This window comes from Kitasatospora sp. NPDC032121, from assembly GCF_055580145.1.
Map to the genome: position 1 here is coordinate 635,238 of NZ_JBVILX010000002.1, position 55,469 is coordinate 690,706.

53 protein-coding genes (1 of these 53 only partly in view) are annotated in these 55,469 nt (G+C 74.3%); 35 read left to right on the forward strand and 18 right to left on the reverse strand.

The features are described from left to right. The first annotated feature begins 254 nt into the window (after window positions 1-254). Window positions 255-1,823 (forward strand): protein kinase domain-containing protein, encoded by a 1,569-nt coding sequence (locus ACZ5OX_RS08705; protein WP_465629301.1) that lies wholly within the window; start codon window positions 255-257, stop codon window positions 1,821-1,823. Window positions 1,824-1,984: 161 nt separating this feature from the next. Here ACZ5OX_RS08705 and ACZ5OX_RS08710 read toward each other — a convergent pair whose 3' ends face one another. The 5 genes from ACZ5OX_RS08710 to ACZ5OX_RS08730 all read right to left on the reverse strand — a co-directional run bounded on the left by ACZ5OX_RS08710 (window position 1,985) and on the right by ACZ5OX_RS08730 (window position 6,980). After that, window positions 1,985-2,506: an ion channel gene (locus ACZ5OX_RS08710; protein WP_465629302.1), complete on the reverse strand. Its 522-nt coding sequence runs from the start codon at window positions 2,504-2,506 to the stop codon at window positions 1,985-1,987. 84 nt (window positions 2,507-2,590) lie between these two features. Further along, on the reverse strand, window positions 2,591-4,024 hold the full coding sequence (locus tag ACZ5OX_RS08715; RefSeq protein WP_465629303.1) for a hypothetical protein: 1,434 nt from the start codon (window positions 4,022-4,024) through the stop codon (window positions 2,591-2,593). A 151-nt stretch (window positions 4,025-4,175) separates the two neighbouring features. Then, window positions 4,176-4,460 (reverse strand): Sec-independent protein translocase subunit TatA, encoded by a 285-nt coding sequence (gene tatA, locus ACZ5OX_RS08720; RefSeq protein WP_465629304.1) that lies wholly within the window; start codon window positions 4,458-4,460, stop codon window positions 4,176-4,178. Between the two features lie 240 nt (window positions 4,461-4,700). Beyond that, window positions 4,701-5,270, reverse strand: a complete 570-nt coding sequence (locus ACZ5OX_RS08725; RefSeq protein ID WP_465629305.1) for a methyltransferase family protein — start codon at window positions 5,268-5,270, stop codon at window positions 4,701-4,703. A 147-nt stretch (window positions 5,271-5,417) separates the two neighbouring features. Beyond that, the gene (locus tag ACZ5OX_RS08730) at window positions 5,418-6,980 is read right to left on the reverse strand and encodes an MFS transporter (protein ID WP_465629306.1); all 1,563 of its coding nucleotides are present in this window, start codon (window positions 6,978-6,980) and stop codon (window positions 5,418-5,420) included. A gap of 83 nt (window positions 6,981-7,063) precedes the next feature. Between ACZ5OX_RS08730 and ACZ5OX_RS08735 the strand changes: the two genes are divergently transcribed. Then, window positions 7,064-7,669, forward strand: coding sequence for a TetR/AcrR family transcriptional regulator (locus ACZ5OX_RS08735; protein WP_465629307.1), 606 nt, complete (start codon window positions 7,064-7,066; stop codon window positions 7,667-7,669). On the opposite strand, the gene ACZ5OX_RS08740 is transcribed toward ACZ5OX_RS08735, so the two are convergent. Further along, the gene (locus tag ACZ5OX_RS08740) at window positions 7,659-7,976 is read right to left on the reverse strand and encodes a cupin domain-containing protein (protein WP_392914342.1); all 318 of its coding nucleotides are present in this window, start codon (window positions 7,974-7,976) and stop codon (window positions 7,659-7,661) included. The two genes, ACZ5OX_RS08735 and ACZ5OX_RS08740, sit on opposite strands and share 11 nt — an antisense overlap. 181 nt (window positions 7,977-8,157) lie before the next feature. On the opposite strand from ACZ5OX_RS08740, the gene ACZ5OX_RS08745 reads away from it, so the two are divergent. After that, complete coding sequence (locus ACZ5OX_RS08745) at window positions 8,158-8,424, forward strand: hypothetical protein (RefSeq protein ID WP_465629308.1); 267 nt, start codon at window positions 8,158-8,160, stop codon at window positions 8,422-8,424. A 99-nt stretch (window positions 8,425-8,523) separates the two neighbouring features. Here ACZ5OX_RS08745 and ACZ5OX_RS08750 read toward each other — a convergent pair whose 3' ends face one another. Then, entirely contained in the window at window positions 8,524-9,681 is a 1,158-nt protein-coding gene (locus ACZ5OX_RS08750; RefSeq protein WP_465629309.1) for an acyl-CoA dehydrogenase family protein, read from the reverse strand. 202 nt (window positions 9,682-9,883) lie between these two features. On the opposite strand from ACZ5OX_RS08750, the gene ACZ5OX_RS08755 reads away from it, so the two are divergent. From ACZ5OX_RS08755 to ACZ5OX_RS08785, 7 genes are all read left to right on the forward strand, one after another. Further along, on the forward strand, window positions 9,884-11,107 hold the full coding sequence (locus ACZ5OX_RS08755) for a TetR/AcrR family transcriptional regulator (RefSeq protein WP_465629310.1): 1,224 nt from the start codon (window positions 9,884-9,886) through the stop codon (window positions 11,105-11,107). Between the two features lie 256 nt (window positions 11,108-11,363). After that, window positions 11,364-13,319, forward strand: a complete 1,956-nt coding sequence (locus tag ACZ5OX_RS08760) for an ATP-binding protein (RefSeq protein WP_465629311.1) — start codon at window positions 11,364-11,366, stop codon at window positions 13,317-13,319. Between the two features lie 61 nt (window positions 13,320-13,380). Beyond that, window positions 13,381-15,738, forward strand: a complete 2,358-nt coding sequence (locus ACZ5OX_RS08765) for a hypothetical protein (RefSeq protein WP_465629312.1) — start codon at window positions 13,381-13,383, stop codon at window positions 15,736-15,738. Between the two features lie 180 nt (window positions 15,739-15,918). Beyond that, window positions 15,919-16,572: a DedA family protein gene (locus ACZ5OX_RS08770; protein ID WP_465629313.1), complete on the forward strand. Its 654-nt coding sequence runs from the start codon at window positions 15,919-15,921 to the stop codon at window positions 16,570-16,572. Between the two features lie 206 nt (window positions 16,573-16,778). Further along, entirely contained in the window at window positions 16,779-18,530 is a 1,752-nt protein-coding gene (locus ACZ5OX_RS08775; protein WP_465629314.1) for a threonine/serine exporter family protein, read from the forward strand. Between the two features lie 88 nt (window positions 18,531-18,618). After that, window positions 18,619-19,695 (forward strand): hypothetical protein, encoded by a 1,077-nt coding sequence (locus ACZ5OX_RS08780; protein WP_465629315.1) that lies wholly within the window; start codon window positions 18,619-18,621, stop codon window positions 19,693-19,695. Window positions 19,696-20,003: 308 nt separating this feature from the next. Next, window positions 20,004-21,269, forward strand: a complete 1,266-nt coding sequence (locus tag ACZ5OX_RS08785; RefSeq protein ID WP_465629316.1) for a C40 family peptidase — start codon at window positions 20,004-20,006, stop codon at window positions 21,267-21,269. A gap of 87 nt (window positions 21,270-21,356) precedes the next feature. Here ACZ5OX_RS08785 and ACZ5OX_RS08790 read toward each other — a convergent pair whose 3' ends face one another. Further along, window positions 21,357-21,683: a hypothetical protein gene (locus ACZ5OX_RS08790; protein WP_449788342.1), complete on the reverse strand. Its 327-nt coding sequence runs from the start codon at window positions 21,681-21,683 to the stop codon at window positions 21,357-21,359. 127 nt (window positions 21,684-21,810) lie between these two features. Between ACZ5OX_RS08790 and ACZ5OX_RS08795 the strand changes: the two genes are divergently transcribed. Together ACZ5OX_RS08795 and ACZ5OX_RS08800 are read left to right on the forward strand one after the other, a co-directional pair. Continuing rightward, complete coding sequence (locus ACZ5OX_RS08795) at window positions 21,811-22,332, forward strand: GNAT family N-acetyltransferase (protein WP_465629317.1); 522 nt, start codon at window positions 21,811-21,813, stop codon at window positions 22,330-22,332. 41 nt (window positions 22,333-22,373) lie between these two features. Next, window positions 22,374-23,654 (forward strand): GNAT family N-acetyltransferase, encoded by a 1,281-nt coding sequence (locus tag ACZ5OX_RS08800; RefSeq protein WP_465629318.1) that lies wholly within the window; start codon window positions 22,374-22,376, stop codon window positions 23,652-23,654. A 62-nt stretch (window positions 23,655-23,716) separates the two neighbouring features. Here the strand turns inward: ACZ5OX_RS08800 and ACZ5OX_RS08805 are convergent, their stop codons facing one another. Beyond that, window positions 23,717-24,529: a TetR/AcrR family transcriptional regulator gene (locus tag ACZ5OX_RS08805; RefSeq protein WP_449788339.1), complete on the reverse strand. Its 813-nt coding sequence runs from the start codon at window positions 24,527-24,529 to the stop codon at window positions 23,717-23,719. Window positions 24,530-24,709: 180 nt separating this feature from the next. Between ACZ5OX_RS08805 and ACZ5OX_RS08810 the strand changes: the two genes are divergently transcribed. Then, a complete protein-coding gene (locus ACZ5OX_RS08810) occupies window positions 24,710-25,282 on the forward strand; it encodes a GNAT family N-acetyltransferase (protein ID WP_465629319.1) in 573 nt (190 codons plus the stop codon). 21 nt (window positions 25,283-25,303) lie between these two features. Here the strand turns inward: ACZ5OX_RS08810 and ACZ5OX_RS08815 are convergent, their stop codons facing one another. Beyond that, the gene (locus ACZ5OX_RS08815) at window positions 25,304-25,783 is read right to left on the reverse strand and encodes a macro domain-containing protein (protein WP_465629320.1); all 480 of its coding nucleotides are present in this window, start codon (window positions 25,781-25,783) and stop codon (window positions 25,304-25,306) included. 9 nt (window positions 25,784-25,792) lie between these two features. Next, entirely contained in the window at window positions 25,793-27,076 is a 1,284-nt protein-coding gene (locus ACZ5OX_RS08820) for an MFS transporter (RefSeq protein ID WP_465629321.1), read from the reverse strand. Window positions 27,077-27,191: 115 nt separating this feature from the next. Between ACZ5OX_RS08820 and ACZ5OX_RS08825 the strand changes: the two genes are divergently transcribed. Beyond that, on the forward strand, window positions 27,192-28,181 hold the full coding sequence (locus ACZ5OX_RS08825) for a LysR family transcriptional regulator (RefSeq protein ID WP_465629322.1): 990 nt from the start codon (window positions 27,192-27,194) through the stop codon (window positions 28,179-28,181). Between the two features lie 123 nt (window positions 28,182-28,304). Here the strand turns inward: ACZ5OX_RS08825 and ACZ5OX_RS08830 are convergent, their stop codons facing one another. Next, the gene (locus tag ACZ5OX_RS08830; RefSeq protein WP_449788333.1) at window positions 28,305-28,919 is read right to left on the reverse strand and encodes a YceI family protein; all 615 of its coding nucleotides are present in this window, start codon (window positions 28,917-28,919) and stop codon (window positions 28,305-28,307) included. 182 nt (window positions 28,920-29,101) lie between these two features. Here ACZ5OX_RS08830 and ACZ5OX_RS08835 point away from each other — a divergent pair, with 182 nt between their 5' ends. From ACZ5OX_RS08835 to ACZ5OX_RS08870, 8 genes are all read left to right on the forward strand, one after another. Next, the gene (locus ACZ5OX_RS08835) at window positions 29,102-32,290 is read left to right on the forward strand and encodes a DEAD/DEAH box helicase (protein ID WP_465629323.1); all 3,189 of its coding nucleotides are present in this window, start codon (window positions 29,102-29,104) and stop codon (window positions 32,288-32,290) included. After that, entirely contained in the window at window positions 32,287-32,493 is a 207-nt protein-coding gene (locus ACZ5OX_RS08840) for a hypothetical protein (RefSeq protein ID WP_465629324.1), read from the forward strand. The genes ACZ5OX_RS08835 and ACZ5OX_RS08840 overlap by 4 nt, the downstream gene beginning before the upstream one ends. Window positions 32,494-32,534: 41 nt before the next feature. Beyond that, window positions 32,535-33,500 carry an RNA polymerase sigma-70 factor gene (locus ACZ5OX_RS08845; protein ID WP_465629325.1) on the forward strand — a complete coding sequence of 322 codons (966 nt, stop codon included), beginning with the start codon at window positions 32,535-32,537 and terminating at the stop codon, window positions 33,498-33,500. A 35-nt stretch (window positions 33,501-33,535) separates the two neighbouring features. Then, complete coding sequence (locus tag ACZ5OX_RS08850) at window positions 33,536-34,642, forward strand: MerR family transcriptional regulator (RefSeq protein WP_465629326.1); 1,107 nt, start codon at window positions 33,536-33,538, stop codon at window positions 34,640-34,642. A gap of 61 nt (window positions 34,643-34,703) precedes the next feature. Continuing rightward, a complete protein-coding gene (locus ACZ5OX_RS08855) occupies window positions 34,704-35,507 on the forward strand; it encodes an alpha/beta fold hydrolase (RefSeq protein ID WP_465629327.1) in 804 nt (267 codons plus the stop codon). A gap of 137 nt (window positions 35,508-35,644) precedes the next feature. Further along, complete coding sequence (locus ACZ5OX_RS08860) at window positions 35,645-36,052, forward strand: helix-turn-helix domain-containing protein (protein ID WP_392867915.1); 408 nt, start codon at window positions 35,645-35,647, stop codon at window positions 36,050-36,052. A gap of 2 nt (window positions 36,053-36,054) precedes the next feature. Then, the gene (locus ACZ5OX_RS08865; protein ID WP_465629328.1) at window positions 36,055-36,570 is read left to right on the forward strand and encodes a hypothetical protein; all 516 of its coding nucleotides are present in this window, start codon (window positions 36,055-36,057) and stop codon (window positions 36,568-36,570) included. A 198-nt stretch (window positions 36,571-36,768) separates the two neighbouring features. Beyond that, window positions 36,769-37,038, forward strand: a complete 270-nt coding sequence (locus tag ACZ5OX_RS08870) for a DUF2516 family protein (protein ID WP_392868765.1) — start codon at window positions 36,769-36,771, stop codon at window positions 37,036-37,038. Between the two features lie 112 nt (window positions 37,039-37,150). Here ACZ5OX_RS08870 and ACZ5OX_RS08875 read toward each other — a convergent pair whose 3' ends face one another. Beyond that, the gene (locus ACZ5OX_RS08875; protein ID WP_465629329.1) at window positions 37,151-38,647 is read right to left on the reverse strand and encodes a PP2C family protein-serine/threonine phosphatase; all 1,497 of its coding nucleotides are present in this window, start codon (window positions 38,645-38,647) and stop codon (window positions 37,151-37,153) included. Between the two features lie 234 nt (window positions 38,648-38,881). Between ACZ5OX_RS08875 and ACZ5OX_RS08880 the strand changes: the two genes are divergently transcribed. Next, complete coding sequence (locus ACZ5OX_RS08880) at window positions 38,882-39,445, forward strand: O-acetyl-ADP-ribose deacetylase (RefSeq protein WP_465629330.1); 564 nt, start codon at window positions 38,882-38,884, stop codon at window positions 39,443-39,445. Between the two features lie 269 nt (window positions 39,446-39,714). On the opposite strand, the gene ACZ5OX_RS08885 is transcribed toward ACZ5OX_RS08880, so the two are convergent. Beyond that, the gene (locus tag ACZ5OX_RS08885; protein WP_465629331.1) at window positions 39,715-40,548 is read right to left on the reverse strand and encodes a methyltransferase domain-containing protein; all 834 of its coding nucleotides are present in this window, start codon (window positions 40,546-40,548) and stop codon (window positions 39,715-39,717) included. A 214-nt stretch (window positions 40,549-40,762) separates the two neighbouring features. On the opposite strand from ACZ5OX_RS08885, the gene mshA reads away from it, so the two are divergent. After that, on the forward strand, window positions 40,763-42,136 hold the full coding sequence (gene mshA, locus ACZ5OX_RS08890) for a D-inositol-3-phosphate glycosyltransferase (protein WP_465629332.1): 1,374 nt from the start codon (window positions 40,763-40,765) through the stop codon (window positions 42,134-42,136). Window positions 42,137-42,206: 70 nt separating this feature from the next. Further along, entirely contained in the window at window positions 42,207-42,761 is a 555-nt protein-coding gene (locus ACZ5OX_RS08895) for a type III secretion system chaperone family protein (RefSeq protein WP_465629333.1), read from the forward strand. A 9-nt stretch (window positions 42,762-42,770) separates the two neighbouring features. Here ACZ5OX_RS08895 and ACZ5OX_RS08900 read toward each other — a convergent pair whose 3' ends face one another. Next, window positions 42,771-44,060: an MDR family MFS transporter gene (locus ACZ5OX_RS08900; RefSeq protein ID WP_465629334.1), complete on the reverse strand. Its 1,290-nt coding sequence runs from the start codon at window positions 44,058-44,060 to the stop codon at window positions 42,771-42,773. A 151-nt stretch (window positions 44,061-44,211) separates the two neighbouring features. Here ACZ5OX_RS08900 and ACZ5OX_RS08905 point away from each other — a divergent pair, with 151 nt between their 5' ends. Together ACZ5OX_RS08905 and ACZ5OX_RS08910 are read left to right on the forward strand one after the other, a co-directional pair. After that, complete coding sequence (locus tag ACZ5OX_RS08905; protein ID WP_465629335.1) at window positions 44,212-44,970, forward strand: phosphoglyceromutase; 759 nt, start codon at window positions 44,212-44,214, stop codon at window positions 44,968-44,970. Between the two features lie 276 nt (window positions 44,971-45,246). Beyond that, window positions 45,247-45,843, forward strand: coding sequence for a lytic polysaccharide monooxygenase (locus tag ACZ5OX_RS08910; RefSeq protein ID WP_465629336.1), 597 nt, complete (start codon window positions 45,247-45,249; stop codon window positions 45,841-45,843). An 84-nt stretch (window positions 45,844-45,927) separates the two neighbouring features. Here the strand turns inward: ACZ5OX_RS08910 and ACZ5OX_RS08915 are convergent, their stop codons facing one another. Then, complete coding sequence (locus tag ACZ5OX_RS08915; protein ID WP_030288526.1) at window positions 45,928-46,107, reverse strand: hypothetical protein; 180 nt, start codon at window positions 46,105-46,107, stop codon at window positions 45,928-45,930. Window positions 46,108-46,338: 231 nt separating this feature from the next. Beyond that, a complete protein-coding gene (gene phoU / locus ACZ5OX_RS08920) occupies window positions 46,339-47,028 on the reverse strand; it encodes a phosphate signaling complex protein PhoU (protein WP_449788317.1) in 690 nt (229 codons plus the stop codon). Between the two features lie 306 nt (window positions 47,029-47,334). On the opposite strand from phoU, the gene ACZ5OX_RS08925 reads away from it, so the two are divergent. Both ACZ5OX_RS08925 and phoP read left to right on the forward strand, forming a co-directional pair. After that, window positions 47,335-48,720: a sensor histidine kinase gene (locus ACZ5OX_RS08925; protein WP_449788316.1), complete on the forward strand. Its 1,386-nt coding sequence runs from the start codon at window positions 47,335-47,337 to the stop codon at window positions 48,718-48,720. Between the two features lie 2 nt (window positions 48,721-48,722). Continuing rightward, window positions 48,723-49,418, forward strand: a complete 696-nt coding sequence (phoP, locus tag ACZ5OX_RS08930; RefSeq protein ID WP_392867887.1) for a two-component system response regulator PhoP — start codon at window positions 48,723-48,725, stop codon at window positions 49,416-49,418. Between the two features lie 101 nt (window positions 49,419-49,519). On the opposite strand, the gene ACZ5OX_RS08935 is transcribed toward phoP, so the two are convergent. Continuing rightward, window positions 49,520-50,185, reverse strand: a complete 666-nt coding sequence (locus ACZ5OX_RS08935; protein WP_465629337.1) for a DUF461 domain-containing protein — start codon at window positions 50,183-50,185, stop codon at window positions 49,520-49,522. A 427-nt stretch (window positions 50,186-50,612) separates the two neighbouring features. Here ACZ5OX_RS08935 and ACZ5OX_RS08940 point away from each other — a divergent pair, with 427 nt between their 5' ends. The 6 genes from ACZ5OX_RS08940 to rlmB all read left to right on the forward strand — a co-directional run. Next, window positions 50,613-51,095: a CarD family transcriptional regulator gene (locus ACZ5OX_RS08940; RefSeq protein WP_014136563.1), complete on the forward strand. Its 483-nt coding sequence runs from the start codon at window positions 50,613-50,615 to the stop codon at window positions 51,093-51,095. 297 nt (window positions 51,096-51,392) lie between these two features. After that, the gene (gene ispD / locus ACZ5OX_RS08945) at window positions 51,393-52,148 is read left to right on the forward strand and encodes a 2-C-methyl-D-erythritol 4-phosphate cytidylyltransferase (RefSeq protein WP_392868763.1); all 756 of its coding nucleotides are present in this window, start codon (window positions 51,393-51,395) and stop codon (window positions 52,146-52,148) included. Next, window positions 52,138-52,668, forward strand: coding sequence for a 2-C-methyl-D-erythritol 2,4-cyclodiphosphate synthase (gene ispF / locus ACZ5OX_RS08950; RefSeq protein ID WP_465629338.1), 531 nt, complete (start codon window positions 52,138-52,140; stop codon window positions 52,666-52,668). Before ispD ends, ispF begins: the two co-directional genes overlap by 11 nt. A gap of 141 nt (window positions 52,669-52,809) precedes the next feature. After that, window positions 52,810-53,205: a PPOX class F420-dependent oxidoreductase gene (locus ACZ5OX_RS08955; RefSeq protein WP_449788313.1), complete on the forward strand. Its 396-nt coding sequence runs from the start codon at window positions 52,810-52,812 to the stop codon at window positions 53,203-53,205. Window positions 53,206-53,299: 94 nt separating this feature from the next. Further along, window positions 53,300-54,694 (forward strand): cysteine--tRNA ligase, encoded by a 1,395-nt coding sequence (cysS, locus tag ACZ5OX_RS08960; protein WP_465629339.1) that lies wholly within the window; start codon window positions 53,300-53,302, stop codon window positions 54,692-54,694. A 137-nt stretch (window positions 54,695-54,831) separates the two neighbouring features. Continuing rightward, on the forward strand, window positions 54,832-55,469 hold the 5' portion of the coding sequence (rlmB, locus tag ACZ5OX_RS08965; protein WP_449788311.1) for a 23S rRNA (guanosine(2251)-2'-O)-methyltransferase RlmB. Its footprint extends 355 nt past the window's final position; the window shows 638 of its 993 coding nt (coding positions 1-638); the start codon lies at window positions 54,832-54,834; its stop codon lies beyond the right edge, outside the window.

Sequence of the window (55,469 nt, forward strand, 5' to 3'; positions counted from 1 at the left end):
CGAACCCCCCCCCCCCCCCCCCCCCCCCCCCCCCCCCCCCCCCCCCCCCCCCCACCACCCCCACCCCCCCCCCCCCCCCCCCCCCCCCCCCCCCCCCACCCCCGTGCCGGCGGCCGGGGGACCGCTGCCCGGTCCCCCGACCGCCACCCTCCGCCCCTGGTCGGGCCGTTCGGCCCGTACGGCGGTGCGGCTATCGTGCACAGGTGCACGAGGCGGCCCGGGACCCCGGGCAGGGCACGTGAGGGGAGCTCCAGGTGATCGGACGGGCGCTGAACGGGCGTTACGAACTCGTCGAGTTGCTCGGCGTCGGCGGCATGGCCACCGTGTGGCGCGGCGTCGACCGGGTGCTGGGCCGTCAGGTGGCCGTCAAGGTGCTCAACGGCGGCCTCGCCGACGACCCCCGCTTCGCCGAGCGGTTCAGCCGCGAGGCCCAGCACGCGGCCATGCTGGCGCACCCGAGGATCGTCATGGTCTTCGACTCCGGCGTGGACCAGGGCACCCCGTTCATCGTCATGGAGCTGGTCAGCGGCCGTTCGCTGGCCGCCCTGCTGGCGGAGCGGCAGGCGCTGCCGGTGGAGCGCGCCGTCGGCATCGCTGCGGCGGTCTGCGAGGCGCTGTCGGTCGCGCACGCGGCCGGGCTGGTGCACCGGGACATCAAGCCCGGGAACATCATGATCACCGACGACGGCGGCGTGAAGGTCGTCGACTTCGGCATCGCCCGGGCCGGTTCCTCCAACAACCTCACCCAGACCGCGAGCGTGCTCGGTACGGCCGCCTACCTCTCGCCCGAACAGGCCACCGCCTCGGAGCTGGACGGGCGGACGGACCTGTACGCGGTCGGCTGCGTGCTCACCGAGATGCTCACCGGCGCGACCCCGTTCACCGCCGACACCCCGGTGGCGATCGCCTTCAAGCACGTCAGCGAGCAGCCCCTGCCGCCGTCCGTCCGCCGCCCCGGCCTGCCGCCCGCGCTGGACGCGGCGGTGCTGCGGCTGCTGGCCAAGAACCCGGCCGACCGCCCGGCCGACGCGGCCGCCGCACGGGCCGAACTCCTCACCATCGTACCGGGGTTGATGGTCGGCGACCCGACCGCCGAACTGCTCGCGAACACCGCCGGGGCCGAGACCCGGTTCCTTCCGCCCGTGGCCGCCGCCCCCTCGCCGAACCAGCAGCACACCACCGTGCTGCCGCCCCAGCCGCCGGCCGCCACCTCGGTGATGGCGCCGATCCCCGTCCCCGCCCCGGCGCCGGCCCCCGTCCCCGCCCCCGCCCGCAGCCGGCGCAAGCCGCTGGTGCTCGGGGCGCTGGGCGTGGCGGGCCTCGCCGGGGTCACGGCGCTGGCCCTCACCGCCTTCGACGGACCGGCCGACGGTGCGGCCGCCGCCAAACCGGCCGCGGCCACCGCTCCGGCGGTGACGCCCACCACCCAGGCCACGACCCCCGCCCCGAAGGCCTCCACGCCGACCTCGGCGGCGCCCACCACCACCGCGCCCTCCACGCCCCCCGCACCCACCTCGGCCGTCCCGCGCAACCAGCCCGCCGCGCTGCAGATCCAGTCCTTCCGTCAGGCCGTCGCCCAGGCCCAGGTCGGCAAGGAACGGGACAAGCAGGCGGAGCTGCTGAGGATCCTCGACACCACCGCCGCGCGCCTCAACGAGGGCAACCCGGACGACGCCGCCCAGGAGCTCAGGAACGCCCAGAAGGTGGTCCGGGACATGGGAAAGAAGCACGCCGTCGACGTCCCGACGTACGCCAACTGGAACACCCGCCTCTCGGCCCTGTTCGCCACCCTCCACACCGCCGCCGACCTCCAGGACGACTGACGGTCCACCGGAGCGGGCCCGCAACCGCTCCTGCGTGATCGACGCCAGCCGCTCCTGAGTCCACCGCCTTGTCCACAGCCTGTGGACAAGGCGGTGGGTCCGACCCGGGTCCACGCCCGCGCCGACCGCTGGTACGGGCCCGCCCGCGCCGGCCGGCGGGTTCACTCCTGCTTCCGGATCCTCCGCTCGACGTTCCCCCGGATCGCCTGGGACGCCGTCCCGGCCGCGGCCGCGAGGAACACGAAGTTGTACCCGATCTGGAGCGTCACCACGAGCCTGGCCGTCTGCCCCGCCGGGGTGATGTCGCCGTACCCCACGGTGGCCATCGTCACGACCGTGAAGTACAGCGCGTCCAGCCGGGTCTCCAGCCCGGCGAACTCCGCCTTGCGCGAGCCCAGCACGAAGTACGTCCCCGCGAAGATGGTCAGCGCGAGGAAGATCAGGAAGATCAGCCAGACCACCGGCCGCTTGGCGGTGCCCCGCATCACGCCGATGATCTTGGCCAGCATCAGCCAGCTCATCCCGACCAGCGCGCCCACGAAGGCCAGCCAGCTCAGCTGCGGCCGGCGCTCGCCCAGCCACTCCAGCGGCAGGACGAAGTACCCGACCATCAGCAGCGTCGACGCGCACAGCAGCCAGAACCAGGCCCTCAGGTCGGTAGGCGGCGGCGGGTTCTCGGACATCCCGTCCAGCCTCGCCGCACCCGCTTCCGCCCGCCCTCCCGCCTGCTCCGGTCGGGCGAGCCCCGCCGGGCCCCGGGCTCCCCTTCAGGCCACCGGCCGAGAAGGCCCGGCCGGCCCGGCCCACTCGGTCGGTCCGGCCCCCGGCTCGTCCAGCAGCTCCAGCACCGCCAGGACGGCGAGCAGCCCGAGCGCCAGACAGAGCGTCACCAGCACCGTCGGGTAGCTCCACAGCACGAAGGCCAGTGCGGTGAGCGCGACCGCCAGCCAGCCCAGCGGGGCCTTCCAGCGGTGGACGAACCGGCCGACCGGCCCGAGCCGCAGGCCGGCCCGTCCGGCCACCCGCCGTACCCCGCCCAGCCCGGCGCGCCAGCCGCCCCGGACGGTGCGCGCCCAGCGCCCCGGGCCCGTGACCCAGGCGCCGAGCGCCACCAGCAGGCCGAGGGTGACCACCACCCGGACGGCCGAGCGCAGGTACCGCACCAGGGTGTCGTACACCGCCTGGGCGGCCGCCTGGTCGACGTCGGCCGGCAGCCGGTCCAGGTAGACGGCCCGGAACACGCTCAGCCCGACGCCCAGCAGCAGCGCCCCGCCCGCCATGCCGAGGGACGCCACCACCACGGCCCGGCGGCGCCGCGCGGCGAGCAGCACCCCGCCGAGCGCGCAGGCGCCGGCCAGCACCGGCACCCAGAACCCGGCCAGGTTCAGGACCCGCAGGGTGGTGCGGATCTCCGGCAGGGCGTCGGACTGCACCAGCGGGTAGGAGGTGTGGATCTCCGGGATCCGGGAGGCCAGCGGGATCCCCTGGTCGACCAGCTTGGACTTCACCCGGGCGATCACCGGGGCGAGGTCGAGCACCACGGTGTCGCCGTGCACCTCGACGGCGCCGCCGCCCTGCCCGGTCACCATCTGCACGACGGCGGCGTGCGCGTCCCGGTTGGCGTCCGTCCAGAGGGTGACGAAGGCGTCGCTGCCCACCAGCCGCTCGACCTGGGTGTGGACGAAGCCGCTGAGCCCGCCCTCCAGGGCCTGGCCGACGCCGCCCAGCAGCGCGCCGAGCTTGGGCTTGTCGTCCGGGGCGAGGCCGTCGAGCAGTGAGTCGAGCGGGAGCTTCTTCATGATCTCCGCGGTCACCCGGTCGGTGACGGCCGCCTTGATCCGGGGGTCCTCGGCCAGCGGGGCCATGGTCGCGAGGTAGCGGTCGGTGTCGCTGATCTCGGACCTCGCCCAGAGCGCGAGGGCGCCGAGCGGGGTGAGCACACAGGCCAGCACGATCAGCAGGGCGGCGAAGAAGGAGCGCACCAGGTGCCGGGGCGGGCGCGCTGCCGACCCGGCTGCCAACTGCTCGGCGAGCCGCGCCTCCTGGGCCTCGACGGCGCTCAGCCGGGCCCGCAGCTCGGCCAGTCCGTCACCGGCCCCGTCACCGGGCTCGTCACCGGGACCGTCGCCGGGACCGGAACCGGCACCGGGCTCGCCCCCACGCGTACCGTCGCGCTCGCCGCCGGGCTCGTCGGTGGGCATGCCGGGACTCCGTTCCTCCGGTGGGTGCACACCAGGAGACAACGGATCAGATCGGACGGCCAGTCGGGAGGGTCCGGGTGCCCGGACGGCCCCGGAACGCGGAAAGCCCCTGGTGGGTCACCAGGGGCTTTCCGGAGGCACGGAGGGAGGATCAGGCGGTCGTCTCGGGCCGCTTGGTCTCGGTGGCCTTGGTCACGTTGGTCGGCGTGACGGCCGGGCGGTCGGCGCTCTGCTGGGGAGCGGCGGTGCTCTGCGCGGTACCGGCGGCGTCCGCCGGGGTGTCGTCCTCGCGCATGGCCTTGGTCTCGGCCTTCAGGATGCGCATGGACTTGCCCAGGCCGCGGGCCATCTCGGGCAGCTTCTTCGATCCGAACAGCAGGACTACGACCGCCAGCACCACGAGAATGTGCCAGGGCTCAAGACCGTTCCGCAGCATCCCTGGCCACCGGTCCCTTCTTGTCTAGAGTCATGGCGGGCGCTAGCGCCCGTGCTGGCCAGTATGCCTGGCCCTGACGGCGAACGGATACACCGGCCGGGAAACGCTGGCCAAAAACCAGGTGCCGTTCAGGCGGATCGCGAGGACCGCGGTGCCCAGCTGGCCGAATACGGGTGCCGAAGCTCACATGCGCCGCTCGTGCCGGTGCGTTCGGTGCGTTCACCGGTGCGTTCGGCGCGTTCAGTAGACGAACGGCACCAGACGCTTCGACACCCGGCGGTACTCCTCGTACTCGCTCCCGAAGGCGTCCAGCAGCAGCTGTTCCTCGGCGGAGATCCGCCGGCCGTACGCGGCCAGCAGCAGGGCCGCGACCACCAGGGCGGCCACCCAGCTGCCGGTGCCGACCGCGTAGCCGGCCCAGACCAGCAGGCTGCCGGTGTAACCGGGGTGCCGGATCAGCCGGTACGGGCCGCCGCGGACCAGCTGCTGGGTCTCCACGGTGCGCAGGGTGCGGGTGTAGTACCGGCCCAGGGTGCGCATGCCCCAGGCCCGCAGCGCCAGCCCGGCGGCCACCGTGGCGACCCCGAACCAGCGCGCCCAGGCGGGCAGTTCGCCGATCCCGGCGCGGTCGAACAGCACCACGACCAGGACCGAGGCCGGGTAGCAGCCGAGCAGCAGCCGGGTCGACCCGCGGTCGCGGCGGTCGGCGTGCCAGGTGCCGGCGGAGGCGTCCTCGCGCCGGCGCAGGAGCAGCTCGTAGGCGATCCAGCAGAGCAGGCCGAAGAGGGAGAGGAGGGAGGGCACGGACATCAGGGCTCCCGGCGGTCGGATCCGAGGTGTGCCTCGACGGTCCTCCGACCGGGCCGCCGGTACACCCACCCGGGGGTGGACCCGCCGCGATCCACCTCCGGGTGGAGTTCCGGCAGGCCGTGACTCGCGTGGACCGGGCCGGGTGGGTCAGACGGTGGTGGGCTCGGGCTCGGGGGCGGGCGCGGTGGTAGTGGTGGCGGCCGGGAGGTGGCGCATCAGGCGGTAGGCCAGGGTCGCGGCGCCCAGTGCGAAGACCAGGCCGACCACGGCCGCGACGTGCAGGCCGTCGGTGAAGGCGGTGCGGGCGGTCTCCAGCAGGTCGGCGCCGACCCGGTCGGGCAGGTGGCCGGCGACGGTGACCGCGCCGCCGAGGGTGTCCTGGGCGGCCCGGGCGGCCTCGCCGTCGACGCCGGCCGGGAGGGCACCGTCCAGCCGGTGGCGGTAGACCGCGGCGCCGGCCGCGCCGAGCAGGGCGATGCCGAGCGAGCTGCCGAGCTCGACGGCGGTCTCGGAGGTGGCGGAGGCGGCGCCGGCCCGTTCGACCGGGGCGGCGGAGACGACCATCTCGGCGGTCATCGTCATGGTGCCGACCGTCCCGGCGGCCAGCACGCCCGCCGCGGTGAGGATGAGCGCCAGCGGGGAGTGCGCCCCGACCCGGGTCATCATCGCGAAGCCCGCCGAACCGACCAGGAACCCGCCGCCCATCAGTACCGCCGGGCGGACCTTCCCGGCCAGCGCCGAGCTGATCCCGACCGCCGCGCCGACGCCCAGGCTCGGCACCAGCGACCAGAGCGAGGCGGTCAGCGGGCTCATGCCCTTGACCAGCTGGAGGTACTGCGAGGTGAAGAGCGAGAAGCCCATCATCGCGAACATCGCGATGCTGTTGACGCTGATCGCGCCGCTGAAGGTGCGGATCCGGAACAGGCTCAGGTCGAGCAGCGGGTCGGCGGCGGTGCGCTGGCGCCGGACGAAGGCGGCGGCCAGCAGCAGCCCGACGGGGATGGCGAGCCCCGGCAGCGGGCTCCAGCCGTCGACGGCGACCGTCTTGACGCCGTAGACCAGCGGCAGGATCGCGGCCAGCGAGAGCGCGGCGCCGAGCAGGTCGAAGCGGCCGGTGCGGCCGGGGGAGCGGTACTCGGGGAGCAGGACGGGCGCGGTCAGCAGCACCAGGGCCATCACCGGGACGGCGAGCAGGAAGGCCGAGCCCCACCAGAAGTGCTCCAGCAGCAGGCCGCCGGCGACCGGGCCGAGGGTGGCCCCCGCGGTGAGGACGCCGCCCCAGGCGCCGAGGGCGATCTGCCGCTGCCTGGGGTCGTGGAACATGTTGCGGATCAGCGCGAGGGTCGAGGGCATCACGGTGGCCCCGGCCGCGCCGAGCACCGCGCGGGCCGCGATCAGCTGGCCGGCGTCGTGCGACCAGGCGGCCAGCAGCGAGGCGCCCGCGAAGCCGGCGGCGCCGATCATCAGCAGCCGGCGGCGGCCGATCCGGTCGCCCAGGGCGCCCATCGTGATGAGCAGCCCGGCCAGCAGGAACGAGTACATGTCCATGATCCACAGCTGCTGGGTGCCGCTCGGCGCCAGCGTGGTGGAGATGTACGGGACGGCGAAGAAGAGCACGCCCATGTCCATGGTGAGGACGAGGGTCGGGAGCAGGAGGACGGCCAGGCCGATCCATTCGCGGCGGCCTGCGCGGCCGGTGGTTGCGGTCATGGGGAAGACGGTACGGATGTGTCAGACGTCTGTCTAGTACAAATGTGCAAGACATCCGTCCAGGACTTCCGTAGGATCAGGGCATGGGAAACCGCGAAGACCTGATGGCCGGCGCCAAGCGCTGCCTGTACGAGAAGGGCTACGGGCGCACCACCGCCCGTGACGTCGCGACCGCCTCCGGCGTCAGCCTGGCCGCGATCGGCTACCACTTCGGCTCGAAGGAGGCGCTGCTCAACGCGGCGATGATCGAGGCGATCGGGGAGATGGGGGCGGCCATGGGAGCGGTCGTGATCGCCGCCAACCGGGTGTCGGACGACCCGGAGGTGCGCTTCGCCGCCGTCTGGGACGGCCTGCGGGGCGTCTTCGTCGAGCACCGCGGGCTCTGGGCGGCCCAGTTCGAGGCGCTCGCCCAGGCCGGGCACGCCCCCGACCTGGCGCAGGCCTTCGCGGCGGCGCAGAAGGAGGGACGGCTCGGGCTGGCCGCCGTGTTCCAGGGGGTGTCCGAGGTGCCGGACACCGAGGAGGAGGTCGCCCGCGGGGCCTTCTACCAGACCCTGCTGGCCGGCTACTGCGCCCAGTGGCTTGCCGCGCCCGAACTCGTGCCCAGCGGGCAGGACTTCCTGCGCGGACTGCGGCTGGTCAGCGACAGCGTGTTCAACCCCGTGGAGCCCCCGCCCGCTACGCGGTGACGGCCGTCAGCAGCACCACCGAGTCGACGTGCGCCAGCAGCCCGTGCCGCTCCTGCGGGACGGGCTCCAGGTGGCCGGCCGGCAGTTCCAGCCGCCGGCCGGCGATGGTCAGCGAGACCCGGCCGCGCAGCACCTGGACACTGCCCGCGGTGGGCGGGTTGTGCTCGTCCAGCGCGGTGCCCGCGGTCAGCGCGATCACGGTCTGCCGCAGCATTCCGTCGTGCAGGACCAGGTGGGCGCTGCGCCCGTGCGGACTCTCGGCCGCCCGGGCGGCGTGCTCCACGGCGAGCTGTTCGAGATCGGGCATCGCGCCTCCTCCTCGCTCCGGGTCCGGGCGCACTCCGTGTGCCCAGGGTCGCGGACGCCCGGGCGGCCCGCACCCGGAGGCGCCGCGCCCTGATCCGACGGAATCCGGGAGACCGGCCCCGGGCCGTCCCACCCGAGCAGTCCGAGGTGCGGCCCCCGCCGACTGCCCGCATCGTGGAGGCATGGCGACCAACCAGAGAATGTTCAGCGGTTTCCAGGTCAACCGTCCGGTGCTGGCCGGTGGCGTGGCGCTCACCGCGATCGGCACGGTGCTCAGTGCGGCCGGGGCGACGATGGTCTGCGTGGCCCTGCTCGCCGCGGGGCGCACGTGGGTGCGCGGCCTGGAGGCGCGACCGGCCGCGATGGCCCAACGGGCCCTGCGCGAGGCGCGGGTGGCGTCCACGGCGGGCTGGGAGGCCTGGCGCGCCGAGCACAGCTCGCCCAACTGAGCCGGGACGGCCGCAGGTGAGGGCGCCGGTACGGGTACGGCGGGCCGCCCGAGGGCGACCCGCCGCAGCGTTCGAACGGCCCGAGCGGCCTGAACGGCCCTACAGGCCGAGCGACTTGGCGATGATGCTGCGCATGACCTCGCTGGTGCCGCCGTAGATCCGGAACACCCGGTTGTCGGTGTAGAGCCGGGCGATCGGGTACTCCAGGATGTAGCCGTAACCGCCGTGCAGCTGGAGGCACTTGTCGATCACGGTGGAGGCGGACTCGGTGCAGAACAGCTTCGCCGCGGCCGCGTCCGCGACGGTCAACTCGCCGTTCTGGTACAGCTCCAGCGCCCGGTCCACCATCGACTGCTGCGCCACCACCTGGGCCTCGCAGTCGGCCAGGGTGAACTTGGTGTTCTGGAACTCGGCGACCGCCTTGCCGAACACCTTGCGGTCCTTGACGTACTGCACCGCGAACCGCACCGCCGCCGCGGCCGCCGCGTACGCGCCGACGGCGATCGCGAGGCGCTCCTGCACCAGGTTGTGGGTCAGGTAGGAGAACGCCCGGCCCTCCTCGCCGAGCAGGTTCTCCACCGGAACACGGACGTCGTCGAACGCCAACTCGGCGGTGTCCGAGGTGCGCAGGCCGATCTTCTGGAGCTTGCGGCCGACGGTGTAGCCCTCGGAGGCGGTGTCCACGCAGAGGATGGACAGTCCGGCCCGGCGGTTCTCCGGGTCGTGCGGGGCGGTGCGGCAGACCACCAGGACGAGGTCGGCCAGCACGCCGCCGGTGATGAAGGTCTTGGCGCCGTTCAGGACGTAGTGGGTGCCGTCCTCGGAGAGCCGCGCGGTGGTGGAGATGCCCGCGAGGTCGGAGCCGGCGCCCGGCTCGGTCATCGCGATCGCGGTCATGATGTCGCCGGAGACGAAGCCGGGCAGCCAGCGCCGCTTCTGCTCCTCGTTCGCGTACTCCAGCAGGTAGGGCAGCACCAGGCCGGTGTGCACGCCGGAGGAACCGAAGCTGACGCCCGCCCGGGCGGTCTCCTCGGCGATCACCGCCTGGTACTTGAACCCGCTCTCGCCCGCGCCGCCGTACTCCTCCGGCACCTCGATGCCGTAGACGCCGAGCGCGCCGAGCTGCCGGTAGAAGTCGCGCGGCGGGTGGCCCTCGGCCTCCCAGCTCTCGTAGACCGGGACGACCTCGTTGGCGATGAAGTCCCGGATGGTCTCCCGGAAGGCCTCGTGGTCCTCGTTGAACACGGTGCGGCGCACGGCGGCGCTCCCTTCGACGGCACCGGCCGGGGCTGCCGACCGGAGCGGAACGTGCCTGGTGATGGCCCCACAAGTTAATCGGGGCTAGCTTCGGCTGTCCAGAGTCGGCCGGAGGTGAAAAGCCCGTGGGGAAAGGCTTGGAGGGGCGCGAAGTGAATCCTTGCTAGCCTTCCGTCGACGCTCGCAGGAGAGGGGGCCCGCCATGGTGGTCCGACGGCCGCCCGGGCGGCGCGCCCAGATCCTGGCCGTGGCCGCCGACCGCTTCCACCGCAGCGGCTACCACCAGGTCTCGATGACCGAGGTCGCCGCCGGCGTCGGGATCACCGCGCCGGCGCTCTACCGGCACTTCCGCGGCAAGCCCGAACTGCTCGACCGGGCCGTCCTCCTGGGCCTGGACGCGCTCGCCGAAGGCCTGCGCGCGGCCCGCACCACCGCCGACCTCGGCAGCGCGCTGGCCGCCGTCGCGGTCGGCCACCGTCCGCTCGGCACCCTGGTGCAGCGCGACGCCCGGCTGCTGCCGCCGGCCCGGCGGGCGGCGCTGCGCCGTGAACTGCGCGCCGACGTCGCGCTGATGGCCGCGGTGCTGCGCGCCGAACGGCCCGAACTGGTCGCCGGGGACGCCGAGTTGCTCTGCTGGTCGGCGCTCTCGGCCTGCGCCGGGCTGTCCTACCAGTCGGCGGCGCCGCAGCCCCGGCGGGCCGAGGCGCTGCTGCGCGCGATGGTCGCGGCCGTCCTCGCGGTCCCTCTGGACGGTGCGGTCCCCCTGGACGGTGCGGTCCCCCTGGACGGTGCGGCCACAGGGTCCGTCGGCGTACCGGTGACGCGGCCGGTGGCGCGGCCGACGCCGGAGCCCAGAGCGCGGGCGCGCCGGGAGGAGCTGCTCGCGGCGGCCGTGCGGCTGTTCCACCAGCGCGGCTTCGACAACGTCAGTACCGACCAACTCGGCGCCGCCGTCGGCATATCCGGCCCGAGCGTCTACCGGCACTTCGACAGCAAGGCCGAGCTGCTCGCCGCCTCGCTGGTGCGCAGCCGCGAACGGCTCTGGCACGAGGTCGACGGCGCGATCGCGGCCGCCGCCGGGCCCGGGGCGGCGCTGGAGGCCGGGCTGGGCGCGTACGTCGGCTTCGCGCTGCGCAACGGCGACTACCTGGGCGCGATGCTCAGCGAGACGGAGCGGCTGGCCCCGCCCGACCGCCGGGCCGCGGTCGACTTCCGGCGGGACTTCCTGCGCACCTGGGTCGGACTGCTGCGGCAGGTGCACCTCGGGTACGACGCGGCGACCGCCCGGATCCGGGTGCACGCGCTGTTCGCGCTGGTCAACGACGGGGTGCGGAACCGTCCGCACTGCGCCCGGCCGGACCTCGGGGACTGCCTGCTGCGGCTCGGCCGGGCGGTGCTGGGCGTTCCCGGGGAAGGGCCGTCCTGAGCAGCGAGCGGCGAAGCGGCGCGGGGGCCTGGCGGAGGAGGGTGTGGGGGTAGTGGTCCCGCGCGTCGACGCCGCGGTCGGACCGGGTGGTGCCCGCGTTCCCGTCGTCGCCCTGCCGGGCGTCGGCCGTCCCGCCGTTGCTCTGCTGGGCGCCGACGCTCCCGCTGTCGGGGCCGTCACCGCGAGGCCGTGGTGCTGGTTGCCCGCAGGAGAAAGAAATGGTCGACGGATAGTCGCACTGGCACACTGAGGACCCATGTCTGATGGTGCCCCGCCCGAGCCCACCCCCGACGAGGAACTGCGGACGACCGAGGTCGATCTCGGCGGCCTGGTGAACGTCCTCGCCACCCACCTCTACTCCACCCCGCTGGTCGCCCTGCGCGAACTCGTCCAGAACGCCCACGACTCGCACACCCGCCGGCTCCTGGAGGACCCGGACGGCGAACACCGCCCGCTGATCCGGGTGCGTGCCGACGCCGCCCGGCGCACCGTCGCCATCGAGGACACCGGCGCCGGCCTCACCGAACCCGAGATCCACTCCTACCTGGCCACCGTCGGCACCGGCTACACCCGGATGCTGCGCGAACTGACCGGGAACCAGGAGCTGATCGGCGCCTTCGGCCTGGGCTTCCTCTCCGCCTTCTCGATCGCCGACGAGGTCACCGTCACCACCACCTCGCACCGCGAACCGCGGCTCGGCCACCGCTACCGCAGCCGCGGCGGCGAGCAGTACCAGGTCGAGCCGGTGCCCGCCCGGCCCCACCCGGGCACGGTGGTCGAGCTGGCGCTCAAGCCCGAGCACGGCCACCTCGCCGACGAGGACGTCCTGCGCGACGTGCTCGGCCGCTACTGCGTGCTGCTGTCGATCCCGGTGTACGTCGGCGCGGACGAGCGGCCGGTCAACTCCGTCGAGGTGCCCTGGCGGCAGCAGGCCCTCCCGTCGCCCACCGCCACCCCCGGCCGGGACGCTTCGCGCCGCCCCTCCGACGGCGACCAGTACGCCGCCCGGATGCGCTTCGCCGCCGCGTTCGGCCGCCGCTTCGAGCCGCTCACCGCCTTCCCGGTCCAGCCGGTCGAGGGCGTGACCGACGCGGTCGGCCTGCTCTGGGTCCAGGACGGCGGCAGCTACGGCACCAGCGACAACCGCGACCTCGCCGTCTACCTGCGCGGCATGCTGCTCGCCGAGGACGCCCGCGACCTGCTGCCCCGCTGGGCCGGGTTCATCGGCGGCGTGGTCGAGTCCAACCGGCTCACCCCCACCGCCAGCCGTGAGGACCTCCAGCGCGACGAGCACTACCACGCGCTCCGGAAGGTCCTCACCGACGCCATCGTGGACGGCCTCTACGAGACCGCCCGGCTGCGGCCCGCCGCGTGGCGCCGCATCCTCACCCGGCACGGCACCGACCTGCTCGGCGCCGCGCTCTGCGACGAGCGGCTGTTCACCCTGCTCGCCGACGACGTCCCGGTGCCCACCTCCCAGGGCGACCTCACGGCCGGCGCGCTGCGCGCGGCGGGCGGCGGCGCGGTGCACCTCGCGATCGGCAGCGGCGGCGGCTTCGAGGAGATGCTGTACCGGGCGATGCGGGTGCCGATCGCGCGCGGCGACCGCTACGCCGTCCGGCCGTTCCTGCACCGCTACGCCGAGCTGCGCGGCTGCCGGGTGGTCGAGCTGGGCAGCGAGAAGGGCGACCGCGAGCTGTTCCGCGACCCGGAGCACCCGCTGCCGCAGCACGAGGCGGCCTGGCTGGCGGGCGCCCTCGCCGACCCGGGCGAGCAGCTCGTCCCGGCCCGCTTCGACCCGCCCGGCCTGCCGCTGGTGCTGGTGCCGGACCGCGAGGCCGAGCTGAAGGCCAGGATCGAGGACGACCAGGCGGACGCCCGGATCCCGTCCGCCGCCCTGCGGCTGGCCCGCGCCTTCACCGCCCGCACCGACGGCGGGGTCAGGGCCCGGCTGTACCTCAACCTGGACAGTCCGGCGGTCCACGACCTGCTCGCCGCCTACCGCGCCGGGCACACCGGCAGCGCGACGGCGGCCGGGCTGCTCCGCTCGATCAAGGTGATCATGGCCGCGGCCTCGTCCGGCCCGTCCGAGGGCGACCTCACCACCGCGCTGAGCGGCATCGGCACGGCGGTGTCCGCCCTGACCGCCGCCGTCCCGGCCGGTCTGCCGGAGGTCCCGGACAGCCCCGGCGTCCTCTCGGAGGAGCCGTGACGGACGGACTGTCAGTGGGGTGCGGTAGACAACTCATCAGCACGACGCAGGGGGAACGGGCATGACCACCGACATCTGGGCCTGGGTGCGCGACACCCACCGGCAGCTCGCCGAGGCCGGCCACCACCGGCTGGCCGACGCCATCGTCGAGCTGCCCGAGCACGCCACCGAGGGGCGCAACGAGCAGCTGGACGCGCTCTACCCGGAGGCGGTGGCCGCCGCCCGGGCGCTCGGCCTGCCCTGGGTCGAGGTCTACCTGCGGCACTGGCGGATGCAGAACCTGCTGAACAAGCGCCAGCAGGGCGAGGCGGTGCTGCCCGAGGCGGTCGACCTGCTGGACTTCGCGCACCGGGAGGAGACGGCGGGCTGCCCGCAGTCCGTCTGCGTGGTGCAGGACTTCGCGATCTGCCACGCCCGGGTCGACGGACCGGGGTACGTGGCCGAGCGCCTCGCCGTGGTCGGCGAGACGCTCGGCCGGATCGAGCCCGACCGGGCCTGCTACGACTGCCTCTCCCGCGAGTACTCCGACGCCCTGGAGGACGACGGCCGGGCGGGCGAGGCGCTGGACCACCTGGACTCCGCGGCCAACCGGATGCGGGCGGCCGGCCAGTCGGTCTCGCTCCGCTTCCACCAGGCCCGGGCCGGCACCCTGCACCTGCTGGGCCGGCACGAGGAGGTGCTGGAGCTGCTGGACACCGCCGAGCGGGCCGAGCAGGCGCAGGGGCGCCGGCTGGACGAGCGCGACCAGCGCTGGGGCGCCCTGCTGCGGGCCCGCGCCTTCGCCTCGCTCGGCCGCACCGAGGAGGCGCTCGCCCTGCTGCCCGAGCGGGCCGAGGCCGAGCGCCACGCCGACCTGCGCCCCGCCTGGACGCAGACGGTCGAGCTGCTGGTCGCGGCCGGAGCACGGGAGAACGACGCCGAGCTGGGCGCCGTCCTGGCCGGCTGGGTCGGCTACCTGGACGGCGTCGGCGCGCACCGCCCGTGCGTGGACCTGTTGCTGGCGGCGGGTCGGCTCGCGCTCGCCCGGGGCGCCCGCACGGTGGCGCTGACGCTCGCCGCGACGGGAGAGCGTAAGCTCACCCGGTTGCGTCGCACCGACGGCGTGTCGGAGCAGGTCGCGGCCCTGCGCGCGGCCGCCGAGGCACTGCCGGAGCCCGAGCTGCCCGTCCCGCCGGGCGAGCTGACGGCGCACCTGGCCGAGACCGGGGTGCCCTACGAGACCGGCGCCGACCTGCTCTCCGCCGCCCTGGACCGGTACCGGGGTGAGCAGGCCGGCGCTACCGGGCTGGCGGTGCTCCTGGCCACCGTGCTGGGCGGCCTCGGCCACGCCCGGGCCGCGGCCGAGCTGCTGTGGCGGTACGTGGAGCAGGACGCGGCGGACCGCGAGCTGACCGGCGCGCTCGGCGAGATGCTGATCGAGGCCAGGGACGCCGAGGGCATCCGCCGGCTCGCCGACCGGGTGTCCGTCACCGCCCCCGCCGACGGGCACTGGATACGCGCCCGCTGGGCCGCCACCGAGGGCCGCTGGGCCGAGGCGCTGGAGCGGTGCCGGACGATCCTGGCACTGGACGACGAGGTGATCAACACCCGCCGTCTCGCCGCCCACGCCGCCACCGAGCTGGGGGACCACGCCACCGCGCAGCGGATGTACCTGGAGCTGTTGGAGCGCGCGGCGCCGGCCGACGGCGCCGCCGAGGGGGAGGGCCACCGGCAGGTCCAGGAGCCGGACCTGTGGCACCTGATCACCGCGGCCACCGCCAACCGCGACTGGGCCGTGGTCCGCTCCACCGGCGCGCTGCTCGACATCGAGTTCGACGAGCCCGAGGGCCCGGTGGACGAGGAGTGGCAGCTCGTCACCATCCGCGCCACCCGGACCAACGGCGCCACGTCCGACCTGCCCGCGCTCCGGACGGGCCCGGCCACCGCCCGCATCCTGCCGGTGCTCGGCGACGACCTCACGCTCAACCACGGCGACGTGGTGGTCTTCGCCCCGGCCCTGCTGGAGCGCCCGCCGGCCGAGGACGCGCCCGAGGAGGAGCGGCGGCACTGGCGCCCGGTGTTCGAGCTGCTCACCCTGCTCGACCCGGCCGGGTACACCACGTACTGGATCGACGGCGCCTGGCCCGGGGACGAGCGGTGGTCGGCCCTGCGCGAGGAACTGCACGACGCCGGCTACGCGGTCTGGGTCTACAGCGGGGACCAGTACCGGATCACCGACCCGGCGGACGGCGGCGACACCCTGCCCGGCGTCTACGCGGCCCTCGGCGTGCCGCCGACCGCCTCGGCCGCCGAGGCCGACGCCCTGCTGCTGCGGCTGACCGACGGCCTGGCGCACCCGCTCGCCTGGCCGGCGCTGGCCGAGGCGGCCGGCGCGGACCTCGCCCGGCACGAGGAGACGGTCGAGCGCTACGGGCTCTGACCGCCCCCGACCACGCGGCCCCGGTGGGCCGGCCCTCCCGGGCCCCCGCCGGGGCCGCGTGCTTTCCGGCCGCGTTCCCGTCCGCGGTCCCGGCCAGGGAACCATCCGGCCCCCCGCCGAGTCTTTGTCAATGCTTTACTGTTTCATTGCCAAGACTCGACCCTCCCGGAGTGCCGCACCGTGACCAGCCTCGCCCTCGGCCCGTCCTGGCTCGATCCGACGACCCTGATCTCCACCTTCGGCCTGATCGGCATCCTGGCCGTCGTCTTCGCCGAGTCCGGTCTGCTGATCGGCTTCTTCCTGCCGGGTGACTCCCTGCTGTTCACCACCGGCCTGCTGGTGGCCGGCGGCACCTACCTGCACCAGCCGCTCTGGTTGGTCTGCGCGCTGGTCGTGGTTGCCGCGGTGGCCGGGGACCAGGTCGGCTACCTCTTCGGCCGCAAGGTCGGCCCGAGCCTCTTCCGCCGCCCCGACTCCCGGGTCTTCAAGCAGGAGAACGTCGAGAAGGCCGCCGCCTTCTTCGACCGGCACGGACCCAAGGCGATCGTGCTGGCCCGCTTCGTGCCGATCGTGCGCACCTTCACCCCGATCGTCGCGGGGGTGAGCAGGATGAACTACCGAAGCTTCGTGGTGTTCAACGTGCTCGGCGGGGTGCTGTGGGGCGGCGGCGTCACCGTGCTCGGCTACTTCCTCGGCCAGATCCCGTTCGTCCGGGACAACATCGAGGCCATCCTGGTCGGCATCGTGCTGGTCTCGGTGATCCCGGTGGCGATCGAGCTGCTGCGGGCGCGCCGCTCCGGCGCGGCGCGGGCCGCCCGCCACCGCGCCGGGTAGGCGTCCGCCGCTCCGGCCACGGGACGCCGCGTACATGTGCGTCAAGCTGTTCGATCAGGCAAGGTGTAACCCGAGATCGAGCGGCGGCAGACGGCCGCCAGGGGTGGCGAGGAGCGGAAGTGCCTAAGCGGGGCCGACCGGGAGCGGGCAAGCGGGCGAGGGGAGGCCGGGCGGTCCGACAGGCGCGGCAGACACCCCCGACGCCGGTGCACCCCGCCGACGCCCCGCCGACGGAGGGCCTGCTCGGCCACGCCGCCCCGCCGGTCGAGCCCACCACCGTCGTCCCGCTCGCCCCGCCCGTCCCCGAGACCAAGGGGCTGCTGGCCCCCGAGCCCGAGCCGGCGCCCGCGTCGGTGCCCGCGTCGGCGGCCCGCCCCGAGACCGGGCGGGCCGAGGCCGGACGGACCGAGGCCGAGCGCCCGGTCCGTCGCCGCTCGGTCGCCGAGGACACCCTCACCCCCGAGGAGTGGAGGGCGGCCGGCTACACCCCGCCCACCGGCATCCCCATACCGGAGCTGACCGCCGGCGCTCCCGGCGAGGCGCCCTGGCCGGACCGGATGCGCACCCTGCTGCGCACCCCGATGTCCGAGCGGCCCGCCTTCGAGCGCACCGCCCGCGAGATGCACCCCTCCTCGGGCGTCACCCGCAACGTCCCGCGCATCCTCGACCTCACGCTGCGCATCGGCGAGCTGCTGCTGGCCAGCGGCGAGGCCGCCGAGGACGTCGAGGCGGCCATGCTCGGCATCGCGCACGCCTACCGGCTGGACCGCTGCGAGCCGCAGGTCACCTTCACCCTGATCGGCATCTCGTACCAGCCCTCGCTGGTCGAGCCGCCGGTCACCGCCGACCGCGTGGTGCGCCGCCGCACCTCCGACTACACCCGGCTCGACGCGGTGTACGAGCTGGTCGCGGACATCACCGCGGAGAAGGTGACGGTCAACGACGCCTACCGCCGGCTCGCGGTGATCCGCCGCAACCGGCACCCGTACCCGGCCTGGTTCCTCGCCCTGACCACCGGTCTGCTGGCCGGTGCGGCGACCTTCCTGGTCGGCGGGAAGATGGACGACAAGGGCTGGCTGGTGTTCGCGAGCGCCTTCGTCGCGGCCGTCCTCGGCGACCGGCTGGCCTCCGCGCTGGCCAAGCGCCGGCTGCCGGAGTTCTACCAGTTCGTGGCGGCCGCGATGCCGGCCGCCGCCTCCGGGATCATCCTCTCGCTCAACGACTGGGGCCTGCGCGGCTCGGTCGTGATCACCGGCGGACTGTTCGCCCTGCTGCCCGGGCGCGCCCTGGTCGCCGCCGTGCAGGACGGCCTGACCGGCTTCTACATCACCGCCGCCGCACGCCTGTTGGAAGTGGTCTACCTGGTCGCGGGCATCGTGATCGGCGTGATGGTGATCCTCTACCTGGGCGTCGGCTTCGAGGCGAACCTGCGCCCGGACGAGAGCCTGGTGGGCGTCAACTACCCGCCGGTCCAGATGGTCGCGGCGATGGTGCTGACCCTGGCCTTCGCGACACTGCTCCAGACCGACCGCCGCGCCCTGGCCCTGGTCACCGTCAACAGCGGCATCGGCTGGGCCAGCTACGGCGCGCTGGTGTACAACGCGGGCGTCAACCCGATCGCGGCGACCGGCGTGGCGGCCGGCCTGGTCGGCCTCTTCGGCCAGCTGATGGCGCGCTACCGCAACGGTTCGGCGCTGCCGTACGTGACCGCCGCGATCGGCCCGCTGATGCCCGGTTCGGCGCTCTACCTCGGGATGCTCGCCTTCGCCCAGGGCCACTCCAGCGCCGGCCTGGTGTCGGTCTTCCGGGCGGCGGCGATCGCGATGGCGCTGGCGGTCGGGGTGAACCTGGGCGGGGAGATCGCCCGGCTGTTCATGAAGCTGCCGGTCGGCGCCGAGCTCCCGTCGCTCTACCCGGCCATGCCGCGCCGGGCGGCCAAGCGCACCCGAGGATTCTGACCGGACGTCGGCCGGTGTCGGGGGCGAGTCGGACCCCGGGCCACGTCACGGCAGGCAGGACGCAGGACCAGGAACGAAGGTAAGACCCATGACGACACTGCTGGACGGCTACCGCGAGCACATCGTCGCCGCGCACAAGCAACCGCTGTTCCTGCTGTTGGTCGGATTCATCACCTCCTTCGTCTGCATCCGGTTCAGCGTCCGGATGATCCGCGCCCAGGTGCGCTGGTGGCCGGGCAACGTGACCCCGGGCGGCCTGCACATCCACCACATGGTGTTCGGCCTGGGCTTCCTGCTGCTCGGCGGCATCGGGGTGTTCGCCACCTACGGCGGGCACCCGTGGATCAACTGGTTCGGGCTGGCCTTCGGCATCGGCTGCGGCCTGGTGCTGGACGAGTTCGCGCTGATCCTGCACCTGGACGACGTGTACTGGAGCGAGCAGGGCCGCAAGTCGGTGGACGCGGTGATCTTCGGCATCCTGTTCACCTCCCTGCTGCTGGTCGGGTACGTGCCGCTGGGCGTGGTGCCCGGCGAGGAGACCAGATGGGGCCTGGTCACGATCCTCTCGGTGAACGCGCTGGCCTCGGTGATCACCCTGATCAAGGGGAAGGTGTGGACCGGCCTGCTCGGGATCATGGTCCCCGGCCTGTCCTGGATCGGGGCGATCCGGCTGGCCCGCCCGAGCAGCCCGTGGGCCCGCTGGCGGTACGCCACGCGCCCCCGCCGACGGGCGCGCGCGCTCCGGCGCGAGCGCCTGCTGCACCGGCGCGCGGACCTGGCCCGCACCTGGCTCTTCGACCTGATCGCCGGGGCGCCCGACAAGGTGCCGGCCAACCACCCGGCCGCGCACCGGGTGGCCGAGCGGATGGCCGCCCGGGCCACCGCCCACCTCGACGCGCACGCAGCCCGGGCGCTGGCCCGCCGACAGGCCCGGCTGGTCGACCGCCGCTCGGTGGCCGCGGCGGGGGCGGGGGGCCCGGGCGCGGCGGACCCGGCGCCCGGGGTGGCCGAGGCCGGTCCGGCCCGCTCCCGCCAGGCGCAGCAGCGCCGCCGTACCGTCCGGGCCGGGCGCAGCCGGGCCTTCGCCGTCGCGCCGCTCGGGCCGGAGAGCCGGCCCGAGCGGCAGCCCCGGCCGCGGAAGCACACCCGACGGATCGGCCGGTAGCCCGCGGCGCTCCGCGCGCGCCGGCGTGCCGGTGCGACGGCCCGGCGTGCTCGGCTGTTCGCTCGGTCGTCGCGCTGGGCCTGTTCGCTCAGCCAATGCCGAGATTGGTCAGATCATCTGATAGTCACCCGACCAGCCGAGCATTTTCCAGGCGTGAAGGCCGCCGGAATTGAGAACATGAGCGCCATGTGACCGTTCTGTCACGTGATGGGACGATTCATCGGACCTCCCGCCGCCCCGGCCCGTCCACCCGCGGGCCGCGCACCGTCCGACGCCGTCCCCTCCGGACCCGTCAGAAGGGATGCCGCGTGGCGCGCAGGATCCTGCCGGCCCTCCTGTTGTCCCTCACCGCCCTGCTCCCCGCCGCCCAGGCCGCCCCAGCGGCCCCCGCCGCCCCCGCGGCCCCCGCGCCGACGGTCGGCCGGGCCGCGGACCAGGACCCCTACCCGAGCACCGAGGAGATCGACCGGGCCCGGGCCGAGGCCGAGGGCAAGGCCTCCTCGGCCGCCGCCCTGGAGGCCGCGCTCACCGCCGCCCGGGCCGAGCTGGACCGGGCCGGACGCGCCGCCGAGCAGGCCGTCGAGGCCTACAACGGCGCCCAGCTCGCGCTCGCCCGGGCCCGCGCCGAGGAGGCGGCCGCCGCGCGGCGCGCCGCCACCGCCGAGACCGAGCGGGCGGCCGCCGCCGATGACGCGGCCCGGCTCGCGGCCGAGACGTACCGGCAGGGCGCGGGCGCCGAACTCTCCGCGCTCAACGCGCTGCTCGGCTCCCACGGTCCGCGCGAGGCGGGCGACCGCGCCGCCGCGATCGGCCAGGTCAGCGAACGCACCCGGCAGATCCTGGACGCCGCCACCTCCACGGCCGCCGCCGCCCGCAGCGCGTCCGCCGCCGCCGGGGCCGCCACCGAGGCCGCCGGGCGGGCCGCCGCCGAGGTCGGCGCGGCCAAGGTCCGGGCGGAACAGCGGCTGGCGGCCCAGCAGGCCGAGGTGACGGCCGCGGCGCAGCGCCGCGAGCAGCTGCTCGTCGAGCTGGCCGCCGCCCGGGACACCACCGTCGAGCTGGAGCGCCAACGCCGCGAGGCCCTGGAGGCGATCGCCGCCCGCGAGGCCGAGGCCGCCGCCCGGGCCGCCGCCGAGCAGGCCGCCCGGGAGGCGGAGGCCGCCTCGGCCGGCACCAGGGCCCAGACGCCGCCCTCCCGTCCGTGGTCCGCCGAGGGCGCGGCCGCTGCCGTCGCCTTCGCCAGGTCCAAGATCGGCCTGCCCTACGTCTGGGGCGGTGAGGGCCCGGGCGGCTACGACTGCTCCGGGCTGACGATGATGGCCTGGCGCGAGGGCGGCCGGCAGCTCAACCACTTCGCCGCCGACCAGTACGCCCAGAGCACCCCGATCGGCTACCGCCAACTGCGCCCCGGCGACCTGGTCTTCTGGACCGACACCGGGCGCGCCGCCGACATCCACCACGTCGGGCTCTACATCGGCGACGACCAGATGATCGAGGCCCCGCGGGCCGGCATGCCGATCAAGCAGGCCAGCCTCTGGATCATGGGCACCCCGAACTTCTACGCCAGGCCGTAGCGCCTGTCCTCGAACTCGCGTCCGCGGGGCGCCGCCGGGCCCCGCGGTGTCGGGTCCGCGGTGTCGGATGCCGCGGCGGCGGGACCGTCAGCGGCCGTTCAGGGCGGCGGCCAGCTCCTTGCGGCTGTCGCGCAGCCGCAGGACGGCCCAGCCCCAGGCGGCGGCGAGCGGGAGCGACACCAGCAGGACGGCGACCGCGCCGCCGATCCGGCCGATCATCTCGGAGTCGCAGGCCTCCTGCATGTGGAAGCCGGTCGGCTCGTAGAAGGCCGGCGAGCCGCAGAGCCCGTTGCCGGGGACGAAGACCAGCCAGAGCGCCCAGAGCCAGCAGGCGACGGCCAGCGCGCCGACGAGCTTCGCGGTCGACGACCGGCCCTCGTACTCCTTCAGCTTGCGGAAGTACTCGTCCTCCATGGATTCCCCCCGGGATGCGGATCGTCTGTGCCTGAACCGGCACGAGGATGCCAGCCCGGGCCGTCCGGACGCCACTGTCGGTGGGCCGCGCTAGCGTGGCCGCTCGGACCGGTGCTGAGGAGGCGTCATGCGGTTGCGGGATGTTCGGGCGGGGGACGTCGAGGCGTACGTCCGGATGCGCTGCGACCCGGTGATGATGGCCGAACTGGGCGGACCGCTGCCCCGGGAGCGGGTGGAGGCGCGGCTGCGCAAGGACCTCTCCCTGGCGGCCGCGGACGTCTCCTGGATCAGGATGATCGTGCCGGACGGCGCCGCGGACGACGAGGCGGTGGGCACGGTCACGCTCTGGTCGGACCAGGAGGACGGCGTGACGGTCTCCGAGATCGGCTGGATGGTGCTGCCCGGGTACCAGGGCCGCGGCCTCGCCAAGGCGGCCGTGCGCCAGGTGCTGGACGCCGCCGCCGAGGACGGCCGCTGGGGCGAGGTGCACGCCAACCCGGGGGCGGGCAACGGGCCGTCCAACGGGATCTGCCGGGCGCTCGGCTTCCGGCTGCTCGGCGAACGGGACCTGGACTTCGCGGACCGCGTCCTGCGCGCCAACCACTGGGTGGTGGTGCCGGGTGAGCACCTGGGATCGGACACGGATTAATTCGGATGCCGCCCCGGGAGGGCCGCCGTACGGTGGCCCGCATGGGCAACAGCATCGATCACGCGGCCGTCGACACCGTGAACGAGATCCTGGTCCGAGCCGTCTCCCAGGACGAGGTGGAGGCCTGGGACAAGGCGCTCGCCTTCGGGTTCCTGCGCCCGCACCTGCCCCCGGCGACGGACATCCGCCGCCGGCAGTGGCAGCCGGGCCGGCTGCTGGCCGGTTTCGACGGCGACCGCCAGATCGCCACCTTCCGCAGCTTCGACACCGAACTGACCGTCCCCGGTGGGGCCGTCGTCCCGGCCGACGCCATCACCAACGTCACGGTGAGTTCCACCCACCGCCGCCGCGGCCTGCTCAGCGCGATGATGCGCCGGGACCTCGCGGCCGCCGCCGAGCGCGGCAGGGCGGTCGCCGTCCTGATGGCCGCCGAGTACAACATCTACGGCCGGTTCGGCTTCGGCCCGGCGACGTGGGGCGCGGGCCTGCACGTCGACCTGCGCCGCACCCGGGGCCTGCGCGACGGCCTGCCGGGGGTCCCCGGTGGCCGGATCGACTTCGTGGGCGTGACGGAGCTGCGCGAGCTGGGCGCGGACCTGTACGAGCGCTGGCGGCGCACCCAGCCGGGCGCGATCGAGCGCGACGAGCTGTGGTGGCTGCGCACCACCGGCGAGGTCCGGACGCCGGGCGTCGACTTCAAGGAGCCGTTCGCCGCCGTCCACCGGGACGCCGACGGGACGGTCACCGGCCTGGTGCTCTACCGGGTCGAGGGCAAGTGGGACGGCGCCTACCCCGACTGCACGCTCGAGGTGAGCGAGTTCATCGCGCTGGACCTGCCCACCGCGGTCGAGCTCTGGCGCTTCGTGCTGTCCGTCGACTGGGTGGGCCGGGTCACGGTGCCCAGGCTCGGCCCGGACGACCCGCTGCCGCTGCTGCTCCAGGAGCCGCGCGCGGCCACCCCGTACGAGGGCAACAGCGACGAGCTGTGGCTGCGGGTGCTGGACGTCGAGGCGGCGTTCGGCGCCCGGACGTACAACACCTCCGGCCGGGTGGTGCTGGAGGTCGACGACAAGCTCGGCTACGCGTCGGGGCGTTGGGCCCTGGAGGTGGCGCAGGACGGCACCGGTCGCTGCGCCAGGACCACCGACGAGGCCGATCTGGCGCTCGGCGCCTCGGAGTTGGGCTCGCTCTACCTGGGCGGGCAGACCGCGTCCGGGCTGGCCGCGGCCGCCCTGGTCACCGAGCTGCGCCCGGGCGCGGCGGCCGCCGTCGATCTGCTGCTGCGCACCCCGGTCCAGGCCTGGACGCCGACCGAGTTCTGAGCCCCGCTCCGCCGGGAACGGCCGACCCGTCCGCGGGCCGGCCGTCTCCGTCCGCCCGGGCGCTACTTGACCGCGGTCTTGCCGATGGTCGGCAGGATGAAGTCCTGGATCAGGCCCTTGGCGTCACGGACGATCGGGCGGAAGACCCGGTAGCGGGACAGGTTGATCACCCGGGCCGCGAGCGGCGTCGAGCGCCGCACGAACTCCCTGGTGCGCTCGGTGTCCGGGGTGCGGTCGAAGACCCAGTAGAGCACCACGATCATCAGGTACAGCCAGAGCACGTCGGGCAGCAGCTCGACGAGTTCGGCGTCCAGCTTGGGCGCCAGCTCCGAGCCCTGGAGCACGTCGCGGAACAGCTCGACCGCCGTGGCCCGGGCCGGGTGGGACTCGTTGGAGAACGGGCTCAGCGAGCTGGTCGGGTCGGCGGCGGTGCGGAAGAACTGCGCGGAGAACTCGTGGTACGGCGCGGCCGTGTCGAGCCAGGAGGTCAGCGCGATCTGCAGCCGCTCGGAGAAGTCCCGGGTGTGGGCCATGCGGCGCTTGGCGTCGGCCGCGTGCTCGTAGGTCATCCGGTCGTAGAACCCCTGGATCAGGAATTCCTTCGCCGAGAAGTAGTAGTACGCGTTGCCCACCGACACGCCCGCCTCGGTGGCGATGGCGCGCATGGTGGTCTTCTCGTAGCCCCGTTCCTGGAACAGCCGCATGGCCGTTTCGAGGATCAGGGCCCGGGTGGCCTCACTCTTGTCGGTCTTCGGCTTGGCCCGGCCACCGGGCAGGGCCTCCGGCCCGGGCCCGCTCTCCGGTCCGGGCACGGCCGAAGCCTCGGCCGTGCCGTTCCCGCCGTCCGTTCGGTTCGTCGCTGCCAGGTCGTCCACGGGCACGAGCCTAGCCGGAGACGACGTTCCATCCGGTGTCGGTGTTCGTGGTACCGGATGACCCCTCCGCACCCGGTGCCACGACGACCGCCAACATTTCGAACGCGTTCAAAAGCTGGGCAACACTGTAGGCGTATCGGTTGAACATGTTCAACTCCATCTCTGTGGGAGGCTGGTCACATGATCAGTTCAGGGCGGACCGTCATCCGGCGCGGCGGAGTGCAGGACGCCGAGTCCATCGCCGAACTGCACGCCGCCAGTTGGCGCACCACCTACCGGGGGATCGTCCCGGCGGAGGGGCTGGGCGACGGGATGGTCGCCCAGCGGCGTGAGCTGTGGAAACTGCGGTTGGAAGTCGACTACGGGGAGCCGGAGAACACGCCCGAGCTCCTGGTGGCCGAACAGGCCGGTGCGGTGGCCGGGTTCATCTATCTCGTCCCGCAGCCGGACGGCGGGGTGCTGATCGACAACCTGCACGTGCGCCCCGGCCTGAACGGGGGCGGCATCGGCCGCGAGCTGCTGACCGCCGGCCGTGCCCATGTCGCCGAGCGGCACCCCGGGGCCGGACTCTCCCTGGAGGTGCTGCGGGACAACACCCGGGCGATCGCCTTCTACGAGCGCGAGGGCGCCGAGCGGGTCCGGGCGCAGGAGGGTGAGTTCCCCGGCGGATTCCTGCTGCCCGAGTACGTGTACGCCTGGCCGGCCGGGCGCGTGGCGCCCGGTCCCGACCGGCCGGAGCCGGTGGATCGGTGAAGTGGAGGTGGTCGGGTCGGGTCAGTCGACGTCGTAGACCGTCACCGGTACGCCCCGGGCCGTCAGCCGGGCGGTGACCAGCGGCTCGACCCGCTCCCAGCGCCCGCCCGCCAGGCCGCAGCCGATCCGCGGCATGTGGACGGAGGCGCCGAGCCGGAGAGCGTGCTCGCCGAGTGCGGCCAGCCCGGTGTCGATCGCCTCGTACCGCACCGGCACCCCGGTGGAGCGCCCCGTCCGGATGCCCCGCTGGCCGACCAGGTTGGCCACCCAGAGGTGCGGACCGACCGGGACCAGTTGGACGGCCCCGAGGCCGAAGTCGTTCTTCGCCCGCTCCCGGTGCCAGCGCCGGTACGCCGCCTCGGGCTCGGGCCAGCGTCTGGAGAGCGCGAGCACGAAGCCCCTGCCCCAGCCGCCGAGATCGTTGCAGATGTGCGCGATCACCTTCACGCCCTTGCCCTGGGGCGTGGTGGCATCGCCTCGGACGTAGGTGATTTCCCCCATGCCTCGACGTTAGAGGGTGCCACTGACAATCTGCTCGGCATTTTCCGCCGCGCTCTCGCCCGGCGAACCCGCCGCCGCCTTCCGCGCCGTCAGGTGTCGCCGCCCGGCCAGCGCGATCAGCAGCGCGAGCCCGGCGGCCGCGGCGGGCAGGGCGTAGCCGGTGCCCGGAGCGGCCTGCTCGGCGACCGTCCCGGCGAGCGCCGCCCCGGCCGAGATGCCGACCACGATGCCGGACACCGCCATCGCCATGCCCTCGTTGAACTGCCGCTGCGGCAGCAGCTCCTGGACCAGCGTCATCCCGGTCACCATGGTCGGCGCGGTGGCGGTGCCGGCCGCGAACAGCGCCACGCCGAGTGCCCCGAGCCCGGCCCCGCCCAGTCCGGCGGCGAGTGGCAGCAGCAGCACCGCGGCCATCGCCGCGGCGCAGAGCAGGAAGCGGGTGCCCGGAGCCCGGCGCGGCGTCAGCAGGCCGAACAGCAGCCCGGCCACGCAGGAGCCGCCCGCGACCAGGGCCAGCAGCAGACCGGCCGTCGCCTTGTGGCCGAGCGCGTCGGCGTACGCCACGGTGGTGATCTCGGTCGCGCCGAAGACCATGCCGGTCGCGAGGAAGGTCAGCACCAGCACCCGCAGCCCGGGTGCCCGCAGCGGCGATCCGTGCCGCCGCTCGGTGGATTCCCGGACGGGTGGCGGGGGTTCGGTGCGGCGCTGGGCGGCGAAGAGCAGGGCGCCGACGGTGCCGAGGGCGCCGGTGGCGATCATCCCGGCCTCCGGGGCGAGCGTCGTGCAGAGCAGCATCGCGAGCACCGGCCCGGCCATGAAGCACAGTTCGTCCAGCGCCTGCTCGAAGGAGTTGGCCAGGTGTCGCGCGGCCGGGTCGTCCCGGTACAGGTGCGCCCAGCGGGAGCGGGCCATGCCGCCGAGGTTGGGCGTGGCCGAGCAGGCCGCGGAGCTGAGGAACAGCGTCCAGTCGGGCGCGCCGAGGTGCACGCAGAGCAGCAGGGCGGCCATCGGAACGGCGCTGTACAGCGCGGCCGGCACCGTCACCCGCGCCTGCCCGTAGCGGTCCACCAGCCGTCCGATCAGCGGCATCCCGATCGCGCCGAAGACCAGCCCGGCCGCCGAGACCGCCCCGGCCAGCCCGTACGAGCCGCGCCGCTCGGAGAGCAGCACCACCAGCGAGACGCCGTACATCGACAGCGCCAGCCGGCCCAGCAGCCCGGCCAGGGTGAAGGCGACGGCGCCGGGGGCCGCGAACAGCCGCCGGTAGGAGGCGAGGAGGGCGGGCGAGGGCATGGTGCTCCTGTGAGCGGGGGAAGGCGGGGGTTCCCACAGCCTGGCGCCGTCGGCAGGCGGGCGTCCAACACCTGTTTCGCCGCACTCACAACACGCCGTTGTTAATCTGCCGCCCATGCCCCGTGACCTGCACCCCCGACTGCTGCGCGGCTTCGTCGCGACCGCCGAGACCCTGCACTTCGGCCGGGCCGCCGAGCGGCTGCACATCGCCCAGCAGGCGCTCAGCCGGGACGTCCGGAGTTTGGAGGGACTGCTCGGCGACGCGCTGTTCGCCCGCACCACCCGCAGCGTCGAACTCACCCCGGCCGGGCGGCGCCTGCTGCCCCGGGCGCGCCGGTTCCTGGCCCTGCACGACGAGATCCTCGCGGAGGCGGCGACCGTAACCGGGGCCGGTGCCCGGCCGCTGCTGATCGACCTCAACAGCGACGTCACCGGCCCGGACCTGACCACCGACCGGGTGCTCGAACGGGCCCGCGCCGCCTGGCCGGAGGGCGAACTGCTGGCCCGCTTCCACGGCGGCCTGGCCGCGGCCGCCGCCGAGCTGCTGGCCCACCGGCTGGACGCCTCCTTCGGCCGCTTCGCCGGGCTGCCCGCCGGGGTGCGCGGCCAACTTGTCCAACTGCCGGTGCGGTTGGAGCGGATCTCGGTGATGATGGCGGACACCCATCCGCTGGCCGACCGCCGCGCGCTGCGCCTGGCCGATCTGACCGGGCACCCCGTGGACGTCTGCGCGGGCAACCCGGCCACCACCGAGTGGGCCGACCTCGGCGCCCGGCTGCTGCGCGAGCACGGCCTGACGGCGGCGGCGCCGTACGTGCCGCCGGTGGGTGTGGACGAGACCGCCCGCTACCTCGCCCGGCACGGGGATCCGATGCTGACCACGGTCGGCGGCCCGCGGATCCCGGGGACGGTGAACGTGCCGCTGGTGGAGCCGGTGCCGCTGAGCCTGGTCAGCCTGGTGCACCGGCCCGGCGACCGTCATCCGGGGCTGCGGGCGCTGGCCGCCGCGGCGGGCGCGCTCGGCCCGGCCGAGGGCTGGCTGCGCCGCCCGGCGGGCGGCTGGCTGCCCGCGGCGGACGCGGCGCTGCTGCCGTCACCGGGGTAGGCGGCCGGAGGCCGTCGGCGGCGCGGCGGGGGAGGCGGCAACGCGGCGGGGGAGGGGGAACGTTGGAAACCGCCCCTGCCCCGGGGGGAAGGGCAGGGACGGTGCTCCTGGGGGTCAGGCGGCTCAGGCCGCCTTGACGGCGGAGATGTCGAAGCTGAGCTTGACCTTCTCGCCGATCAGCACGCCGCCGGTCTCCAGCGCCGCGTTGTAGGTCAGACCGAAGTCGGTGCGGTCGACGACGGCCTTGCCCTCGAAGCCGACCCGGTTGGCGCCGTACGCGTCGGTGGCGCTGCCGGTGTACTCCAGGTCCAGCACGACCGGGCGGGTGGTGCCCTTGATGGTGAGGTCGCCGGTCATCCGGTACGAGTCGCCGTGGACCAGCTGGGCGGAGGTGCTGCGGAAGTGGATCTCCGGGTGGGTGTCGACGGAGAAGAAGTCACCGGTGCGCAGGTGCTCGTCGCGCTGGGCCTGGTTGGTGTCGATGCTCCCGACCTTGATCACCAGCTCGGCCGAGGAGTTGCCCGGGTGGGTCCCGTCCAGGTGCAGCTTGCCGTCGTACTCGGTGAAGCGGCCCTTGACGTTGGTGACCATCGCGTGGCGGACGGAGAAGCCGATCTCGCTGTGGGTGTTGTCGATGGTCCAGTCGCCGGTCAGGTGGGCGAGGTCCGGGCCGGCCGGGGTCTGGACGGCGGTCGCGGCGGGGGCGGTGACGGTCTTGGTGCGGTTGAACAGGCCCATGGCTTCCTCCTTGGTTCGAAGCCAGTTGTTTAGGCTTCAACTTGTTGGCTCCACCATAGGGCAATGTCGTTCAACTTTCAACCACAGCTTTCCGGCTTCCCCCGAACGGCTCGACGGACCGGCCTGTCGGCCCTCCCGGTTAGGCTGCGAAGGACGGTCCCAGTACGCCCGGAAGGCCCCCGATGTTCGTCCTCCACGCGCTCTGGCGGGCGGACGGGCGGCTGGCGCTCTGGGCCGAGGACGCCCGCGCCCACCCGGGCGCCGCCGCCCGGCGCCCCGACCGCCCCGCGCCGCGCGCCCACCCCTACGCCTGCCCGGCCGCCGAACTCGCCGTCGTGCTCGGCGGCATCGGCCCGGGCCTCGGCTGGCTCGCCGGGCAGGCCCCCGAACGCTGGGCCACCCTGCTGCTGCCCACCGTCGGGGCCGTCCCCGCGCCCTCGCCCGACCTGTCGGTCACCCCGCCGCGCGGCGGTGCCGTGCTCGCCCCCTGGCGGGTGCCGGCGCTGCTGTTCGACGCCGGAGCCGCCGCCCAGCTGCTCGGCGAGGTCTTCGACCCGGTCTGGGCCGTCACCGGCACCGACCTGCCCGGAGCCGGGCGGGTCGAGGTGGTCCACGGCCCCTCGCTGCGCTGGCTCACCGGGGTGCACGACCTCGCCTGGCGGACGGTCGGCCGGGGCCGGGTGCTGCCGGTGCCCGTGGCCGCCGCCGACGGCCGGCCGCAGGCCCGGTGGCTGCCCGACCTCACCCCCGCCGGGCGCCACGAGGCCGCCGCCCTGGCCGCCGGCTGCCCGCCCGTCCTGCTGGGGGAGTGGCCGCACGGGCCCGGCAGCGGCGAGGCGCTGCTGGACGCCGCCCTGGGCGCGCTGGTGGACGCCGAGGCCCGCGCCGCGCTGGCCGACACGCCCTTCCCGCCGCCCGGTGGGGCCGGGGCCGCCGCCGAACGGTGGCTGCACGCCCTCACCGCCCCCGACGCCGGGCTCGACGGCGCCCCGCCCGAGGAGTTCGCCGAACTGCGCCGCCGGCTCGGCGCCTGGTACGCCGCCGCCGAGCCCGTCGATCCGGCGCTGCGGCTCTGCTTCCGCCTGGTCGAGCCGCTCGGCCCCGACCCGGACGACCCCGAGGGCAGCCCCTCCGACGACGCCTGGCGGCTGGAGTTCCTGCTCCAGGCCGTGGACGAGCCCTCCCTGCTGGTCCGCGCCGCCGACCTGCTCGAAGGCGGCGCCGCCGAGGCCGCGCTCGCCCGCAAGGCCGCCGACCCGGTCGACGTCCTGGTCGCCGAACTCGCCCGCGCCGCCCACCGCTGGCCCGCCCTGGACGGGCTGCGCCACCGCTCCCGCCCGTCCGCCCTGCCGCTCGACCGGGCCGGCGCGCTGGACTTCCTGCGCACCGCCGCGCCCGCCCTCGCCGAGGGCGGCTTCGGGGTGCTGCTGCCCGCCTGGTGGCGCCGCCGCCCCAGGCTCGGACTCGCCCTGCGCGCCACCACCCCGCCCGCGCCCGGCTCGCTCGCCGTCACCAGCCAGGTGGACCGGGACGCCGTGGTCGCCTTCCGCTGGCAGGCCGCGCTCGGCCCGGAGGAGAGCCCGCTCACCGAGCGGGAGCTGGCCGAACTCGCCTCCGCCAAGCAGGGGTTGGTCCGGCTGCGGGGCACCTGGCTGGAGGCCGACCCGGCCCAGATCGCCGCCGCCCTCGCCTTCCTCGCCGACCGGCGCGAGGGCGTGCTCGCCACCGGCGAACTGCTGCGGCTCGCCCTGGACCCGGCGGCGACGGTCGCCGGGCTGCCGGTCACCTCGGTGCGCGCGGACGGCCCGCTCGGCGAACTGCTCGCCGGGCGGGCCGGTGCCGCCCCGGCGCCCGAGCTGCCACCGGACTTCCGGGCCGAGCTGCGCCCGTACCAGGAGCGCGGGCTGGCCTGGCTGAGGACCATGTCCGGGCTCGGCCTCGGCGCCGTGCTGGCCGACGACATGGGCCTCGGCAAGACCGTCCAGACCCTCGCCCTGCTCGCGTCCGAGAAGGCCTCCGAGAAGGCCTCCGACGAGGGCTCCGGGAAGGCCTCCGACGAGGACTCCGAGCGGCCCGCCGGCCCGACCCTGCTGGTCTGCCCGATGTCCCTGGTCGGCAACTGGCAGCGCGAGGCCGAGCGCTTCGCCCCCGGCCTGCGGCGGTACGTCCACCACGGCGCCGGCCGCCTCGGCGCGGAGCGACTCGCCGCAGCCGTCAGGGGCGTGGACCTGGTCATCACCACCTACGGGCTGGTCCAGCGCGACCTCGCGGCGCTGCGCGCGATCCGCTGGCGCCGGGTGGTCGCCGACGAGGCCCAGCACATCAAGAACACCGGCACCGCGCAGTCCAGGGCGATCCGCTCGCTGCCCGTCACCCGGCACCGGATCGCCCTCACCGGCACCCCGGTGGAGAACCGGCTCTCCGAACTGCACGCCGTCCTGGACTTCGCCAACCCCGGCCTGCTCGGCCCGGCCGAGCGCTTCAAGGAGCGCTACGCGATCCCGGTCGAGCTGCACCGCAGCCCCGAACGCACCGCCGAACTCCGGCGCCGCACCGCCCCGTTCGTGCTACGCCGGGTCAAGTCCGACCCAGCCTTGGCGGCGGAGCTGCCGGCCAAGCAGGAGATGACCGTCTGGTGCAACCTCACCGCCGAGCAGGCCGGTCTCTACCAGGCTGTGGTCGCCGACCTGCTGCGGCGGGTCGAGGGCATCCGGGGCGTCGAGCGGCGCGGCACCGTGCTGGCCGCGATCGGCAAGCTCAAGCAGGTCTGCAACCACCCGGCCCAACTGCTGCACGACGGCTCGGCGGTGGGCGGGCGCTCGGGCAAGGTCGCCCGGCTGGCCGAACTGCTGGAGGAGGCGCTGGCCGAGGGCGACCGGACGCTGGTCTTCACCCAGTACGCCGAGTTCGGCGCGATGCTCCGCCCGTACCTGCGGCGCCGGCTCGGCGAGGAGGTGCTCTACCTGCACGGCGGACTGTCGCGGGCGCGCCGCGAGGAGCTGGTCGAGCGCTTCCAGTCCCCGGACGGGCCGAGGGTGTTCCTGCTCTCGCTGCGGGCCGGCGGCACCGGACTCAACCTGACCGCCGCCAACCAGGTGATCCACCTGGACCGTTGGTGGAACCCTGCGGTCGAGGAGCAGGCCACCGACCGCGCCTTCCGGATCGGCCAGCGCCGGGACGTCCAGGTCCGCCGGCTGGTCTGCGTCGGCACCGTCGAGGAACGGATCGACGAACTGCTCACCGCCAAGCGCTCGTTGGCCGAGACGGTGGTGGGGGAGGGGGAGCGCTGGCTCACCGACCTGCCGGTCGAGGCGCTGCGCGAACTGGTCGCCCTCACCCGGGAGGACGCCGTGGCCGAGGAGGACGCGTGACCGACGAACCCAGACCGCCCGTGGTCAACGTCGCCGCCTACTGGCGCGGCGACTTCACCCTGCGGCCCGCCCCGGCGGAGGACGAGGACGAGCACGGCCCGGACGAGCCCTCGCTGCGCCGTCTCGGCCGCTCCGGCATCACCGTGCACGGCCGCGACCTCGCCACCGTGCTCGGCCCCGCCTACGAGGCCTTCCGGAGCTGAGCGCCCGAGCGCCGTGGCTACCATGCGGTAACGTCGCGAGGGTGACCGACACCCACGAGACCGGCACCCGGCTGGCCGACTTCGAGCAGCACCGGCGGATGGTCTTCGGCATCGCCTACCGGATGCTCGGCAGCGTCGCCGACGCCGAGGACCTGGTCCAGGACACCTGGCTGCGCTGGAGCGGCGTCACCGGCCCGGTCGCCAGCCCCGGCGGCTTCCTGGCCCGTACGGTCACCAACCTCGCGCTCAACAAGCTGGACTCGGCCGCCGTCCGCCGCGAGTCCTACGTCGGCCCCTGGCTGCCCGAGCCGCTGGTCACCGAGCCGGACGCGACTGGCGGCGTCGAGCGGGCCGAGACCGTCTCGCTGGCCCTGCTGGTGGTGCTGGAGAGCCTGTCCCCGCTGGAGCGGGCGGTGTTCGTGCTCAAGGAGGCCTTCGGCTTCTCCTACCAGGAGATCGCCGAGGCCGTGGGACGCACCGAGGCCGCCTGCCGCCAGATCGGCAGCCGGGCCCGGGCGCACGTGCGCGCCGGCCGGCCGCGCTACGACGCACCGCCCGAGCTGCGCCGCCGCGCCACCGACGAGTTCCTGGCGGCCTGCGTCGGCGGCGACCTCAACCGGATGCTGGAACTGCTCGCCCCCGACGTCACCGGCTGGACGGACGGCGGTGGGGTGATCCGCGCCGCGCTGCGGCCGATCAACGGTGCCGAGAACGTCGCCCGCTTCGTCCTCGGGGTGCTCAGCCGGCTCGGCGAGGGGGCCGGTGTCCGGCCGGTCCTGGTCAACGGGGATCCCGGCGTGCTGATCACCGTGGACGGCGCCGTCGACTCCGTCGCGGTGTTCGAGTTCGCCGAGCAGCCGGACGGCACCGTGCGGATCGCCGAGATCCGCAGCGTCCGCAACCCGGACAAGCTGGCCCACCTCGCCGACCCCGACCCCGCCTCCGCCTCCGCCTCCGCCTCCGCCTCCGCCTCCACGTCCGCCCCCGGCCGGTCCGGCCCGGCTTGACCCTCGACCAGGTCGAGCCCGCAGAGTCACCGGGCATGGAGAGCGAGCTGCACAGCATCGGCGAACTGGCCCGCGCCAGCGGCCTGGGCGTCGGCACCCTGCGCTACTACGACGGCGCCGAGGTGCTCACCCCGGCCTGGGTCGATCCGCAGACCGGCTACCGCTGGTACCGGCCCGGCCAGCTCGCCGACGCCCGGCTGCTGGCCCGGCTGCGCAGGGTCGGCCTGCCGCTGGCCGGCATCCGCGCCGTGCTCGGCGCCGCACCCGGCGGCGGCGAGGCCCGGCAGGTGCTCGACGCGCACCTGCGACGGCTGGAGGACGGCCTCGCCGACGCCCGCCGCGAACTCTCCCTGATCCACGCGATGATCGACCAGAGGGAGCAGCCGATGACCACCACCCCCGCCGCACTCCGGCTCACCGTCCCGGCCGAGGACCTCGCGGCCGCCCTGGACGCGGTCCGCTTCGCGGTCTGCGGGGACCCGGAGCTGCCCGCGCTCGCCGGGGTGCTCTTCGAGCCGGACGGCCCGGTGCTGCGCCTGGTCGCCACCGACCGCTACCGGATGGCCCTCGCCGAGGTGCCCGCCACCGGCGGGACGCCCGAGCGGCCGGTGGCCGGCACGATCGTCCCGACCGCGCTGGTGGACGCGCTGCGCGCGCTGCTCGTCGCCGGACCGGCGGACGTGGTGCTCACCCTCGGCGGGGGACCGGTCCGGGCCGAGGTCGGGGAGCATCGCATCGAGGGCGTCGCGCCGGACCTCGACTACCCCGACCACCGGGCCGTCACCCGGCTTGAACCGGAGCACCGGATCACCCAGTCCGCCGCCGAACTGCGCGCCGCCGTCGAGGCCGGCGCCACCCGCACCCTGCCCTCCGGCCCGGACGGCGCCGACTGCCAGGTCACCGTCCTGACCCTGACCGGGGACGGCCGCCTGACCGTCGCCGACGACCCGGCGCCCGAGGGCTACCGACTGGCCGTCAACCGGGACTTCCTGCTCGACGCCCTCGACGCCCTCGACGCCGGGCGGCCCGAACAGCTGCTCCTCGAACTCGGCGGCCCGATCGCCCCGTTGGCCGTCCGCACCCCGGGCCGGGCGGGCACCTTCTCCGTCCTGATGCCCATCCGGCTGCCCGAGACGCCCTGACCGTCCTGCGCCCCGGCCGCCTGGCCGAACGGCCTGACAGCGGCTCTGGAATGATCACCGCATGAGCCGGAACACCGAACCCCCCGTCACCGAGGTCCACGTCCCCGCCCCCGGCGGCGGCCAGCTGTGGGCGGAGCGCCGCGGCTCCGGCAGCCCGGTGGTGCTGCTGCACGGTTCCGGCATGGACTCCCGGCTGTGGGACGCCGTCGTCCCGGAGCTGTCCCGGCACCACGACGTGATCCGTTACGACGCCCGCGGCCTCGGCCGCTCCAGCGCGCCGGAGCAGGTCTTCGACGACATCGCGGACCTGGGCGCCGTCCTGGACCACTTCGGTCTGCGCAGTGCCGCGCTGGTCGGCCTGAGCATGGGCGGGGAGACCGCGCTGGACTTCGCCCTGGCCCACCCGGACCGGGTCGCCGCGCTCGGCCTGGTCGGTGCCTCGGTGAGCGGTCACGACTGGCCGCCGTCCCCGGAGACCACCGCCTACGCCGAGGCCCGGCGGCGCGGCGACGCGGCCGCGCTGGCCGAGCTGGAACTCTCCGTCTGGGCGGCCATGGGCCGCACCGCACCGGGCGGCGAGCTGATCGCGAGGATGGTCGAGGAGAACGCGGCCCGCCGGATCGTCAGCGAGCACCACCTCGCCGGCGCCCCGGCCCGGGCGGCCGAGCCGGTCCTCGGCACCGTCACCGCGCCCACCCTGGTCGTCCACGGCGACCGCGACCACCCGGAGATCGCGGCGATCGCCCGGCGGCTCGCCGCCGACATCCCCGGCGCCCGCGGCCACCTCGTCCCGGACGCCGACCACTACCTCCCGCTGCGCACCCCCGAACGGCTCACCGAACTCCTCCTCAGCCACCTGGCCTGACGCCCCCACCCACGGGCCGGTCCGAGGGCCCGGCCCCCGTCCAGGCGGCCGGTCCGAGGGCCCGGCCCCGCCCCGGCGCGTTTGCTGCCGCTAGCACCCTGCTTGCATCTGCAAGCAGGGTGCTGCAGGCTGTCCGCATGGCCTCACTGAACGTCGGCTCGCTGGGCGAGTACATCCGGGAGCAGCGCCGCAACGCCCAGTACTCGCTGCGTCAGCTGGCGGAGGCCGCCGGCGTGTCCAACCCGTACCTCAGCCAGATCGAGCGCGGGCTGCGCAAGCCGAGCGCGGAGATCCTCCAGCAGATCGCCAAGGCGCTGCGGATCTCCGCGGAGACGCTGTACGTCCAGGCCGGGATCCTGGAGGAGCGGCGGGGCGAGGGCCTGGAGCTCAGGGCCTCGATCCTGGCCGATCCGCTGATCAACGAGCAGCAGAAGCAGGCGCTGCTCGCGGTCTACGACGCCTTCCTCAAGGAGAACGCCGCGTCGGTTCCAACCCCGACGGCCGACGGCGCCGCCACCCAGAACACCCACCGGGAGGACCGGTAACGATGCCCATCACCGATGAGATCAAGAAGACCCTCGGCGACCCGACCCCGCTGTACGCCCTGGCCGGCGCGGGGGACCTCGCCTACGAGAAGCTGCGCGAGGTGCCTGGCCGGGTCGAGGCGCTGGCGGCGGACCGCAAGGGCGCGCAGGAGATGGCCGCCGCCAGGCTCCAGGAGGCGCAGTCGCTGCTGACCGGGGCGCAGGCCAGGGTCACCGAGACCGTCACCGCCCTGCCGACGGACCTCAGGGCGCTGCAGGAGCGGGCCCAGGGCTTCGCCCTGCAGCAGGTGGCCCGCGCGGTGGAGCTGGCCGTGAAGGCCAAGGAGACGTACGACGAACTGGCCGAGCGCGGCAAGGTCGTGGTGGACAAGGGCCGCCCTGGCGCGGCGGACGAGGCCGAGCGGGTCGAGCTGACCGTCGAGCGGGTCGAGGCCGAGCCGGTGGCGGAGAGCGACGACGCGCCCACCCCGAAGAAGTCCGCCCGGGCCCGCAAGGACGCCGCCGACGCCGCGGAGTGACCTCGTGCCCCGCGGGGCACAACCGGTGACCGTGGGACGTTGACCCCATTGCGGACGGTCGTCGTGCCAGGATGGACGGCGGTCGCATCGCCGGAGTCGAGAGCAGAGGAGATCGAAATGGTCGGAGTGTTTCAGATTCTGGCCTTTTCCTACCTGAACCCGATCTGGTGGGCGACCATCGCCATCCTGGCCTACAAGATGTTCGCGCTGGTCGACGCGGCCACCCGCCGGGAGGACGCCTACCGGGCTGCCGACAAGAAGACCAAGGGCTTCTGGGTGGCGATCCTGGCGATCTCCTTCGGCTGGGACTTCCTGTTCGGGGTGAACTTCTTCACCGGCATCGGCACCCTGGCCGGTCTGGTCGCCTCGATCGTCTACGTGGTGGACGTCCGTCCGGCGATCCGGGCGCTGACCGGGGGTGGCGGCCGGGGCGGCCGGAGCAACACCGGCCCGTACGGCCCCTGGTAGGCCCTGCGAGGAGAACGCGGAGGCCCGGGCGGTGAGTTCACCCGCCCGGGCCGCCGCGTCTTCATACCCGCGTCCTTGCGCTCGCGCCTCCGTACCCGCGCCTCCGAGCCCGTCAGCCGAGGATCAGCTGCACCGGGTTGCGTTCCAGCAGCAGCACCGCGACGTCGTCGGTCAGCGCGCCGCCGTTCAGCTCCTCGACCTCGGCGATGGCGCTGTCGACCAGCCGCCCCCGGGTCAGCCCGGCGGCCTGGTGGTCGCCGACCAGGTCCGCCAGCCCGTCCTGGCCCAGGCGGCGCGACCCGGCCCCGACCCGGCCCTCGATCAGCCCGTCGGTGTAGAGCAACAGCCGCCAGCCGGGCCGCAGTTCGAGCTCGTGGGCGGGCCAGGCGGCCTGCCCGTCATGGCACGGAAGCAGGCCGAGCGCGGGCCCGGCGAGGTCGGCGGGCAGGGTGATCGGGGCGTGGTCCCGGCCGAGCAGCAGCGGTGCGGGGTGCCCGGCGAGGTAGAGCCGGGCCTTTTCGGCGGCGCCGAGCGAGTCGAGGTCGCTGCCGACCCCGCCGGGCTCGATGACCAGCATGCAGAGCGTCGCGAAGATCTCGTCGCTGCGCCGCTCGTGCTCCAGCACGTGCTGGAGGGTGGTGAGCAGGGCCTCGCCGGTGAGGCCGGCGAAGACCAGGGTGCGCCACGCTATCCGGAGCGCGACGCCGAGCGCGGCCTCGTCCGGGCCGTGGCCGCAGACGTCGCCGATCACGACGTGGACGGCGCCGTCGTCGGTGCGCACGGCGTCGTAGAAGTCGCCGCCGAGCAGCGCGCGGCGGCGGCCGGGGCGGTAGCGCCGGGTGAAGGAGAGCCCGGCGCCGTCGAGCAGCGGGGTGGGCAGCAGGTGGCGCTGGAGGCGGGCGTTCTCCTGGCCGCGCAACTCGGCCTCGACCAGGCGGCGCTGGGACTCGTCGGCGCGCTTGCGCTCGACGGCGTAGCGCAGGGCGCGGGCGAGCAGCGGGCCGTCCGTCTCGTGCTTGAGCAGGAAGTCCTGGGCGCCGGCCGCGACGGCGGCGGCGCCGAGTTCGGCCCCGGCGGCGTCGGTGAGCACCACGACCGGGGTGTGCGGGGCCCGGCGGAGCAGTTCGTGCAGGCCCTCCAGCCCGTCCGAGGGGTCGGACGGGTGCGGCAGGTCGGCGGCCGCGGCGAGGTCGAGCAGCACGCAGCCGAACTCGGGGGTGCGGGAGCGGCCGCGCCGGGCCCAGGGCGCGGGCGGGGCGAGCAGTTCGGTGGCCTGGTCCAGGCCGCGGGCCCAGTGGATCTCGATCGAGGTGCCGCTGTCGGCCACCGCGGCCTTGATCAGCTGGGCGTCCGAGTCGTCGTCCTCGATGACCAGCAGCCGCAGCGGCGCGCCGTCGGCCGGTCCGTCCGCGGCCGGCGGGCCGGCCGGGTCGGAGACGTGGGACGGGTGGGAGGCGTGCGCGGCCCGCGAGCGGGGGTGGGGTATCGGGGGAGCCGTCGTGGCCGGTCCGGTCGTGGCGTGGCTGCGGGCATGACCGACGGGGGCGCCGTCATGGGCGCCCGGCAGGTCCGCGGCACCAGGTGCCCGCCCGTCTCCCGTTGCGGGCATCGGTGGTTCCTCCCTTTCCCCGACTGCGTAACGGTCGGCGTCCGTCCGCAGTGCCCGCCTGGCACCGCGCGTCGGGGAACTTCTCGCGACCATAACGTGATCTCCGGGGATTTCTCTGGCCGACCGGCGCCGTTGTGGTTATTGCCACGCCGGTGGCGGTGTGGTGACTGGACGAGGACGGCGAATCGGCCCCGGCCCGGCGGGAGCCGGGCGGCCGGGGGAGAGGGACGGGCGATGACGACACGGATCACTCTGGCGGAGGGTGACATCACGGAACAGTCGGTGGACGTGGTGGTGAACGCCGCCAACTCGTCCCTGCTGGGCGGTGGCGGGGTGGACGGAGCGATCCACCGCAAGGGCGGCCCCCAGATCCTGGAGGAGTGCCGCAAGCTGCGGGCCTCGCACTGGGGCAAGGGGCTGGCCACCGGTCGGGCGGTGGCGACGACGGCCGGGCGGCTGCCGGCCCGGTGGGTGGTGCACACCGTCGGGCCGGTGTACCGGGCGGAGGAGTACGAGGAGCGGGCGGGGCTGCTGGCCTCCTGCTATCGGGAGTCGCTGCGCACCGCGGCGGCGCTGGGCGCGCGCACGGTGGCCTTCCCGGCGGTGTCGGCCGGGATCTACGGCTGGCCGCCGGCGGACGCGGCCCGGATCGCGCTCGGCACCGTCGCGGAGGTGCTGGACGGCGGTGACGCGCGGGCGGGGGCGGAGCTGGCGGAGGTGCGGTTCGTGCTGTTCGGGTCGGAGATGTACGAGGTGTTCGAGCGGGCTCGGGGGGAGCTGTCCGAGCGGGACGGCTGACGGTGGAGCGTGTTGCGTGGGCGTGTCGCGTGGGGCGTGGTGTCGAGCGAGCGGCGTGTGGTGCCACCGCTCGGTCGGCACCATCGTGGCGTGCCGGGGCGTCAACACGCCATAGATATTCGATAACTCGTTCGAGTGAATGCGTCGGATCGCTCACCAGATCCGGCGTGCACCAACCTTCCGCGCGCTCCCGGGCCTGTCGCGAACTCCCGTGCGTCCCCGCGCTCGCAGGCTCCCCGGTCGGTCCGGTCGGTCCGGTCGGCCGCCCGCTACGGCGCGAGCGCCGACCAGGGCACCGTGACCTCGCCCTGCCGCCACCGGCCGCGCGCGTCCACCAGCGGCCAGCTGCCCGCGAGCGCCGCGCAGGCCGCCGCCCAGCGCTGCCGCGCCCCGAACGCCCCGTACGGCGCGGCCGCCGCCCAGGCCCGGTCGAAGTCGGTCAGGAAGGCGTGCACCGGCCGCCCCGGCACGTTGTGGTGGATCAGTGCCTTCGGCAGCCGCTCGGCCAGGTCGGAGGGCTGGCCGAGGCCGCCCAGCCGGGCCGCGAAGGTCACCGTCCGGGGCCCCTCCGGGCCGAGCGCGACCCAGACGTGCCGCCGTCCGACCTCGTCGCAGGTGCCCTCGACCAGCAGCCCGTCCGGGGCGAGCCGTGCGCACAGCCGCTCCCACACCCCGGCCACCGCCGACTCGTCGTACTGCCGCAGCACGTTGGCGGCCCGGATCAGCTGGGCCGGCGCGCCCCCGTCCAGCGGCACCTCGAAGCCCCCGCGCCGGAAGGTGAGCAGCGGCGGCTCGGCGTACGGCAGCGCGGCGGCGACCCGCTCCGGTTCGATCTCGATCCCGACCACCCGGACGTCCGGCCGCACCGTGCGCAGCCGCCCGGCCAGTTCGACGGCGGTCCACGGCGCGGCCCCGTAACCGAGGTCCACCGCGACCGGCGGGCGGTCGGCGGCGCGCAGCGCGCGGCCCAGGGTGTGGGCGATCCAGCGGTCCATCCGGCGCAGCCGGTTGGTGTTGGTGGTACCCCGGGTGACCGTTCCCACCGGGCGTCCGGTCCGTCCGCGGGCGGGCGCGGCGGGAGCGGGATCGAAGGAGGCAGCCATGCCCAGAAGGGTAGTCGGGCCGCCGGGCCGACCGCGCTGACCTGGGGCGATGGGCCTCGGTCCGGCCGGTGGGCGGGGGCGGGAATGCCCCGGGCGGTCCGTGTGGTTGGCACACTGGTGGTGATGTGTGCCCAGGACGGGGCAGCGCACACCGGACAACGGGCGGCCCGGCGCGGGCGGCCTAGACGGGCCGCACAGAGGAGGCTTCAGCCAGGTGATCCAGCACCCCGTCCGTTCGGTACGCCGTGCCCAGTCCGCCGCCCCCGCGCGCGGCCGGCTCCAGTCGCTCGTCCCCGGCCGCCGCCGCCCGCGCCGGATAGCCATGCTGAGCGTCCACACCTCGCCGCTGCACCAGCCCGGCACCGGGGACGCCGGCGGGATGAACGTCTACATCGTCGAGCTGGCCAAGCGCCTGGCCGACCTCGACATCGAGGTCGAGGTGTTCACCCGGTCGATCTGCTCGGACGACGCGCCGACGGTCGAGCTGGCCCCGGGCGTGCTGGTGCGGCACGTCACCGCCGGGCCGTACGAGGGCCTGGTCAAGGAGGACCTGCCGGCCCAGCTGTGCGCCTTCACCCACGGGGTGCTGCGGACGGAGGCGGGCCACCGCCCCGGCCACTACGACCTGGTGCACTCGCACTACTGGCTCTCCGGGCAGGTCGGCTGGCTGGCCGCGCAGCGCTGGGGGGTGCCGCTGGTGCACACCATGCACACCATGGCGAAGGTCAAGAACGCCGCGCTGGCCGTGGGCGACACGCCCGAGCCTGCGGCCCGGGTGATCGGGGAGACCCAGGTGGTGGAGGCGGCCGACCGGCTGATCGCCAACACCACCGAGGAGGCCGCCGAGCTGGCCCGGCACTACGGCGCCCGGCCGGACCAGCTGGCCGTCGTCCACCCCGGGGTCAACCTGGACGTCTTCCGCCCCGGCGGGCCGCGGACGTCCGCCGCCGCGCGGGCCCGGCTGGGCCTGCCGCAGGACGCCGCGGTGCTGCTGTTCGCCGGCCGGATCCAGCCGCTGAAGGCCCCGGACGTGCTGCTGCGGGCGGTCGCCGCGCTGCTGGCCCGCCGTCCGGAGCTGCGCGAGCGCCTGGTGGTGCCGGTGGTCGGCGGTCCGTCCGGCACCGGGCTGGCCCGGCCGGAGAGCCTGCACAAGCTCGCCGCCCAGCTGGGCATCTGCGACGTGGTGCGGTTCCACCCGCCGGTCGGCCAGCCGCAGCTCGCGGACTGGTACCGCGCGGCGACGGCGCTGGTGATGCCCTCGTACAGCGAGTCCTTCGGGCTGGTCGCGCTGGAGGCGCAGGCCTGCGGCACCCCGGTGGTGGCGGCCGCGGTCGGCGGCCTGCCGGTCGCGGTGCGGGACGGCGAGACCGGCACCCTGGTGCAGGGCCATGACCCGCTGGACTGGTCGTACGCGCTGGAGCCGTACGTCACCGACCGGGGCCTGGTGGCGCGGCGCGGCGAGGCGGCGGCCCGGCACGCGGCCGCCTTCGGCTGGGACACCGCCGCGGCGACCACCGCCGAGGTGTACGCCGGAAGCATGGCCCGCCCTGGCGGCCGGTTCGCCGGGGCCAGGCAGCGCCTGGGCTGAGGCCGCGAGCGGGTGAGGTCGCGGGCGTCGGGGCTGCGCCCGCCCGGTACCGGCGAGTAACGTCACCCCCATGGCAATCCGCACCAAGGACGAGGCCCTGACCCTCCTGCGCACCGCCCTGGACGACGCCGAGGTGGCCTGGGAGCCGGCCGCCGCCGACCCGTACACGCTGGTGGCGGCCCTCCCCGGCACCCGGAAGCTGAGCACCGCCTGCGCCCTGCGGGTCGGCGACCACACCCTCTCGGTGAACGCCTTCGTGATCCGCCGCCCGGACGAGAACCACGAGGCCGTCTACCGCTGGCTGCTGGAACGCAACACCCGGATGTACGGCGTCGGGTACGCGATCGACGCGCTCGGCGACGTCTACCTGGCCGGCCGGCTGCCGCTGGAGGCGCTCACCCCGCAGGTCGTGGACCGGCTGCTCGGGACGGTGCTGGAGAACGCCGACGAGCCGTTCGACACCCTGCTGGAGCTGGGCTTCGCCACGGCGATCCGGCGGGAGTGGGAGTGGCGGACCAAGCGCGGGGAGTCCACCCGCAACCTGGCCGCCTTCGCCCACCTGGCCGCCCCCGCCCCCGGGACCGACGCCCCCGCCCCCGGGGCCGACGCCCCGGACGCCGGCTGACCCGTCCGCTCAGGCGCCCGCCGGGGCCTTCTCCGGCTCCGCCGCGGGCGCCGCGACCTCCGTCGCCACGGGCCGGCGGCGCCCCACCGCGCCCGTCCGGCGGGCCAGCACCAGGTACCCGGCCGCGGTGGCGGTTCCGACCGCCCCACAGGTCGTCCAGAGCACCACCGGCCCGGCGTGCTGGAGCAGCAGCCCGCCGCCCGCCGGGCCGAGGAACGAGGCGAGCGACCAGGAGAGGCTGAACACGCCCTGGTAGCGACCGCGCCCGTGGGCCGGCGCCAGCTCGGCGACCAGGCCCATCATCACCGGCGTGTTGAGGATCTCGCCGACCGTCCAGACCGCCACCGAGAGCGCGAACAGCCAGGCCGAGGACCCGGCCACCGCCGCCAGCCCGAAGCCCCAGCCGGTGAGCAGACAGCTGGCGATCAGCAGCCCGGTCCGCGAGCGGCCCTGCATCCACCGGGTGAGCGGGATCTGTAGGACCACGATCAGCAGCCCGTTCAGGCCGATGACCAGGCCGTACTCGGTGGAAGTGATCCCGGCCGCGCCCATGTCCACGGCCAGCGTGGTGCTGCCCTGCTGGAAGACCAGCGCGAGCATCAGGGTCAGCCCGACCAGCGCCATGAACGGGGCGTCCCGGAACACCGAGAGCAGGCTGATCCGGGGTTCGGCGGAGTCCGCCGACTGGTCGGGAGCGACCTGCGGCCTGGTCTCCGGGATCCGGACGAAGATCACCAGCGCGCAGACCAGGGTGGAGAACGCGTCCAGCAGGAAGAGCGTGAGGTACCCGTGGGTGGCGATCAGACCGGCCAGGGCGGCCGAGAGGCCGAAGCCGATGTTGACCGCCCAGTAGTTCAGCGAGTACGCGCGGACCCGGTCCTCGGGCGGCACCAGGTCGGCGATGACGGCCGAGGTGGGCGGCCGGGTGGCGTTGTTGAACAGGCCCACCAGGAAGGCCACCACGGCGATCGCCACCTGGCCGTCCGTGAAGCCGAGCACGGTGGTGAACAGCGCGGTGCCGAGCTGGGCGCCCAGCAGCGTGGGGCGTCGCCCGATCCGGTCGGTCAGCACGCCCGCGAGGAGTGCCGCGGCGGCCGAGCCGAGGCCGAACAGCGAGGCCACCAGGCCCGCGTAGGAGGCCGAGTACCCCCGGTCCTTGGTCAGGTACATCGCCAGGAACGGAACGACGAACGCGCCCAGCTTGTTCACCAGGGTGCTCACCCAGAGCCACCAGAACTGGCGCGGCAGCCCGCCCGCCGTCTCCTGGAGCACTCTTCGGAACCGGGCGGTGACGAGCATGTGGGGGCTCCCGAGGGCAGGCGTCCGCTGAGCGGCGCGGGCAGGCCCGGTCAGCCGACGAATGTAAGTGTCAGATGCGCGGGTCACACATTACACAGCGGTCGTAGGTCCCCACCAGGGGCTTTCCGCCCCCCCCACTAAGCTGGGGGCCATGGCTGACACGACGTACCGACTCATCCTGCTCCGCCACGGCGAGAGCCAGTGGAACCAGAAGAACCTGTTCACCGGTTGGGTCGATGTCGACCTCAACGAGAAGGGCGAGAAGGAGGCCGCCCGCGGCGGCGAGCTCCTGGCCGCCGAGGGCCTGCTTCCCGACGTGCTGCACACCTCGCTGCTGCGCCGCGCCATCCGCACCTCGCAGATCGCCCTGGACAAGGCCGACCGGCACTGGATCCCGGTCAGCCGCACCTGGCGGCTGAACGAGCGCCACTACGGCGCGCTCCAGGGCAAGGACAAGGCCCAGACCCTGGCCGAGTTCGGCGAGGAGCAGTTCCAGCTGTGGCGCCGCTCGTACGACACCCCGCCGCCGGTGCTGGCCGACGACGCCGAGTACTCCCAGGCCGGTGACGCCCGCTACGCCGAGATCCCGAGCGAGCTGCGTCCGCGCACCGAGTGCCTGAAGGACGTCGTCGAGCGGATGCTCCCGTACTGGTACGACGCCATCGTCCCGGACCTCGCCGCCGGCAAGACCGTCCTGGTCACCGCCCACGGCAACAGCCTGCGCGCGCTGGTCAAGCACCTCGACGGTATCTCCGACGAGGCCATCGCCGGCCTGAACATCCCGACCGGCATCCCGCTGGTGTACGAGCTGGACGCCGACTTCAAGCCCGTCACCCCGGGCGGCCGCTACCTCGACCCGGACGCCGCCGCGGCCGCGATCGAGGCGGTCAAGAACCAGGGCAAGAAGTAGGCCACTTGCCGCTACGGCCCCGCCGCCCGGGCAGACCGGGTGGCGGGGCCGTCGTTCGTTTTCGGTCGGTTCGAGGCCAACCCGATTGCCTGGCAAGGGAGTTGGGAAGTCGGCAAAGTGGTTCAGACCATTGACGGGCTCGGCCGGCGGCTCCTACCGTGAGGGCACCGGACCGGCGCAGGCATGCCAGGAGCTCCCCCGTCCGGGCCGCCGCACCCCCAACGCGCGCGTCTGCGCCCCGGCGCACACTCCATCCACCCCCACGGAGGAGCATCCATGCGCACACGCCACATCGTCGGGGCGGCCGTCGCCGCGCTGGCGATCCCGTTGACCCTCGCCTTCCCGGCCTCGTCCCACGGCTGGATCTCGACCCCGCCCAGCCGCGCCGCGCTCTGCGACACCCACGTCGACGGCGTCCCGTGGGACTGCGGCGACATCCAGTGGGAGCCGCAGAGCGTCGAGGGCCCCAAGGGCTTCCCGGCCCTCGGCCCCTCGGACGGCACCATCTGTGCCGGCGGCAACGCGCGCTTCGCCGAGCTGGACGACCCCCACGCGGGTGCCTGGCCGACCACCCCGGTGACGGCGGGTCGGCAGCTCACCTTCACCTGGACGTTCACCGCCCGGCACGCGACCACGGACTTCCGGTACTACATGACCAAGCCGGGCTACGACGCGAGCCAGCCGGTCACCCGGGCCAACCTGGACCTGACGCCCTTCCTGACCGTCCCGTACGGCGGGGTGCAGGTGCCGAGCACGCTCAGCCACACCGCGACCATCCCGGGCGGGCGCACCGGGCACCAGGTGGTCGTCGCGGTCTGGACGATCGCCGACACCGGGAACGCCTTCTACTCCTGCACCGACGTCAGGTTCTGACCCCGCGAGGGGACGGCGACCCGAGCGAGGTGCACGGCCGCCGGAAGACCGTGCACCTCGGGGACTCCGCGGGCGACGGGCCGCTCAGTGGCCACCGCAGCAGCCGCCGTCGGCTCCGCCGCACTGGCAGGGCGCGCCGGACTGGCAGCCGCAGCCGCAGCCCGGGCCGCAGCCGCAGCCGGCGGCGAGGACGGGGAGCAGCTTCGGGGCGGGTGGCTCGACGGTGTCGTGGGCGGTTGCCGGTCGGGTCGGGTTGGCCTTCATCGAGCTTCCCTCCTAAGGACGGGCGCACTCCTGTGCCCCCACCGTCGAGTGAAACCGCCGAACGGAGGGGGCGTCAACGGGCGCGCAGTGGTGGGGCGCACGGAGGACCGTGCGCCCGCACCACCCTCGTCACGGGTTTACTCACCCCTCGGGGTGAGCCGGGGGAGCCGGGGCAGCCGGGGCAGCCACGGCGACCGCCGGTACCGCCCCCGCCGGTACGGGGACCGGCGGTCAGTCGACCGGCGCGGCCTCGGCGGCCTCGGTGGCGGCCACGAACTCGGCCACGTGCTCGCCCGTCACCAGGTACACCACGCGCTTGGCGACCGACACCGCGTGGTCCGCGAAGCGCTCGTAGTAGCGGCCGACCAGGGTGATGTCGACGGCGGTCTCGATGCCGTGGTGCCAGCGCTCGTCGATCAGGTGCGACAGCAGCTCGCGGTGCAGCGAGTCGATCGCGTCGTCGTCCTGCTCCATCTCCAGGGCCTTGTCGACGTCCTTGGTGGCTATGACCAGGCCGGCCTTGGCCACCAGGCGCTGGGCGAGCTGGCCCATCTCCAGGACGGTGGATTGCAGGTCGCCCGGCACCGCGGTGTCGGGGTAGCGCATCCGCGCGACCTTGGCGACGTGCCGGGCGAGGTCGCCGCAGCGCTCCAGGTCGGCGCTCATCCGCAGCGAGGTGACGACGATGCGCAGGTCGGTGGCGACCGGCTGCTGGCGGGCGAGGAGGTCGATGGCCCGGTTCTCCAGCTCGTGGTGGAGGTCGTTGACCTTCTCGTCGGCGGCGATCACGCTCTCCGCCAGCGCCAGGTCCGCGTCGAGGAGGGCGGTGGTGGCCCGGCCCATCGCCGATCCGACCAGCCGGGCCATCTCGACCAGGCTGTCGCCGATCGCATCGAGTTCCTCGTGGTACGCGTCGCGCATGTTCTCTCCTCAGTAGCTGTGTCGGTGGCGGTGCCGACCGGTCGGCCCGTCCGACCGTCGTTCCGGCGTCCGGGTGACCGCTGCTGGTGGCGCGCATCGTACGCGCACACCCGAGCCGGTGGCCGCTGTTCGGCACACCGATCTCTCCCACACGGGCTGCCTGGCCAACTTTCCGCCGCCAGGGCGACGGTGCACGGCCGCTCCGGTGAATCGGCAGCTACCTGAAGGTGAATTCTCGGCAACGCATGGTCGATGCCTTGATCCCACGCTTGGGGAGTGCCCTGGCCGTGCGCTTACGCTGGCCACATGGACGTGAACGTGGCTGCCGCCGCTGCCTGTGCCATAGCCGGGCTCGGCGTCGGCCTCACCGCCTCCATCGCCTTCCGCTGGAGCGAGCGCGAGCAGGCCAAGGGCAGGTACAGCGGAACCGGCGGCAGGAACCCCGGCCGGTACCAGTCCCTGGGCACCGGCCACCCCGAGCCGCCGCTGCCGCCCGGGGTCGACACCGTACTCTCCGTGCTCCGCTCCTGCGCGATCGTGCTGGGCGAGGGCGACGAGGTGGTCAAGGCCAGCTCGGCGGCGTACGCGATGGGCCTGGTGCGCGGTGGCGCCGTCGCCGTGGACCAGATGCTCTCGCTGGCCCGCTCCACCCGCCGGGACGGCGAGATCCGCCAGGTCGAACTGGAGGTGCCCCGGCCGGGCGCGGCCCGAGCGGCGGAGCCGCTCGCGGTCTCCGTCCGGGTGGCGCCGCTGGGCTCCCGACTGGTGCTGGTGCTGGTCGAGGACCAGACCGAGCGGCGCCGGGTGGAGGCCGTCCGCCGGGACTTCGTGGCCAACGTCAGCCACGAGCTCAAGACGCCGGTCGGTGCCCTGTCGCTGCTCTCCGAGGCGGTCGTCGACGCGTCCGACGACCCGGAGGCGGTGCAGCGCTTCGCCGGCCGCATGCAGGTCGAGGCGGCCCGCCTGGCCAGCCTGGTCCAGGAGATCATCGACCTCTCCCGGGTCCAGGACGACCGGCTGATGGTCGACCCGGAGCCGGTCGCGGTGGACGAGCTGATCGTCGAGGCGATCGACCGCTGCCGCCAGCAGGCCGCCGCCAAGCAGATCCTGATCGCGGCGGGCGGCATCGCCGGCCTCTACCTGCACGGCAACCGCGGCCAGCTCGCCGCCGCGCTCGGCAACCTGGTCGAGAACGCCGTCAACTACAGCCCGCCCCGCACCCGGGTGGCCATCGCCACCCGCCGGATCTCCAGCGCCGCGGCGCTCGGGGAGGCGGACGGCGAGCTCATCGAGATCTCGGTCACCGACCAGGGCATCGGCATCTCCGAGAAGGACCGCGAGCGGGTCTTCGAGCGGTTCTACCGCGTCGACCCCGCCCGCTCCCGGGCGACCGGCGGCACCGGTCTGGGCCTGTCCATCGTCAAGCACGTCGCGGCCTCGCACGGCGGCACCGTCTCGGTGTGGAGCGTCGAGGGCCAGGGTTCGACCTTCACCGTCCGCCTGCCCGCGGGGCGGGCCCCGGTGGAGGACGAGCCCGACGACGAGTTCGACGACGGGACGGACCACGCGCCGGGCGGCGACCCCGCCGCACCCCCGACCCTCACCACGGACCGCAAGGCCCGTTCGCTCCCCGCCGGGGAGCGGGAACAACACCTGTCAGACACAACCCCTCAGCTTGCCCCGGAGGCCTGATCGTGACCCGAGTACTGGTGGTCGAGGACGAGGAGTCGTTCAGTGACGCCCTCTCGTACATGCTCCGCAAGGAGGGCTTCGAGGTGGCCGTCGCCGCCACTGGCCCCGACGCCCTGGAGCAGTTCGAACGCAATGGTGCCGACCTCGTCCTGCTCGACCTGATGCTGCCGGGCCTGCCCGGCACGGAGGTCTGCCGCCAGCTCCGGGTGCGTTCCAACGTCCCGGTGATCATGGTGACCGCCAAGGACAGCGAGATCGACAAGGTCGTCGGTCTGGAGATAGGCGCTGACGACTACGTCACCAAGCCGTACTCCACCCGCGAGCTGGTCGCGCGGATCCGCGCGGTGCTGCGCCGCCGCGGCGAGGACGGCGGCGCGGGGGACAACGGCAACGGCCCGGGCGCCCTCGAGGCGGGCCCGGTCCGGATGGACGTCGACCGCCACGTGGTGACGGTGGACGGCGCCAAGGTCGACCTGCCGCTCAAGGAGTTCGACCTGCTGGAGATGCTGCTGCGCAACGCGGGCCGGGTGCTCACCCGGATGCAGCTGATCGACCGGGTGTGGGGCGCGGACTACGTCGGCGACACCAAGACCCTGGACGTCCACGTGAAGCGCCTGCGGGCCAAGATCGAGCCGGACCCGGGCGCGCCGCGCTACCTGGTCACCGTCCGCGGCCTGGGCTACAAGTTCGAGCCGTAAACCGCCCCGACCACGCGGAAGGCCCCCGCCGGCAGCAGCCGGAGGGGGCCTTCGCGTCGCTCAGGCGGGCCAGGGCGGGCCCACCGGAGCGGAGTGCGGCGTCAGTGCGCGGCCGGGACGGCCGGGGCGGTGGTGCCGGCCGGGACGGCGCCGCCGGTGGTCGGCGCGCCCGGGGTGGTGCCGGCGGCCGGGGCGGTGGCACCGGGGGTGGTGGTCTTGGCGGGGGTGGCGGTCGGCGACGGGGTCGGACCGTAACCCTGGTAGAGGCCGTGGCCGTGCTCGCCCGAGTCCGGGCTCACGGCGGCCTGGGCCTCGACCTTCTGGCCGTCCTTGAAGGTGAAGACGGTCGGGGCGAAGCCGCCGACGTGGACGGTCGCGGAGGAGGCGGTGGCGGTCGGGTTGCCCTGACCGCCGATCGCCACGGCTCCGCCGGCCGGGACGACGATGCTGGACAGCGGCGCGCCGGCGGCGTCCGCGAAGGTGGTGGCGGCACCGCCGACGGTGACGGACTGGAGCTCGGCCGGGGCGTCCGCGGTGTTCGCGATGTTCACGACCACGTTCGCGGGACCGGTGTGGTCGCCGACGGCGCCCTCACCGGTGACGACCACGATGTTGTTCAGTCGGAGGTGCGTTCCGATGGTCGCCGCCGCGTTGTCCGGCTTGATCTGCAGGGTGTCCGGCGTGTTGCCGGCGGCGCAGGAGGACAGCGAGGCGATGGCGATGGCGGCGATGGCGGCGATGCTGCCGCGTCGAAGGCTGCGGCTCACGGCGGCGGCTTCTCCTAGGTCACGTGTCGGTAGGTCAGGTCTCAGATTATCGACCTCGCTTATGCGCTCCTCACGGGGTGGTCCCCGTGTCGCTCTCCCGGGGCCCGCCGGAGGCCGTCCGGCGGTACGGTCGGCATGCTCGGGTCACGTGACGGACAAGCTTCGACCAAGATCGAATAACGATTCGGCCGCGACCCGGAAAGGGGTGAAAGCTCAAGATCCAATCACGGTTGCGGGGGTGTTGCGCAAGGGTTTCGCCGAACCCCGGAACCGCCTCCGACCTGCGGGAAGCCCCTCTCGAACACTGGTCGCAGCACGTCATGGGGGTCCTTGTCAAGCCCCGAGACCGGCCCTGACCTGCGAAAACGCCCTTCGGGTGGGCCGAGAAGCGTGTTATTCTGGAAAGCCACGGAAGGGGTCCTGTCACATGACGTTCAAGGTTGGCGACACGGTGGTCTACCCCCATCACGGGGCCGCGCTGATCGAGGCCATCGAAACTCGCCAGATCAAAGGTGTGGACAAGACCTACCTGGTGCTCAAGGTGCAGCAGGGAGACCTGACGCTCCGCGTGCCCGCCGAGAACGCGGAGTTCGTCGGCGTGCGCGATGTAGTCGGCCAGGAGGGTCTGGACCGGGTCTTCGAGGTGCTGCGGGCGCCGTACACGGAAGAGCCGACCAACTGGTCCCGTCGCTACAAGGCGAACCTGGAGAAGCTCGCCTCGGGCGACGTCATCAAGGTCGCCGAGGTCGTCCGCGACCTGTGGCGCCGCGAGCGCGAGCGCGGCCTCTCGGCCGGCGAGAAGCGGATGCTCGCGAAGGCGCGCCAGATCCTCGTCAGCGAGCTCGCGCTGGCGGAGAACACCAACGAGGACAAGGCGGAGACGCTGCTCGACGAGGTCCTCGCCTCGTAGCGCACGCCACCGCAGTGCGGTCGGGCTGCCGCCCAACGCTCACAGCGCCCGGTGCCGACGCACCACTCCGCGGACGAACCGTTCGCGAGTGGTGCAGTGGCACTTCGGGCGCTGAGGCATGTCCGGACCACGCCACCCGCCCCAGCCGGCCCAGGCCTGCAAGAGCGTTTCTGCACCCGTTGTCGTGCGGAGCTTGCGGAGCTGTGCGGCGGGCGGTGGACCGTGGTTCTTCGGAAGGGGCCCGGTGCGCCCGCCGGGCACGCCATGGCCATACCCACTTCGCCGAAGGAGTGAAACCTGAACGCGTCAGGAGCAGTCGCAGCAGCAGTGGTGCCCGCCGCCGGACGCGGTGAGCGGCTGGGGCCGGGGGCCCCGAAGGCCCTGCGGGAGCTCGGGGGCGTGCCGCTCCTGGTGCACGCCGTCCGGGCCCTGGCCCGCAGCCGGGCGGTCGGCCTGGTCGTGGTCGCCGCGCCCGCCGACGGGGTGGCCGAGGTGGTCGCCCTGCTGGACAGCCACGGGCTGGACGACAAGGACATCCGGGTGGTGGCCGGCGGGGCGACCCGCCAGGAGTCGGTCCGACTGGGCCTGGCCGCGATCCCGGACGAGGTCGGGATCGTGCTGGTGCACGACGCGGCCCGCCCGCTGGTCCCGGTCGAGGTGGTGGACACCGTCGCGGCCGCCGTCCGGGCCGGGGCGCGGGCGGTGGTGCCGGCGGTGCCGCTGGCCGACACGGTGAAGCGGGTCGAGCCGAACCCGGGTGGCCCCGAGCCGGTGCTCGACACGCCCGAGCGCGCCACCCTTCGCGCGGTGCAGACCCCGCAGGGCTTCGACCGGGCCACCCTGGTCGAGGTGCACGCCAAGGCGTTGGCCGAGGAGAGCGCGGGCACCGCCGACGCGCCCGCGGTCACCGACGACGCCGGCCTGGTCGAGCGCTACGGCGGCCGGGTCGTCGTGGTGCCCGGCCACGAGGAGGCGTTCAAGGTCACCCGTCCGCTGGACCTCGTGCTCGCCGAGGCCGTACTCGCCCGCAGGAGGGCCGCCGATGCCTACTGACCCGACGACCGCCGCTCCGGTGCCCGCCACCCCGCAGGCCCCGGTGATCCCCCGCGTCGGGATCGGCACCGACGTGCACGCCTTCGAGGCCGGCCGCCCGCTCTGGGTGGCCGGGCTGGAGTGGCCGGACGCCGGGGTCGGGCTCTCCGGGCACTCGGACGCCGACGTCGCCGCGCACGCCGCCTGCGACGCGCTGTTCTCGGCCGCCGGGATCGGCGACCTGGGCGCCCACTTCGGCACCGACCGCCCGGAGTGGGCCGGCGCGTCCGGGGTGAAGCTGCTCGGCGAGGCGGCCCGGCTGGTCCGCGCGGCGGGCTTCGAGATCGGCAACGTCTCGGTCCAGGTGATCGGCGTGCGGCCGAAGATCGGCAAGCGCCGGGCCGAGGCGCAGGCCGCGCTGTCCGAGGCGGCCGGTGCCCCGGTGTCCGTCTCCGGCACCACCACCGACGGGCTGGGGCTGACCGGCCGGGCCGAGGGCCTGGCCGCGATCGCCACCGCCCTGGTGTACGAGCGGCGTTGAGCCTGCCGCGCCGAGCGGCGGGAAGAAACCGTCCCTGACGGGTGTTCACCCGGTGTCCGCGGGGCCCGAGTCGCTACTGTTCGGCTCGGGCCCGTACGGGACTTCCGCTCGGGCCGCACCGCCGACGAGAAGAGGTAAACCGTGTCCGCCCAGCTCTCCGACCGTGCCAAGGCCCTGCTCGACACCAAGAGCTTCGCCGTGGTCTCCACGATCCAGCCCGACGGCAGCCCCCAGTCCACCGTGGTCTGGGTCAAGCGGGAGGGCGACGACATCCTGTTCTCCACCGTCCAGGGCCGTCGCAAGCACCTCAACCTGGTGCGGGACCCGCGGGTCTCGATCCTGATCAACCCGGCGGACAGCCCGTACGAGTACCTGGAGGCGCGCGGCGAGGTCTCGATGACCACCGAGGGCGGCCGGGAGCTGATCGACGAGCTGGCCGGCAAGTACATGGGTCAGGACAAGTACACGATGGACGGTCCGGACGACGTCCGGGTGACCGTCCGGCTCGCCCCGAGCAAGGTGCTCGGCAACATCTGAGCCGCGTCCGCGGCAGCGTCCGACCCCGCCACAGCCCACCGTTTCCCGGGGGAATGTGGCGGGGCACCCCCTGCTGCCCACTACGCTTGACGCTGTGAGCATTCGTCTGTACGACACCAGCACCCGCCAGGTACGCGACTTCGTCCCGCTTGTACCGGGTTGTGTCTCGATCTACCTGTGCGGCGCTACCGTCCAGTCGGCGCCACACATCGGGCACATCCGGTCCGGGCTCAACTTCGACATCATGCAGCGGTGGTTCGCCTACCGCGGCTACCAGGTGACCTTCGTCCGGAACGTCACCGACATCGACGACAAGATCATCGCCAAGGAGCGCGAGTTCGGCACGCCGTGGTGGCAGATCGGCTACCAGAACGAGCGCGCGTTCAACGACGGCTACGACGCGCTGGGCTGCCTGCCGCCGACCGTCGAGCCGCGGGCCACCGGGCACATCCCCGAGATGATCGAGATGATGCGTGGGCTCATCGAGACGGGCCACGCCTACGCGGCCGACGGCAACGTCTACTTCGACGTCCGCTCGTACCCGGACTACCTGGCGCTCTCCAACCAGAAGCTGGACGACCTGCGCCAGCCCGAGGGCGAGGGCGAGACCGGCAAGCGGGACCAGCGCGACTTCGCGATGTGGAAGGCCGCCAAGCCGGGCGAGCCGAGCTGGGAGACCCCGTGGGGCCGCGGGCGTCCGGGCTGGCACCTGGAGTGCTCGGCGATGGCCCACAAGTACCTGGGCGCCGCCTTCGACATCCACGGCGGCGGGCTGGACCTGATCTTCCCGCACCACGAGAACGAGATCGCCCAGTCCAAGGCCTACGGCGACGACTTCGCCAACTTCTGGGTGCACAACGCCTGGGTCACCATGGCCGGCGAGAAGATGAGCAAGTCGCTGGGCAACTCGGTGCTGGTCTCCGAGATGGTCCGGGCGTGGCGGCCGATCGTGCTCCGCTACTACCTGGCGGGCCCGCACTACCGCTCGATGATCGAGTACAGCGAGGAGTCGCTGCGCGAGGCCGAGGCCGGCTTCGGCCGGATCGAGGGCTTCGTCCAGCGCGCCGTCGAGCGCTGCGGGACGGTCGACGCGGCGCCCGAGGTGCCGCCGGCCTTCGCCGAGGCGATGGACGACGACTTCGGCGTGCCGCAGGCGCTGGCCGTCGTGCACACCGCCGTCCGCCAGGGCAACAGCGCCCTGAACGCGGACGACAAGGAGAGCGTGGTGGCGCGACTCGCCGAGGTCCGTGCGATGCTCGGTGTACTGGGCCTCGACCCGCTCGACCCGCAGTGGGCCGGGGCGGAGCGCGGCGAGGACCTCCACGGTGTGGTCGACTCGCTGGTCCGCCTGGTCCTGGACCAGCGGCAGGCGGCGCGCGAGCGCAAGGACTTCGCCACCGCGGATGCCATCCGCGACCAGCTCGGCCTGGCCGGGCTGGCGATCGAGGACACCCCGTCCGGCCCGCGCTGGACGATCAACAGCCAGTAACCCCATCCGACGATCGGGGTGATGGGTGGGCCGTACCGGACCGGTACGGCCCTCCCGCATGACGTAGCGCATGCCGTCGACCGCCACCGGGCAGACCGGGGCGGCCGGGGCATGCCGGACAGACAGGAAGTACAGCCATGGCCGGCAACAGCCAGCGCAGGAACCGCCGCAACCCCGGATCGAAGAAGGGCGCGTCTGTCGGTACCGGCGGGCACAGCCGGAAGGCCCTCCAGGGCAAGGGCCCGACCCCTCCCGGCGAGGAGCGCAAGGGCCACCCGAAGCAGCGCGCCGCCAACGCCGCGCTCAAGCGCGAGCGGGACGCCAAGGCCCGGGCCGGCATGCGCCGGGCCGGCGGCGGCGGTCGCGGCGGCCGCGGCGGTGCGGGCAGCGCCGAGCTGGTCTTCGGCCGCAACTCCGTGGTCGAGGCCCTGCAGGGCGACGTGCCGGCCAACGCGCTGTACGTCCAGCAGTTCATCGACACCGACGACCGGGTCCGCGACGCCTTCCAGGCCGCCAACGACCGCGGCATCCCGCTGATGGAGGCCCCGCGGCCCCAGCTGGACCAGATGACCGGCGGGATGAACCACCAGGGCTTGGTGCTCCAGGTGCCCCCGTACGAGTACGCGCACCCCGAGGACCTGCTGGCGGACGCCGCCGACGCCGGCCAGGACCCGCTGATCATCGCGCTGGACGGCGTGACCGACTCGCGCAACCTGGGCGCGGTGGTCCGCTCCGCCGCCGCCTTCGGCGCGCACGGCGTGGTCATCCCCGAGCG

Bases quoted from the DNA above. Each gene is read 5' to 3' on its own strand.
- ACZ5OX_RS08710 (WP_465629302.1), bottom strand. From the start codon at position 2,506: ATGTCCGAGAACCCGCCGCCGCCTACCGACCTGAGGGCCTGGTTCTGG.
- ACZ5OX_RS08715 (WP_465629303.1), bottom strand. From the start codon at position 4,024: ATGCCCACCGACGAGCCCGGCGGCGAGCGCGACGGTACGCGTGGGGGC.
- tatA (WP_465629304.1), bottom strand. From the start codon at position 4,460: ATGCTGCGGAACGGTCTTGAGCCCTGGCACATTCTCGTGGTGCTGGCG.
- ACZ5OX_RS08725 (WP_465629305.1), bottom strand. From the start codon at position 5,270: ATGTCCGTGCCCTCCCTCCTCTCCCTCTTCGGCCTGCTCTGCTGGATC.
- ACZ5OX_RS08730 (WP_465629306.1), bottom strand. From the start codon at position 6,980: ATGACCGCAACCACCGGCCGCGCAGGCCGCCGCGAATGGATCGGCCTG.
- ACZ5OX_RS08735 (WP_465629307.1), top strand. From the start codon at position 7,064: ATGGGAAACCGCGAAGACCTGATGGCCGGCGCCAAGCGCTGCCTGTAC.
- ACZ5OX_RS08740 (WP_392914342.1), bottom strand. From the start codon at position 7,976: ATGCCCGATCTCGAACAGCTCGCCGTGGAGCACGCCGCCCGGGCGGCC.
- ACZ5OX_RS08745 (WP_465629308.1), top strand. From the start codon at position 8,158: ATGGCGACCAACCAGAGAATGTTCAGCGGTTTCCAGGTCAACCGTCCG.
- ACZ5OX_RS08755 (WP_465629310.1), top strand. From the start codon at position 9,884: ATGGTGGTCCGACGGCCGCCCGGGCGGCGCGCCCAGATCCTGGCCGTG.
- ACZ5OX_RS08760 (WP_465629311.1), top strand. From the start codon at position 11,364: ATGTCTGATGGTGCCCCGCCCGAGCCCACCCCCGACGAGGAACTGCGG.
- ACZ5OX_RS08765 (WP_465629312.1), top strand. From the start codon at position 13,381: ATGACCACCGACATCTGGGCCTGGGTGCGCGACACCCACCGGCAGCTC.
- ACZ5OX_RS08780 (WP_465629315.1), top strand. From the start codon at position 18,619: ATGACGACACTGCTGGACGGCTACCGCGAGCACATCGTCGCCGCGCAC.
- ACZ5OX_RS08790 (WP_449788342.1), bottom strand. From the start codon at position 21,683: ATGGAGGACGAGTACTTCCGCAAGCTGAAGGAGTACGAGGGCCGGTCG.
- ACZ5OX_RS08795 (WP_465629317.1), top strand. From the start codon at position 21,811: ATGCGGTTGCGGGATGTTCGGGCGGGGGACGTCGAGGCGTACGTCCGG.
- ACZ5OX_RS08800 (WP_465629318.1), top strand. From the start codon at position 22,374: ATGGGCAACAGCATCGATCACGCGGCCGTCGACACCGTGAACGAGATC.
- ACZ5OX_RS08810 (WP_465629319.1), top strand. From the start codon at position 24,710: ATGATCAGTTCAGGGCGGACCGTCATCCGGCGCGGCGGAGTGCAGGAC.
- ACZ5OX_RS08815 (WP_465629320.1), bottom strand. From the start codon at position 25,783: ATGGGGGAAATCACCTACGTCCGAGGCGATGCCACCACGCCCCAGGGC.
- ACZ5OX_RS08820 (WP_465629321.1), bottom strand. From the start codon at position 27,076: ATGCCCTCGCCCGCCCTCCTCGCCTCCTACCGGCGGCTGTTCGCGGCC.
- ACZ5OX_RS08825 (WP_465629322.1), top strand. From the start codon at position 27,192: ATGCCCCGTGACCTGCACCCCCGACTGCTGCGCGGCTTCGTCGCGACC.
- ACZ5OX_RS08830 (WP_449788333.1), bottom strand. From the start codon at position 28,919: ATGGGCCTGTTCAACCGCACCAAGACCGTCACCGCCCCCGCCGCGACC.
- ACZ5OX_RS08835 (WP_465629323.1), top strand. From the start codon at position 29,102: ATGTTCGTCCTCCACGCGCTCTGGCGGGCGGACGGGCGGCTGGCGCTC.
- ACZ5OX_RS08850 (WP_465629326.1), top strand. From the start codon at position 33,536: ATGGAGAGCGAGCTGCACAGCATCGGCGAACTGGCCCGCGCCAGCGGC.
- ACZ5OX_RS08855 (WP_465629327.1), top strand. From the start codon at position 34,704: ATGAGCCGGAACACCGAACCCCCCGTCACCGAGGTCCACGTCCCCGCC.
- ACZ5OX_RS08860 (WP_392867915.1), top strand. From the start codon at position 35,645: ATGGCCTCACTGAACGTCGGCTCGCTGGGCGAGTACATCCGGGAGCAG.
- ACZ5OX_RS08865 (WP_465629328.1), top strand. From the start codon at position 36,055: ATGCCCATCACCGATGAGATCAAGAAGACCCTCGGCGACCCGACCCCG.
- ACZ5OX_RS08870 (WP_392868765.1), top strand. From the start codon at position 36,769: ATGTTCGCGCTGGTCGACGCGGCCACCCGCCGGGAGGACGCCTACCGG.
- ACZ5OX_RS08875 (WP_465629329.1), bottom strand. From the start codon at position 38,647: ATGCCCGCAACGGGAGACGGGCGGGCACCTGGTGCCGCGGACCTGCCG.
- ACZ5OX_RS08880 (WP_465629330.1), top strand. From the start codon at position 38,882: ATGACGACACGGATCACTCTGGCGGAGGGTGACATCACGGAACAGTCG.
- ACZ5OX_RS08885 (WP_465629331.1), bottom strand. From the start codon at position 40,548: ATGGCTGCCTCCTTCGATCCCGCTCCCGCCGCGCCCGCCCGCGGACGG.
- ACZ5OX_RS08895 (WP_465629333.1), top strand. From the start codon at position 42,207: ATGGCAATCCGCACCAAGGACGAGGCCCTGACCCTCCTGCGCACCGCC.
- ACZ5OX_RS08900 (WP_465629334.1), bottom strand. From the start codon at position 44,060: ATGCTCGTCACCGCCCGGTTCCGAAGAGTGCTCCAGGAGACGGCGGGC.
- ACZ5OX_RS08905 (WP_465629335.1), top strand. From the start codon at position 44,212: ATGGCTGACACGACGTACCGACTCATCCTGCTCCGCCACGGCGAGAGC.
- ACZ5OX_RS08910 (WP_465629336.1), top strand. From the start codon at position 45,247: ATGCGCACACGCCACATCGTCGGGGCGGCCGTCGCCGCGCTGGCGATC.
- ACZ5OX_RS08915 (WP_030288526.1), bottom strand. From the start codon at position 46,107: ATGAAGGCCAACCCGACCCGACCGGCAACCGCCCACGACACCGTCGAG.
- phoU (WP_449788317.1), bottom strand. From the start codon at position 47,028: ATGCGCGACGCGTACCACGAGGAACTCGATGCGATCGGCGACAGCCTG.
- ACZ5OX_RS08925 (WP_449788316.1), top strand. From the start codon at position 47,335: ATGGACGTGAACGTGGCTGCCGCCGCTGCCTGTGCCATAGCCGGGCTC.
- ACZ5OX_RS08940 (WP_014136563.1), top strand. From the start codon at position 50,613: ATGACGTTCAAGGTTGGCGACACGGTGGTCTACCCCCATCACGGGGCC.
- ispF (WP_465629338.1), top strand. From the start codon at position 52,138: ATGCCTACTGACCCGACGACCGCCGCTCCGGTGCCCGCCACCCCGCAG.